Origin of the sequence: Priestia sp. YIM B13552 (assembly GCF_042787775.1) — a bacterium.
Taxonomy (GTDB): domain Bacteria; phylum Bacillota; class Bacilli; order Bacillales; family Bacillaceae_H; genus Priestia; species Priestia megaterium_E.
In genome coordinates this window covers 281,875-337,768 of sequence record NZ_JBHZOU010000002.1, presented here as the reverse complement: position 1 = coordinate 337,768, position 55,894 = coordinate 281,875, and the positions used below count along the sequence as shown (strand labels likewise).

The window sequence follows — 55,894 nt, the reverse complement described above, 5'->3', positions numbered from 1 at the left end:
AAAGCATATTCCGAAAGGATTTTTTCCTGTAGATTTAGATATTGTAGCCATTGGTGACTCATTAACAGAAGGAGTAGGAGATGAGTCTAAAAAAGGCGGTTATGTACCATACTTAACTAAATACCTTTCTAAACAAAATGAAGTGCAAAATGTACGAACAGAGAATCTAGGTAAAAGAGGAAATCGGACGGATCAGCTATTAGCGAGGTTAAATCAGCCGGGAGTAGCAGCTGAAGTATCAAGAGCAGACATCGTTTTCTTGACGATTGGCGGCAATGACGTGATGAAAGTGGTAAGAGATTACTTTTACAATATCTCAATTAAGACGTTTGAATCACAGCAGTCAAAATATGAAAAACGTCTAAATGACGTGTTTTCACGTATACGTAAGCTGAACCCTAATGCTCATATTTATTTAATCGGTTTTTATAATCCATTCTTTAAATCGTTAAGTGATGTGAAAGAAATTAATGTTGTTATTAATGAATGGAATGCGGCAAGCGAGAAAATTGCTTCTCAATATGATAATGTAAGTTATGTAAAAATTGATGATATTTTTTATGATTCTGACGTAAATTTATTAGGGAAAGACGAGTTTCACCCTAATAAAAAAGGGTACAAACTAATGGCTGAACGCATTAGTAAATCAATGGAGGAAGAAGATCCTCTCGTTGGAGACCAGAAAAAGGAAACAGCAGAAGAAGTTACATCTGATGAAAAAGAGAAAAACACGAAAGAGAGTGGGAACGAGTAAGGAGATTGTTATATGAAGAAGTGGAAAACCCTATTTATCGCGTTATTAGGGATTAATGTTCTAGGGGCTATCCTTATTATTGCGTTTATTTTTCAACCGGTTGACAAGGCCAATCCAACTCCCTCTGAAAAAGTAGAAGGAGACGCAGAACTAACAATTTTGGCTAAAAAAGCCGACTTAAATGTACTGATTGATAAATATTTAAAAAAAGAATTTAAGAATCAGCCGCTTAACTACAAAATTACTCTTACTGATGTAGTAAGAGTAGACGGTACGATTCAAGTATTCGGCGATGATATTAATATTCGAATGACATTTGATCCAATCGTACAAAAAAATGGAGATATTGTGCTTGAACAGCAGTCGCTTTCTGTTGGAAAGCTGCAGCTTCCTGTCCGCACAGTGCTTCGATACGTAAATAATAACTTTGCGCTACCAGAATGGGTAACGATCGATCCAAAGAATGAATCAGTATACGTAGCGTTACAGCAGATGAAGTTAGAGAGTGATTTTGCTGTAAAAGTACAAAAGTTTGATTTAAAAAATGATGATATTCGCGTACGTTTAATTTCGCGCAGTGAATAAAAAAACCTTCCAATTTGGAAGGTTTTTTTCGTTAACGATCTTGGGAAATCAGTGCTTCTAATGCAGGACGGTTCTTAGCAAATCCGACGGCATATACCGTATATGTTCGATTCGGACGAAGGTTCAGTGCCGGGATTTCGAGTACTACATTTTTGGTTCCTGCTATGCGCACACTAAGTTGAACATGCATGGGGGACAAAGGCAAATATTTTGTGACTTCTTTAAACTGCACTCCAGAAAAAATGACGTCTCCGCCTCTAGCCGCAATATCCACAGCAGGAGCATCAGGAGAAAGGTGAACAAATCGAAGCTTTGTTTCTCCACTTGGCACATCCGTATTGTCATAGATAAATAATAAATCAAGCTTGTTTAGCTCATCTACCGCCGCTACCGTGTAATTTTGGTTTCCTTCAAATGTAAATGATTCCGTTAAAACAGGTCTTCCCGTTTCTCCAGCGGGATAAATAGAAATTGTATATCTTCCAGGTTCTTGTAATTCAATATAATCTGTTTCTTGTTTATAAGTTAAATTGCGAATCACTCGTTTGTTGTTAATATAAATATCTACAGATGGAGAATCTGGAGAAGCGTGAAGTATACGAATTTGTGGCGGATTTACGCGCAGATTCGTATTTTCAGAAGAAGTTAAGATGGCCTGCTGGATATAGTACAAATGCTTTTGATAATAATGAATATGCTTAGATGGATCACTATACTTATAGTAGTTAGCTAGAAAATCGTATTTCATTGCTTTTTTAATATATTGATCAAAGGAATAATTAGCCATATGTTCAGCTCCCTTATTGTCGGAGTATAAAAACATTTCCATACGTAACCAAACATATGCTCAAACTCATAATTTATGCCGATCACTGATCACTCCCGAGACCTCCAAGAAGAAACAATGAGCCAAATGCCCTCTATGTGCATATACTGAATCAAATTATTGACTGAAGGCTTATTGTACGACCGAATTTAGTATAGGAAAAAGGAGTGAGAGCATGCGCGATTTTTATGCTCGGATGCTACGGTTAATTATGTTAAGTTTTTTACTGCTGCTACTTTTAATTCAATTTACAGAGCGCTCTACTTCATTTAATCACATTACCCCCGTGCTAAATAAAGTAACCGAGCGAATTGAGCTGATTACCTATGATCAATAAATGTATGTTTTCCGCGTTTCGATATGTACTTGTTCTTTATGCAATTTGCTTTACATTTGTATTTGTTAGTACAGTTCCAAGCCTATTTGGTTTCACCGTGACCGTTCAAGAAACGGATTATCACCACCTGAATCGCGGAGATATAGTTGTCTTTAGAGACGAATCATCTTCTTCAAAAAATGAACTTGTACTGGCCCATAATCAAGAGCTTGATGTACTGGTTACAGCTCAAAGAGATTCTTTGCCTGCTTCTTTTAAAGTGATTGGAAGCTACGCATACCATCTCCCGTATATAGGGGTCATTATTGAGTTTATGAAAAATTTTACTACGTTACTGGTGATGGGAAGTATTTTACTTTTGTTGTTTTCGTATACGCTGCAGCCTAAAAGGCGAATATGGCGTAAGAGAAAGTGAAAAATGGGCGAATGCACATACAGGACAATCAACTAACGCATATAAAGTACAGTGTACGAAATGAAAAAAACAAGAGGAGAGATTGCTATGTATAACTACGATTGTTACGACCCATGCCATCACGGAGGCTATCACCACCTGTATGATACTTGCCATTATCCAATTAGCTATCCAATTGGCGGTTATCATCATTGTGGAACGGGCCAGTCATTTGCATTAATTGTTGTGCTATTTATTTTATTAATCATCATTGGCTGTACTTGTTTTTGCTGATTAGGCCTCATTTGCTCGCATGTGCGAGCTTTTTATAACAGATGGAAAAGGACAAACTTACATATAAATTGTTTAAATAATAAAAAAATTTTGCCAAATCAACATTTACCATATTATACTATAGCTAGTAACTCAATAAGCGAAGGTGAATATATGGAAAAGGAAAAAGTATTTCAACAGCTATTTTCAATGTCATTTACACCAATGCTCGTAATGAATATGGATGGAGATATCCAAATTTTAAATGAAGCGTGCTGCCACCTTTTTAAAACGACGGAGGAACGACTTCTTTCCTGTAATGTATTTGAAGAGCCAAATCGCTTTTTTATTGAAAAGCATGAAGTGGAACCGTTAAGAAAGCAAGAGGAAGAAGTTGTTTTACTTAAGAAAAAAGTAGATCAGCAGTTTCCGATGCACATCCATATTCAGCGCACGGAAGGGGATATTCCGCTCTTAGTTGTTCAGTGGAAAGAGTTTTCCTCAAGTATTGAAAAGCAAGAGGAAGTCATTCGGAAAATGAAGCAATATAAGCAGTTTGTCCAGCAAAGCCAAGATGCATTTATTGTAACAAGAGAAGGCAGAATTCAATATTTGAATCCCGCTGGTGTTAAACTTCTTGGCGGCGAGAAAAAAGAAGAGTATATCGGGCGTCCTTGGCTTCATTTTATTCATCCCGAACATTTAGAAATCGTAAAAGAACGAATGGTTCAGCTAATGAACGGAATGTCGGTGAGGCCGCGTGTTGATGTGAAACTATTGACTAAAAAAGGAGTCGTCATTATTGAATCTTCGGCAACCAAAATTAAGTTTGAAGGACAGGATGCCATTCAGTATATTATTCGCGACGTAACGGATCGAAAAAAATATGATGAAATGGCAAGCAAATCTGAAAAGCTTACAATGGTGAGCAAGTTAGCGGCAGGAGTAGCACATGAAATTCGTAATCCAATGACGGCGATTAAAGGGTTTATTCAGCTGTTAAAAGCATCAAAACAGTATAATGAAGAATACAATGATATTATGCTTGAAGAATTGAATCGCGTCGAATCCATTATTCAAGAATTTTTAACGCTGGCCAAGCCTAAAATTGAAAATTCATACCACCCAAAAAGTCTCAATCAAATCATCCGTCACGTGACATTACTATTAGATACACACGCCAATTATAAAAACTGTCGTATTATTAATGAAATTAGTGATGAGATTACAATCTTTTGTGAAGAAAATGCGCTTAAACAAGTTTTTATTAATTTAATTCAAAATGCGCTTGAGTCAATGAGCAAAGGTACAGTTAAAGTCACCGTTGAGAAAAGAAATGAATACGGCATGGTCATTATCGAGGATGAAGGCTGTGGAATTGATGAGCAATCTTTAGCCCGGCTAGGTGAACCGTTTTATTCTACGAAACAAACAGGAACAGGGCTAGGGTTAATGATTAGCTACCGAATAATCGAACAGCATCAAGGGCATATTTCATTTGCGAGTAAAGTAGGAGTAGGAACAAAAGTAGAAATTGCTCTTCCGTATATTAAAGAACCAGTGAACATTTCATAGCGCTTGCTATTCGTTCACTGGTTTTTATTTGATTGAAATAAAAACGAATGTTTTTTTATTTTTTTATTTTAATGTTCGTGTATATTGTTGACTAAAGGGTTTGTTTTTGATATATTATCAAATGGCTAGAAAATAACCGAATGATAATAAAAAAAGAAAATTCGGTCAATAACTTTTATCTTTTACCCGAAGAAAAAAGATGATGGGAGAATGTACAATGAACTCAAATTATGATGTTATTGTGGTAGGGGCAGGACCCGCTGGGATTTTTACTTGCTATGAGTTAACGTTAAAATTACCGGAAGCAACTATTTTATTAATCGATAAAGGACACGATATCTATCGACGTAATTGTCCGATTCTTCAGAAAAAAATTGAAAAATGTCCGCCTGCGGTTGGCAAAAAAGAGTTTGCTGGCTGTTTGCCTGCTTGTTCTATCACAAATGGTTTCGGTGGAGCCGGCGCATATTCAGATGGAAAATTTAATATCACAAGTGAATTTGGAGGCTGGATGACGGATTATCTGTCTGAATCACAGGTGGTAGATTTAATTAAATACGTGGATGAAATTAATTTAAAACACGGAGCAACCGATACGATTACGGATCCGTTAACTGATAAAGTTCGTGAAATTGAAAAACGCGGATACGCAGCAGGATTAAAGCTATTGCGTGCCCAAGTGCGTCATTTAGGAACAGAGCAAAATTTAGAAATTTTAAAAAGCATTTATGAATATTTAAAAGAAAAAATTGATATGCAGTATAAAACGGAAGTAGCCGATTTAATAACAGAAAAAGAAGATGGTCAGCATATCGTGCGCGGTATTGAATTGAAAAATGGTGAAAGAATTACGGCTGATAAAGTGGTGGTTTCACCAGGTCGAGACGGCTCGAAGTGGATGAGCGACTTACTAAAAAAACGTCGTTTAAAAATGATTAACAATCAAGTGGACATCGGCGTTCGAGTAGAAACATCGAACGTTGTTATGGAAGAAATCAACAAGCACTTGTACGAAGGGAAATTCATTTACAATACGTCCGTAGGTACAAGAGTTAGAACGTTTTGCAGCAATCCTTCAGGACATGTGGTAGTAGAGAATCATTCAGGTATTATGTTAGCAAATGGACACGCATACAAAGATCCGAAGCTTGGAAGTCAAAATACGAACTTTGCGCTGCTTGTTTCTCATAAATTTTCGGATCCATTTGATCAGCCGAACGAATATGCGCACGAAGTATCAAGATTAGCTAATATGCTGTCAAACGGGGGCTTAGTTGTTCAAAAGTATGGAGATATTTTAAAGGGCCGTCGTTCAACAGCGACTCGAATTAAAGAGGGCTTTTTAGAACCAACGTTAAAAGAAGCTGTACCGGGTGACTTAGGCTTAGTGCTTCCTTACAATACGATGAAAAGCTTAATTGAAATGACAGAAGCACTGGATCATGTAACGCCTGGGTTAGCATCTGAACATACGCTGTTTTACGGTGTGGAAGCGAAATTTTACTCAGCCCGTCCGAAGTTAAATGATAAGTTTGAAACTGAAATTTCCGGTTTATACGTGGGAGGAGACGGAGCTGGTATTACGCGAGGACTCGCGCAGGCAAGTGCGTGCGGTGTGTGGGTAGCGCGTGACATTGTTGAAAAATTAAAGAATCGCAAAGCAAGTTCTGAACCTGTTACTGTATAAAAAAAAGAGGCCGTCACGGCCTCTTTTTTTATATGTGTTAAATAACGAAAGCGAATAAGTAAAAAGTAAAGAACTTATACCCCTCCAACTCCGATAGTTTTATATGATAATTACTCGCTCTTTTTTAAAAGGTATTACGGCATCCATATTTCTATCGTGAGCAGAATTAAATAGAATAAGGCGAATTGACAATGTCCATTTATTTCTATCAACAAATTCAGTGAAATTTCAGAGAATTTGTATCAAGCAATACAAGGATAAAATCAACAGTTGGAAAGAGTTATTTTTTGTTGAGTAAAATATTTATGAAAGCAGTAAAGTACGCGGATATTAGAATAATTATGCAAATTTATGAATGTAATTTAATAAAAAGAAAGTTCGCTTTACAAACTATTTTTTGAATTAATTTTTTATCCATTAGATTTTAAGTCTTGTTAAATAAATGTTTGTGGTTTATTGAAATATGATGTAAATATTTTAAAATATAAAAATGCTCAACTTTTTATGATAAAATCCTGCATTATTTTTGAATAAAAACTTGACAGAAACATATAAAATGAATTTTAATTAAAGTAAGAATTATTATCATGCAAAAATATTAAAGAAAATTATTTGCTTAATCTCTTTTGTTTTATAAGAGAACGGGGGACCCATATTTGTGCGTAGTGTACTTGGGGTGAATCTTGAATAAATCAAGTAGGGTAACTCACGTACCCGAATCCGACAGCTAACTCCGTAAGCATTCAGTGAGGGAATAACAGGTCTATGAAACCATGATATTCTCATGGTTTTTTGTATAGATAAAAATATTCCTAAACTATTAATCTGAAAATTTTTAATATATTGTATATTTTGAGTGTTATCGCTCTCAATGCATGGTAAAATAAGTATGGTAGTTAGAATCATTCTAATATAATTTATTTACGGGAGGTAAATCTATGAAGCTATCGACAAAGATTATTATCGCGCTAATTGCTGGTGCTGTTGTGGGAGTGTTGATCAATGCTTTTGCTCCAAGTGCTTTTGCTCCGCTGGACAAGTACTTGTTTACACCGCTTGGCCAAATTTTCTTAAGCTTAATTAAAATGCTTGTTGTACCAATTGTGTTTTTCTCTATCACGTTAGGTGTAGCAGGTTTAGGAGATCCTAAAAAACTAGGAAGAATCGGGGCTAAAACAGTTTCCTACTTCCTAGTTACAACAACCGTTGCTATTATTATTGGTTTAATTTTAGCGTATGCAATTAAACCGGGTACGTTTGGATCTTTTGATACAAAAAACGCTTCTTTTGAAGCCGAAAAAGCACCGCCGGTTGGAGAGACATTCTTAAATATGATTCCAGTCAACCCAATCCAAGCGATGGCTGAAGGGAATATGCTTCAACTTATCGTTTTCTCTATCTTTATCGGTTTTGGTATTACGATGCTTGGAAATAAAACAAAAGGGCTTTACAATTTACTTGAGCAAGGCAATGAATTGATGATGTATCTTGTAAATCTAGTGATGAAGTTTGCTCCTTACGGAACATTTGGACTTCTTGCAACCGCGGTTGGAAGTCAAGGCTGGGAGGCAATTAAAGCGATGGGGCTGTACATGATTGTAGTCGTGCTCGCACTGTTTATCCATTCGATTGTAACATATGGAGGATCAGTCGCTCTTATGGCGAGACGTAACCCTATTGAATTTTTTAAAGGTTTTGCTCCTGCGATGACAGTTGGATTCAGTACATCAAGCAGTAATGCAACGCTTCCGATTTCAATGAATGTGGCTCAAAAAAACCTTCGTGTCCCGGAGTCCATCAGCAGTTTTGTTCAGCCGTTAGGTGCTACCATTAACATGGACGGGACGGCAATTATGCAAGGTGTAGCGACTATTTTTATTGCACAAGTATACGGTGTTGACCTGTCGCTTGGTGCTCTTGTGACGGTTGTATTGACAGCGGTGCTTGCTAGTATTGGTACAGCAGGTGTGCCGGGAGTTGGTCTCATTATGCTAGCAATGGTATTGAGTTCGGTTGGCTTGCCTGTAGCAGGTATCGGATTGATTATTGGAATTGATCGCTTGCTTGACATGCTTCGTACATCTGTAAATATTACGGGAGACGCTGCGTGTGCCGTTATTGTGGCTGAGTCAGAAGCAAAGCGTATCGATAAATCTGTAACGCAATCAGCTTAATAAGTGTAAAAGCTCTAGCTATATGCTAGGGCTTTTTTTATTGGCAAGAAACTCTTCGTTTCAGCATACAGTTTAATAAGAGTGTATGTTTGAAAGGAGAGTGCGGAAATGAATAAAACTCATGTAATAAAGCCGCTGCTCGACGACGACTACCCAGTTATTTCATATGGAAAAGGAATTTATTTGTACGACCAAGATGGAAAAAGGTACATAGATGCTTCGTCGGGGGCAGTTACAGCAAGTATCGGACACGGCGTAAAAGAAATTATTGATGCGATGACCGATCAGGCACAGAAAGTTGCCTTTGTATATCGGTCGCAGTTTACAAGTGATCCAACAGAAGCCTTAGCTAAGAAACTATGTGAATTAAGCAGCAATCATTTCCAGTGGAGCTTTTTTGTTAACAGCGGGACAGAAGCGACTGAAACGGCTATGAAAACGGCAATTCAGCATTTTCAAGAGCAAGGAAAGCCAACCAAAACAAAGGTTTTGTCACGCTGGATGAGCTATCACGGTATTACAATAGGAGCTCTGTCTATGTCAGGGCACGTTGGAAGACGAAAACGCTTTTCGTCTTTGCTTGAAGATTATCCTTCGGTTTCGCCTCCTTATTGCTATCGATGTCCGTTTCATCAAACCTATCCATCCTGTAATCTTGCTTGTGCACACGAATTGGAAACAGTTATCAAACGAACCGGCCCTGAACATATTGCTGCTTTTATTACCGAGCCCATTGTAGGAGCAGCCGGAGCAGCCCTTACACCTCCTCCTGGCTATTATGAAGTGATAAGAGAAATTTGTGATAAATATGATGTGTTATGGATTGCGGATGAAGTCATGACGGGAGTTGGGCGTACAGGCGTGATGTTTGCATATGAGCACTGGGGAGTTAAACCAGACATTATGACGCTTGGAAAAGGAGTGGGAGCAGGATATACACCAATAGCCGTTACGTTAGCTAGCAGCAAAACGATTGAACCTATTATGAACGGATCCAAATTAATTATGAGCGGACATACGCTAAGCGCTAATCCGCTGTCATCCGCTGTAGGGATAGCTGTTTTAAGCTATATTGAAAAGCATGATCTTGTTCAAGAAGCAGCGCTGAAAGGAGACTATTTAGTAGGGAAATTGAAGAAACTTCAGCTTCTTTACCCTATCATTGGGGACATACGTGGTAAAGGCTTATTAGTTGGTCTTGAGCTTGTGCAAAATCCAAAAACGAAGGAGCCTTTTTCATCCTCTGAAAATATGACGGCGCGCGTAATAAGTAAAGCCCAAAAAAATGGTCTTCTCCTTTATCCTTCGCAAGCAGGAACAGACGGAGTCGAAGGAGACGGTATTATTATTGCGCCACCATTTACGATTACTCATCGTCAACTTGATGAAGCGGTCGATCTGCTTTCGAAAACATTGCATGAAGTGCAAAATGAAAAACAGGGAAATGAGGTGGAATGAGTGACAAAGGTCGAAAACTCATTTCAAAAGATTACAACTGTGGAACAAGCGATTGAATACGTGGATCATGCTGCTACGCTGATGATAGGAGGGTTTGGAGGAGTAGGCAGCCCGCCTTCTCTCATTGACGGTCTTATTGAAAGCGGAAAATCAAATTTTACATTGATATGTAATGATTCAGGCTTTCCTCATATTGGTGCGGGAAAATTGGTAAGCCAAGGAAGAATTCAAAAGCTGATCGCTTCTCATATTGGATCGAACCCAGTGGCTGGAACGCTGATGACAGAAGAAAAGCTGAAAGTTGAGTTTTCTCCTCAAGGAACGCTTGCTGAACGGATTCGAGCGGGAGGAGTTGGACTCGGAGGAGTACTGATTGATGTAGGAATTGAAAATGACATTATTCAATTTGGAAAAGAAAAAGTGGAAGTAGACGGCAAGACATTTTTAGTTGAAAAACCACTCACAGCCGATGTAGCTTTTGTATATGCAAAAAAAGCAGATCCATTCGGCAACTTGCTTTATGATAAAAGCGCTCGAAACACTAATCCATTAATGGCTATGGCAGGTCGTATCACTATTGCTGAAGTGGATGAAATCGTTCCTCTTGGGGACATTGACCCAGAGAACGTGATGACGTCAGGTGTATTTGTGGATTATATTGTCCCTTCAAAAGGAGTGAATTGGAAATGGGTTTGGGAATAGATATTCGTCATCGTATTGCAAAACGTGCTGCGGCTGAAATCAAAAACGGCATGATTGTTAATTTAGGGATTGGCATTCCTTCTCTTATTCCTAATTATGTACCAAGCGCTGTTCATGTGATGTTTCATGCTGAAAACGGAATTTTAGGGTTAGGATCTTCGCCTCCTTTGGGTGAAGAAGATGAGAATGTCTGCAATGCAGCAGGCTATCCAACAACTACCGTTCACGGGGCTTCATACTGTGATAGTGCTACAGCCTTCGCGATGATTCGAAAAGGATACGTCGATATGACCATTCTTGGCGCGTTAGAAGTGAGTGAAAAAGGGGATTTAGCTAATTGGATTGTGCCAGGTAAGCGAGTTCCTGGGATGGGAGGAGCGATGGAATTAGCTCAAAAAGCGAAAAAAGTCATTGTGCTAATGAATCATACGAGCAAGACAGGAGAACCGAAGCTGGTTAAGACGTGCTCTTTACCTCTGACTGCTTCGGGCTGCGTGGGATTAGTTATTACAGATAGGGCGGTTTTTAAAGTAGAAAAAGATGCGCTTCTTCTAACAGAGTTAATGTCTCCTTATACCGTAGAGGATATTTTGAGTTCAACAGAAGCGACAGTTCGCCTGAGTGATCAATTGATTACGATACCATAAGGAGGACCATTACATGAACATAAAGCAATCTATTCATAACTGGATGACAGAGCATCGTCAAAGTGCAGTGCGTTTACTCAAGCGTTTCGTAGAAGAAGCAAGCGTACAAGGTTCTGAAAAGCATGCGCAGGCAATTGTCATTGAACGCCTTCGACAGTTGCAGTTAGATATTGATATATGGGAACCGGATGAAAAAATACTTCGCAGCCATGAAGCTTTTGCCTCCAACCGTTCTACTTTTCGAGACAGTCCAAATGTGGTAGGCGTGTTAAAAGGGAAAGGTGGAGGGAAATCCATCATTTTGAATGGGCACATTGATGTAGTACCACCCGGAGATCTTTCACAGTGGACGGAAGACCCTTATACGGCTGTTGTAAAAGATGGAAACTTATATGGACGCGGAGCAACGGATATGAAAGGAGGAAATGTGTCATTACTTTTAGCTATTCAAGCTTTGAAAGAGCTAGATATTTCACTAAAAGGAGATGTTATTTTTCAAAGCGTAGTAGAAGAGGAAAGCGGAGGTGCAGGAACACTTTCCTGTGTACTTAGAGGGTACAAAGCAGATGGTGCCATTATTCCAGAACCAACCAACATGAAGATCTTCCCTAAACAGCAAGGCTCCATGTGGTTTCGAGTCACCGTGCATGGAGTAGCAGCACATGGAGGGACTCGGTATGAAGGCGTGAGTGCGATTGAAAAAGCAGCTGTGGTGCTTAAACATATTGAGGGTCTTGAAAAAGAGAGAAACAGCCGAATTACCGATCCGCTCTATAATAAAATTCCCATTCCCGTGCCGATTAATATCGGAAATATACAAGGAGGAACGTGGCCTTCTTCAGTCGCTGATCAAGTAATATTAGAAGGCAGGATAGGAGTTGCTCCGCATGAAAAAATGAAAAATGTCAGAGCAGAAATGAAATCCTGGCTTGAACTTTTGCATCAGCGTGATGAGTGGTTTGCTGAGCATCCTGTCGACTTGGAATGGTTTGGGGCCCACTGGCTTCCCGGTGAAATTGAATTAGAGCATCCGCTTATGACCTCTCTTTCGTCCTCTTTTTATCAAGTGAAACAGAATCAGCCGATCATTGAAGCATCTCCTTGGGGAACCGACGGAGGGATACTGTCACAAGTAGGGGATATTCCAACAGTTGTGTTTGGACCGGGAGTAACAGAAGTGGCCCACTTTCCGAATGAGTATATTTGTATTCAAACGATGCTTGACGCAGCAGAAATTATTGCTCTCACTGTAGCAGACTGGTGCAGTATTGCAGACTAAGCTAAAAAGGGAGAGGATACAAACAAATGGGGAAACAAGAAAATGTTTGTCAGCCAACCTTTGCTATGACTCTTTTTTTAGATGAATATAACAAGCGTCTGAGAATAGATGATTACCGGGGAAATGTGAACGATATTTACAGCTATATATATAAAGAAATTGATAAGAAAACGTACGAAAAGTGGATTATAAAAGTACGTGCTGAACATCTGTTGGACTGGATAAGCTTGGGATTTTCTTTAGAAGCAACTGTTCCCTACTATTTTAACGGAAGCGACGCGTATCTTTTATGCTACTATACGTCTCAATCCCGCCGAGACAGCGGGAAGACGTTAAAAGAAACAGAGCTGCTTCAAGATGTGTTGAATTTGCCGACATCTGATTATTCTTCTTTATCGAATCAACTGATCATGCGCCAAGCCATTTCATCTGACGCTAAACAACTTTCTCAGCTCTACCGTCAAATCTTCACAGTGTATCCTACTCCCCTCTACGAAGAAGAGTATCTCTCTAATTTGCTTCAAGAAGATAGCTTGTTTTATATCATAGTTGACAAGAACGATATCGTTAGCGCTGCTTCTGCTGAAATTGACTATGTCTACCACAATGCTGAACTAACGGATTGTGCGACTCTCCCTGCTTATCGAAAGTATGGATTCATGAAGCATTTATTAAACGCACTAGAGGCGGAGCTAAAACAGCGGCATATTTTTTGTGCATACACAATAGCGAGAGCGCTTTCATTCGGAATGAACGCCGCCTTTCAGCAGCTTGGCTATACCTATACGGGAAGGTTAACGAATAATTGTTACATTTATAAATCGTTAGAAGATATGAACGTATGGGTGAAGGATCTGTCAAAAAGTAAAGGGTGAGAAATAATTAACCAATTTATGGGCTGTAACATATAACAATAGTAAATCTTCATAAAGGAGCGATTGTATGTTATATGATTTATATAAGCCGTCCCGACACTGGAAAGATATTGAGTTATGGAAAGATGTTCCTGAAGAAAAATGGAATGACTGGATTTGGCAATTAACAAACACAATTCGAACGTTAGATGATTTAAAAAAGGTTATTAACTTAACTCCTGAAGAAGAAGAAGGAGTACGCATTTCAACCAAAACCATTCCGCTCAATATTACGCCTTACTATGCATCTTTAATGAATCCAGATGATCCTCGCTGCCCCGTCCGTATGCAGTCTGTTCCGGTGGGCAAAGAACTTCATAAAACAAAATATGATCTAGAAGATCCCCTAGATGAAGACGAAGATTCTCCAGTGCCAGGGTTGACCCATCGCTATCCTGATCGCGTTTTGTTCTTAGTCACCAATCAATGTTCCATGTACTGCAGGTACTGTACTCGAAGAAGGTTTTCAGGACAAATCGGAATGGGCGTTCCAAAAAAGCAGTTAGATGCTGCGATTGCTTATATCGCCAAAACACCTGAAGTACGAGATGTACTCATTTCAGGCGGTGATGGCTTGCTGATTAATGACAACATTTTAGAATATATTTTGAAGAATTTACGAGCTATTTCCCATGTGGAAATTATTCGGATTGGCACAAGAGCACCCGTTGTGTTTCCGCAGCGAATAACAGAAAATTTATGTACCATTTTAAGGAAATATCATCCAGTATGGTTAAATACTCACTTTAATACATCCATTGAAATTACGGAAGAGACAAAAAAAGCATGTGAAATGCTTGTCGATGCAGGCGTTCCAGTTGGCAATCAAGCGGTTATTTTAGCTGGGATTAATGACAGCGTAGCTATCATGAAAAAGCTTATGCACGATTTAGTGAAAATACGCGTTCGTCCTTACTATATTTATCAATGTGATTTGTCAGAAGGAATTGGACATTTCCGCGCACCTGTTTCCAAAGGGCTTGAAATTATGGAAGGGCTGCGAGGTCATACGTCTGGCTATGCTGTTCCAACGTTTGTTATTGATGCGCCGGGAGGAGGAGGAAAGATTGCAGTTCAGCCAAACTATATTATTAGTCAAAGCGCAAGTAAAGTTGTTCTGCGAAACTTTGAAGGAGTGATTACGACGTATCCGGAGCCAGAAAGCTATGTGCCTGGGCGTGCAGATGATTATTTTCGCGCTGTTTATCCAGCATCGGATGCTAAAGATTCTTCCATCGGCATCTCGGGTCTTATGAATGATGCTCAATTCAACCTTGTACCGGAAGGGTTAGGGAGAGTAAAAAGACGTAAAACATATGAAAGTGACAGTGCTCACGAAAGTCTAAAAGATAAACGTGAAAAAAGAGATGAATTAAAAGATAAAAAGTTTAAAGCTCAATTGAAAAAAGACGTTAAAAGCGACGATGCTCCATCATCTTAAGGAGGTCCTGTAATATGACTGTTCAATGCGCATGGTGCGAAGAAGAAAAAGCGGTAGAAACAACCAATACCGCATACTGGGAATTGCCAGATGGAACGAGAAGTATTGAAATTACTCATATGCCATGTATCAGCTGTTCAGGTTGCGGGATGTCATATCAAGAAGAAGAGATCATAGAAGAAGTGGAAACACAGCTGCTTCTTGTCGATACAAAAAAACTTGATGAATCCATTCGGTATGATGAACTATTAAAAGTGCCAAGATTATTAAAGCGCAACTACTTTAAATTCTAAAAAGCCGCCCCTTATTTTGTAAGGGGCGGCTTTGCTTATTGATAAGCCTTTGTTCCAGCAGTGCGCAGGCTGTAGGCGTGTTTTAAAGCCACTGTAACAGGACGGAAAGTTGGAAGTTCGACTTCGTCTATTTTCGAAACGGGCAAGAGGCCAACAGACGTGCTCGTAATAAAAACTTCATCAGCGTCTTTTAAAAAGGAAGGAGTCATATTTTGTTCGCGGATTTGAATGGCTTGTTCCTGCGCACATTCCAGCACGTTAGCGCGCGTAATACCGGATAGAATTTTTCTTGTGGCAGGAGTCGTGAACAAGACGTTGTCTTTTATCGCAAATACATTGCTGCTCGACCCTTCGGTTATGTATCCGTCTTTTACTAAAATAGCTTCTTTACATCCTTTAGAAGCCGCAGCTTGTTTGGCCAGAAGGTTAGGAAGTAGGTTCAATGATTTGATATAGCAATTAGCCCATCGTTCGTCTTCCAAAAGAAGCGTGGAAATGCCTTTTTCATAGGCTTCTTCAGGTGTTTGGCGAGGGTGGCGTATTGTGAGTGCTAATTGTGCAGGTACATCGGGAAATAAATGATTTCGAGGAGCAATCCCGCGCGTAACTTGAATATAAATATCAGCGTCTTTTAACGTTGATTTTTCCATTGCTTGATGAATGATGTCCTTTAGCTCTTGTCTTGAAACCGGCAGCTCGATAAAGATTGCCTTTGCACTTCTTTCTAAGCGGTCTAAGTGACGTTCAATTGAAAACGGAACTCCTTTGTATACGCGAATAAATTCATAAACACCGTCTCCAAATTGGTGACCGCGTTCATCAATTGGAATAACAGCCTCATTAATATCTCTAAACTCTCCAGCATAATATGCTAATTCCATCTTGAAAAACTCCCTTCCTTTAGATATTAAAACGTTAACATAAAATTCAGCAAAATGAAATTATTTACTTGGTTTCTCCAAAGAAAATGAAAAAAGTCATACTCCTTTAGGAGTATGACTTTTATGAAAACGTACGTTTGAAAGCTAATGAAAATTTCTGAATGGCTTTTTTAGGTGTAACAAACTGAACGATGAGCTTAGTACCGGTGATGAACCAATCGACGATACGGCTGCCGAGAAGCATCGTTACTAAAATGGACAGGGCGATTAAGACGATAATTCCCCATGACGTTGGCTCCAGACTTTTTGAGAAGTCAGTTGTAAAGAACCATTTTAAAATGAAGCCGTGCAATAAATACACGTATAGGGATCGCTGTCCAATGCTTGTTAAAGCAAAACCGCGCGTTGGAATTAAAGCCATAAAGGCAAAAGATACAAGAAAAGCAATTCCATAGTGAGAAACGCGCATTAAAAATTCGGCCACATTGTCGTATGTGTTCGTTCCATACAGCATATCTGTGTAAGCCGTGTCGTCTAAGAAAGAATAGCTTCCAATTAATGTAACTAGTAATACGATGGATGCAATGATTCGATTTCGCGCTGTCAAAAGATTTGTAAAAGGCTCTTGTCGCTGTGACAAATAGTAGCCTAAAAGGAAAAACGGGAAGAAGACAAACATTCGGCTAATGCTTAGAATTTTATCAAATCCGTCAATATCAATGAAGCCCATTGCAAGTCCAAGCGAAATAGAGACAGTTAAGCTAATCCACATCGGGAATTTCGCAAAGAAAGGAAGCATTAATTTCCAAAAAATTAAGCTCAGTAGAAACCACATTGCCCATCTAGGAACCAAATATTGAAGCGTGTACGTTTCATCTGTATAAAGCACACTATAATATAGGGTATAGATAGTTTGGAAAGCTAAGTAAGGAAGAGCCACCTTTGTAAATATTTTTTTGTAATAGCCTTTTTTATGAAAATTTTTTGAGAAATAACCTGCTAGTAAAATAAAGACAGGCATATGGAAAATAAAGATAAAGTGATAAATGGACAGCATTCCGCTGCTATCTGTTCGGTACGGAGAAATCATGTGTCCAAATACAACCAAAAAAATTAATACAAATTTAGCATTATCAAAGTAAGCATTTCGAGTATTCATAGTATTATTTTTCCTCAACATATGCTGATGTAAACCTACCACCAACAAGATTTATTTAAATGGCGATTATTGTTAGAATAACCTTTCACTACGGAATTAAAACATGAATTCTTCTTTTTTGCAATTACATAAAGGCTTGAGAAACCTGTCGAATCAATGTTTTTGTTATAAAAACGATGTGTTTTTGTTACAAATGTCTTTTTGAAAAAAGAAAAATATTGATATAACAATATTTATTCGTTACGCTAATAGTGAAATTTGTTTTGCAACTGTAACATGAATTTAATATTTTTTGTCCGGTAAACCACTTATATTGCAGTGTTCGACATCTACATATCGCAGAAGAAAGTTGTAGATTTCTTGAAAAAATGATAGAAAAGATACACATACCGCTGGAGGGGGAGTCCGATGAAATCCTTTTATCACTATATAATGAAATTCCGATCAAATAAAAAACATGATCGAATGGGAGAGTTTGCGCGAAGTGCTTATGATGATCACAGCTTCCCGAAATCTTCAACAGATTATGACGAACTGAGTTCTTATTTAGAACTCAACGGACATTATTTATCAAGTATGACCGTATTTGATGAAGCATGGGAGCTTTATCAAAATAATGCGTGAGAAATAAAAAAAGCAGGCTGATGGATATCCATCAGCCTGCTTTTTTTATTTCTTTAGCTCATGCACTAAGCAGGAGGAAAAATGATAGAAGGCAATAGATAATAAAGGCTTGGTTCTAAAGATGTTATACTTCCCCTTTTTTAGTTACTGCATATAATATTGTAACTTTTCAGTAGGTGTATGTTTACTAAGGAGGTGCGACGATGGCAGGGAAGAAAAAACCTAAATACGGAATTGGTGAAACAGTCGTTGTAACAATATACGGGACCGTTGGCACTATTACCGATATAAAAGTGATGGATGGGATTTTTGTATACGAAATCAACCATAGTGAAGGCCTTTTTTTAGAAGATACAATTGAGCTTCTAGAAGAATATGAAGGTCAAATATTAGTACAGGAAAGAGTAGAGCTTGAATATAAATTTTTCTTCGGCGATATCGTCCAGGTTTTTAATTATGGAAAAGAGTTATTTAAAATCATTGGTATTCGAACAGAAATATGGCGTTATAAAGAGGATTCATGGGAAGATATTGTCTATGAATTGTCACGTGTAACAGATGGAGAATGGCTTGAGGCTAGTGAAGAAGAACTCATTCTCGTAACTCCTCATGAGGAAACAGAAAATTACGCTCAAAGTGTTGATATGTTGTATTTAGGTAAAGAAATTAAAAAGACGGAGTTGCTACCAAAGATGAAAAAACAAAACGGTTCTGAAAAAGAAGAAGTGAGGTTAACTAAAGAAAAGCATGAGATTATAAACGGTCTTTTAGATGTGTACAATGATTATAAATTTTTGTATGAGCTTTTTGAAGATGAAGAATACGCTGAAGTCATGAACTTAGTGCTGAAACATTTAAAAAAGATAGCAAAATCCGAACAAGGAAAATAGCAGGTAGATGCCTAATAAATAAAAGATAGCCGAGATAGATCATTACATCTCTCTTAGCTATCTTTTATTGTGTATACGGCGATGGTAATGAAAAAAGAATGGGTATAATTACCTTTCTATTTAAACTGCTGAAATTTTAGACATACTATTGCCGAATTGTTCATAAATGTGTATAAGGTAAAACTTCAAGCAGAAGATGGAGTGAACCTATTTTTAAGAAAAATAAGGTACGCTAATCCGTTCAAACGGGATAAGGAGTGATATTGTGAAAGAAATCGAAGTGGTCATTGATACGGAAGAAATTGCGGAGTTCTTTTACAATGAACTAGTCAAGCGAGGCTATGTTCCCGCTGAAGAAGAGCTAGGCGAATTAGCGGATATAACTTTTGATTATCTCATTGATAAATGCATTATTGATGAGCAAGATGAAGAATAAAAAGATAGATACATCTGTAACGACGGGGAAACTCGTCGTTTTGTTTATGAGACAGCGGCTATGAAAAAGGGTTAGCAGCTTTAATAGCAGATTGCACTTTTATATGATGCTGAAGAGGAATTTTTTTAACGGAAGAAGCGGGAATAGACTCAAGGAGAGAAAATATGCTTTCTTCTTCAAACCACTCATCTTTTCTTAAAAAAAGGTGTACGCGGTCTCCCCAGCTCATATTTAACGTCGGGCTATACAGCTTTTTGGAATGAGTTCGATTTTTTGTAAATATATCTGAATTATAATCGCTTCGAGACCCTGTGTGGGGGTGTTTAAGGCTAAATGTATAGATAGAATCATGCAAGTTTGAATAAAAAAGAAGAACGTATAAAGTTTTTCCCACTTCAATCCGTTTTAAGACAGACTCGAAATGATACACTTTTGTGCCACTTAAATCAATGTTATTACCTGAATAATAGGGAAAGACGATTTGAGTCATACCGAGAAAGTTTTGAGTGTGAAACTGCCAAGAGTGAAGAACATCCCGCTGAAACTCTTTTTTAAAGAGAACATTTTTTTCGATATGATACTGTTCGTTCACAATCAGAGCTATTGATAAGAGTGTTTTGTTTCTATGCTGCCAAAAGTCATTCCAAACAGTTTTCATAAAAGAAGATATGTGAAAAGCGGAGAGTAAATGAAACAGATTGCTGTTTTGTTCTTTGCTTTTTTCATAGAGTAACAGCTGAGCGTAAGCATCATGAAAAATGGCGGAATTGGAATGTTCTAAAAACAAGAAGTACGCGTGCTGTTTTTCTGGAGAAAGCAGGGATTTTATTAAGGTAGTGGAGAGATCTGTCATGTAATAGCCGCCGTTTCGTGAAACCAAGTGTGCTAAAAAAGCCCAGTGAATTTCGGGATGTTTTTGATAATAGTCTAAATAAGCTTGGGTACGTGTAACATTGTTTTGATTAGCTTTTTTTACTTTTTTTCGAATCTCTTTAATCAATTTTACGTCTTCTCCGATAAAAGACAGCGGGAGGGTAGCAGGAGGTTTGAGCTGCATCATCTGCTGCAGGCGAAGAATATCCTCCAATCTAATGAGGGGATTTGTGTTAGTAGAAGTCATGTTAAGCCTCCTTTGAAACGTTTAACTATATAAAAAAAGGGTAAGGGACTTTTTGAAACCTTTATAACATTTCGTACGTATAAAGGGTAACAAATGTTAAGAAAAGAGGTTTTCTTTATGTTCAGAAAAATTTTTGAATCATTAACTGGATCTAAACATCGACGCTACAGCAGCAGCGATCGACACTATCGACGTCCTCGTCACTACAGCAGCAGTGATCATCATTACAGACGTCCTCGTCATCATAGCAGCAGTAGCGATTATAAGCGAAGCAAATATTATGACAGCCACAGTCATTCAAAATATGGACACCACCACTATAAGCGCAAACGTAAAAGCGGAAGTTTCTTCTCAAGCTTTTTCTCAAGTTGATTTATGGTGAAAAATCGAATGTTCAAACACCTTCATCGCTGGCTAATTGACCGTCCTTTTAAAAAAGGAAAAGTCATTTGCGGGCGCTATGAAATCATAGATGTACTGGGAATGGGAAGCTATGGTATAACATATGTTACTAACGACATTGTGCAACAAAAAAAGGTAGTCGTAAAGCAGCTCCGTAAAACGAAGCAGCGCACGTCCCAGGGGCTGAAGTCTTATCACTATGAAGCAAAATTGCTGTCTCAATTAAATCACCCTCAAATTCCTTCACTGTATGAAGCTATCGAAACAGATGAAGGCTGTTTCTTAGTGATGGAGTTGATTCAAGGGAAAACGTTTGAAGATTTAATTTTTGAAGAGAAGTGCGTGTATACGGAAGAACAAGCGCTTAACATTTTACTTAATATTCTAGACGTAGTTTCTGCTATTCATGAGCAAGGAATCGTTCACCGTGATCTTCGTATTCCAAATATTATTGATGTTAACGGAACCATCTGTGTTATTGACTTTGGTCTTGCTAGATTTTTAGGGGACCATGAAGAAACAAGCACCCTTATAGAAGAACAGCAGTTTATGAGACAAACATCCGCTGCAAGCGATATCTATGCACTTGGTCATTTTCTTTTATTTTTATTATATTCTGGTTATGAGCCGACGGAAAAACAAGAAAGAAGCTGGGAACAAGAGTTACATTTGTCGGCGCCTATTAAGACAATCATTCAAAAAATGCTGAGAGCAGATGAATCGTATGAAAGCATTAAAAGTTTACAAAAAGATATTTATGACTATATAAATAGTAAGAACTCAGGGAGGGGAAAGTATGGCGCTATTTAATAAAGCGTTAGCCCGCATTGGAATTGGTGCAGCGCGAGTGGACGCTAAGCTTGTCAATGATGAATTTCGTGCTGGTGAAAAGATTGAAGGGATTGTTGAAGTGTATGGAGGCAATGTTGAGCAGAAAATTGACAGCATCTATCTGCGTCTATTCACAACTTATGTAAAAGAAAGGGACGATAAAAAATACAAGCAGGATATTGAGCTCAATACGTTTAAGATTAACGACCCGTTCACGATTCAACCATCTGAAACGAAATCTATTCCTTTTACCTTTCAGCTGCCTGATGATACGCCTGTTACATTAGGGAGAACCCGGGTTTGGGTGGCGACGAGCCTCGATATTAAAGATGCCGTTGATCCGTCAGATATTGATCATGTAAAAGTGCTTCCTAACCTTATGGTAACAAGCGCAATTGAAGCTATGGAACAGCTTGGCTTTCGCTTGCGCCAAGTTGAGTGCGAAGAAGCCCCTCGCCGGATGAGAAAAAGACTTCCTTTTGTTCAAGAATTTGAATTTGTTCCAAGCGGTGGAGTGTACGCTGGGAAAGTAGATGAAATTGAAATCATCGTGCAGCCGAGCGGCTTGCATGACTACGATTTATTTATAGAAGTAGATCGACGTGCCAGAGGGTTTGGCGGCTTTCTATCTGAAATGCTGGATGCAGATGAGTCGCTCGTTCATGTTCATGTTTCTGAAAAAGAAATTCCCCAGTTAAAAAATATATTAACCAATATTATTTCACGCTATAGCTAACGTGCATAGCTCTCCTTTATTTTTCGTATATTAAAGACAGTAAAAAGAAAGGAGAGAGGTATATGCCGCAATCAAAGCAAACGAAAAAAATAAACATAAAAGAGGAATTTTCGGCTGAATTTGTCGTTCATCAAGCTCCTAAGCCAGAAGACTATATTCAGCCAAAACGTGTGAATAAGTAAAGCATGTAGAACGCTACATGCTTTTTCTTTTAATAGGTTGGAGGAAATAAAAAATGGTAAATCGCACTACAAAATATTCTCTATTTATTGTATCGCTTTTAGCTTTCTTTTTACTCATTTTATTTACGTTTAATACACCTTGGGTGAAACAGCTTGACTTTAATGTACTTCATACCATTGAAGGATGGAGGACGGACACGTTAACACCCATCATCATATTTATAACAACCGTAGGATCTTGGTATGTCACTGCGCCAATATGGTTTGCAATTATAGTATTTCTTCTTTATAAACGAAAAGGATTGCTCGCTTTATATATCACGCTCGTTTTTTGGGGAGTTCGCGCTTTAAATTGGGGATTGAAGGAGATTTTTGCAAGACCAAGACCTGATTGGAGTCAAGTCGTTCCCGCCTCTCACTATAGTTTTCCAAGCGGACATGCCATGAACTCAATGGCGTTTTACAGCGGAGTACTTTTGTTAATATGGATGTATACAAGAAGCAGAGCCGTTAAAACGGCAGCTGCATGCGTAATAGCTATTGTTATTTTATTAATTGGATTTAGCCGTTTGTATTTAGGCGTACACTTTTTAACGGATATACTAGCAGGATATTGTTTAGGACTTGCTTGGTCCTTAGGAGTCTATCTCTTTTCTAAACGCCTATATAACCAAAAATAGGAGCAATGGTTACATTTTTTTCGTTAATATTTCATTTTGTTTAAGTAGGCCTATTGATTCATCCATTCAAAAACAACTAATGATAAAATGGGAAACAAATATTTTATGTACATATTTAATAAGAAAAAACTAGTAATTTCGACAAAAAACGTTTTGATTCGATAAAGGATTTTCGGATTTTATCACTAATTATATAAGAATACATGACGTAAAAGAGTAAATACTTGCTTTTGGGTGGAGGGAAGAATGTTGAGTGTGTGGACCACAATAAAAAAACAATTTAATATTAGCACAGAATATGATGTAACCATTATGCAAACAGAAGAAAAAGGCGAAAAGCGCGGATATAAGCCTGTCCATCGTCTAACGATTACAGCATTCGATCATCAAGACGCAGCAACACAAGTATTTCAGATGTTTAATATTGCTGATAATTTGCCAAAAGATTGTGATGCGAGGTTTATCAGCACAGGCGATATTTTATTAATTGATGAAGGTACTCGAGGAAAGTATTACTACAAGCTATGGACAGACGGCTGGCAAAAAGTGAACCGCCTGCACGTACGTTAAACATAAGGTAAAAGCGACCTATCTGGCCGCTTTTTATTTATATATTGACCCTTAGTAATCACGAGTATGATGGCCAGGGCCATTTTTTCGGTTTGTTGCTGAATATTCATCTCCATGGGCTTCATGTTCTGCTATAATTGCTTCTTTAGGAATATGATTATTCTTTTTAGGCGAATTAATTCGATTGCGATGCTTTTTCCCCATACATATCACCTCAACTAACGTTAGTAAATCCCTTGCGCTATTAGCGTACCCTTATATAAAAAGACATACTACGCCATTTTTTGGGCCGTATGTCTTTTTATTTTTGACGCATAATGTTAGAAGTAAATAGACAAGCAAGGGATACAATATGGTATAGTGAAAGCGTAAGATTTTTTACATATAGGAGGTACGAAATGAGCGTACATATTGGGGCAAAACAAGGTGATATTGCAGAAACGATTTTACTTCCAGGTGATCCACTTCGTGCAAAATACATTGCAGAAACGTTTTTAGAAGATGTAACTTGCTATAACGAAGTGCGCGGTATGCTTGGATTTACAGGAACATATAAAGGAAAGCGCGTTTCTGTTCAAGGAACAGGAATGGGTGTACCATCAATTGCTATTTATGTAAATGAACTAATGAATGAATATGGTGTTCAAAACCTAATTCGCGTTGGTACATGCGGAGCAATTCAAAAAGATGTAAAAGTGCGTGACGTTATTTTAGCCATGTCTTCGTCAAGTGATTCACAAATGAACCGTGTTAAATTTGGTCCTATTGACTATGCACCGACAGCTAACTTTGATTTATTAAAGCGCGCTTACGATGCAGGTGTTGAAAAAGGCCTTCAGTTAAAAGTAGGAAGTGTATTTACATCTGATCAATTTTATAATGAAGACGGCCAGCTAGAAAAATTGGCAGCTCACGGCGTATTGGCAGTTGAAATGGAAACAACGGCTTTGTATACGCTAGCCGCTAAATACGGCCGTAATGCTTTATCGGTTTTAACAGTAAGTGATCACATTTTCACTGGTGAAGAAACAACGTCAGAAGAGCGTCAAACGACGTTTAACGATATGATTGTTGTTGCGCTTGAAGCAGCAATTAATGAATGAACATAATTTCATTTCGTTTATTTGCTGAATGGCAACGAAAAGCTGCGGCATAACAAATGAAAAGACGAGAAGCAATCAAGCTTCTCGTCTTTTTATTTGTGAAAATTAATTGTTTCCAAACGGGAAATTGTATGGTACGATTTGATACGTTAAAAACGGCTTTGATTTTCGTGAAAGTCGAAAATCGTATAAAAAATTCATAAGAGGTGATAAACCATCATGATGGCAAGTATTAAACAGCAGTGGTTTTCAAACGTTCGAGCAGATATTTTGTCTGGGATGACAGTTGCTCTTGCGCTTATTCCAGAAGCCCTTGCTTTTTCCATTATCGCCGGTGTCGATCCCATGGTTGGCCTGTATGCATCTTTTTGTATGGCAATTGTGATTGCTTTTACAGGCGGAAGACCAGCTATGATTTCAGCTGCAACAGGGGCAATGTCTTTATTAATGATTAACTTAGTCAAAGATCACGGCATTGAGTATTTATTTGCAGCTACTGTTTTAACCGGAATTATTCAAATTTTACTTGGTGTTTTGAAAGTAGGAAGGTTTTTATCATTTCTTCCTCAAACAGTTATGATTGGCTTTGTAAATGCGCTAGGTATTTTAATTTTTACAGCACAGCTTCCGCATTTTCAAGGAGCAAATTGGATGATGTACGCAATGGTAGCCGGAACGCTGCTCATCGTCTATTTGTTTCCGCTCATGACCAAAGCAATACCATCTCCGCTTGTTGCCATTGTCTTGATGACGATTGTAGCGATTGTCTTTCATTTAGATTTAAAAACGGTAGGAGATATGGGGAATATTACGCGTTCGCTGCCGGTTCTTCACTTTCCAAAGGTTGATTTATCAGTGGAGACACTGCTTATCATTTTACCTTATTCGCTTCCTTTGGCGATTGTAGGCCTACTTGAATCTATGCTAACGGCAACGGTACTGGACGAAATTACAGATACGCCTTCGAATAAAAATAAAGAAGCACGCGGTCAAGGCATCGCTAATATTGTAACAGGATTCTTTGGAGGAATGGCTGGCTGTGCCATGATTGGACAATCTATGATTAATGTAAAATCAGGGGGACGTGGAAGGTTATCTACCTTAGTCGCCGGAGTCTTTTTATTGTTCTTAATTATGGTGCTTGGCGATGTTGTTAAACAAATTCCAATGGCTGCTCTTGTAGGCGTTATGTTTATGGTAGCTGCCGGTACATTTGATTGGCAGTCCCTTAAAGACTTAACGAAATATCCGCTATCGGATGCTATTGTAATGGTTGTTACGGTGGTTATCGTATTGTTTACACATAACTTAGCATTAGGAGTAATGGTAGGTATTGTTTTAAGCACCATTGTATTTGGCTGGAAGATGGCTAAAATCAAAACAACTTCACAAACAGAAGGCAATATGAAGCAATACAGGGTTTCAGGGCAATTATTTTTTGCCACGATCAGCTTCTTCATGGATGAATTTCAGTATGAAACAGACCCGGATACCATCATTATTGATTTTAGTTCTTCTCATATATGGGATCAATCGGCCGTGATCGGCATCTCAAAAATTATCGATAAGTACGAGCGATTGAATAAAAAGGTTATTGTAAAAGGACTAAATGAAGACAGTAAAAAAATCGTAAGGCAAATTGGCATAACGTCGCTGTCGAACAAATAAAAGGTGTGCAGTAGCACACCTTTTTTACTTGTTTCGTTTTAGTAGCTGTACGAGCCAGGTGGAAAAAGAAGTTGTAGATGAAGGTACGGATGTCTGTTTTAACAAAATAGCATAGGCTTTGCGCCGATATTGGTAATCAAGCATGCATATCTACTCCTTTTAAAACAGGATTTGGAAGCGTTTTCTTTATTGTAGCATGCTTAATAGGGAGATAAAAGAAAAAAGAGAGACCATCGTCTCTCTTTAATCATTTCCAAACATATAGCGTTTGTGATGCCATGAGATTCCAAACATCAGACCCATTGCAAACATGTTCCCCATCAGTGAACTACCTCCATATGAAATAAAAGGAAGTGGAATTCCGGTAATAGGCAAGACTTGAATGGTCATACCGATATTTTGAAATACGTGGAACGTAAGCATTGAAATAACGCCTACACATAAGTAAGAATTGAATTCATTTTTTGTTTCAAGGCCTAGCTTGATCAAGTAATAAACGAGTACGAAGAAAAGACTAATAACAATGCTGGCGCCGATAAAGCCAAACTCTTCTCCAATAACCGCAAAAATAAAGTCGGTCTGTCCCTCTGGCAAATAGACAACTCCATTTCCGATTCCTTTACCGTTTACCATTCCTGATCCAATTGCATCTAACGATTTCTTTAAATGATAGCCCTCTCCCGAACTATATGACTCAGGATCAAGCCAAGAATAAATACGGCCAAATTGGTATTGCTTAACCCCTAGATACTTTTCTAATAGGCTAGGTGCATAAACAACAAGTCCCAAAATGACAGAACCAACCGCTGTAATACCTAAAAATGCAGGCGCGATGATTTTCCAGCTTACGCCTGAAACAAATACAAGTCCAACCGTGATTGCTAAGAACACAAGAGCGGTACCTAAGTCAGGCTGCTGCATGATTAATAATAAAGGTAAAGCAAGTACAGCACCCAGTTTACCAAGCAGTAAAAAGTCTTCTCTTACTGTCCGGATACGATATTTTTCATTGTGTTTAACAATGACCGTACTCAGTGTGATAATCAAAAACACTTTCATAAACTCTGATGGCTGTAACGAAAAGCCGGGAAGTGTGAACCAACTTTTTGCCCCGTTAATTTCTCTGGCAATGCTTGACGGAGCCACTAGTAAAAGAAGCAATAAAAAGTTCCCAAATCCATAAAAAACCCACGTTAGCTTTTGAAGCTGATCGGAGTCAAAACGCATGACAAACCCTATAATCACCATTCCGATTATATAAAAAACAACTTGTTGCGCTACGAAGTTCTTATCATACTGCCCAATTTTTTCAGCACTATGGATTGCCACAACGCTTACGCAAAACAATAGGAAGATTAGGAAAGCCAAGTTCCAGTCAAATCTACTAACATTTCTTTGATTTTCACCCATATTATTCACCTGTCACTATTAAATCTCATTCTTTCTTTATGATAAAAGAAAAATGCTGGTTTTTAATGCAAAGTCGATTAATGAAGAGTCGCACTAACCCCACTTTGCAGTTTTTGCTTTGAATATAGACTTGCTAAAAGTAAGAAAAGATATGTCGCAAGCTGCGTTACCATACAGCCTTTTATTATACATGAATTATTCTATAACATAAATAGGAGAAATGATAACAATTTCTTTTTTCTAAAAACTCTATTTGCAGGGATTTATTCAATTCATCTTCTTTATCTCCTTAAAGGTTAATATGAAAACATACTATAGGAATTTATCTTTTTTTGCACGTGAAAAGATAAAGAAACGTGTATATATATAACGAAAGAAAGGGCGAATAGTTTCATATGAACGACTGAAAAATTCTAAACTGCGAGGACTAAATCTAGCAAGCTATACATATGAATAATAGTAAAGATAAGAGAAAGTGTTCTACACTATCTTTTTCTACATGCAGACATTCAACTTCTTAGCACTCTCACAAGTAAACAGTTGAGACAAGAATATAATTATATTCGACTTTCTTGCTGATGAACGAACGTATGGAAGGTATATGGATAGATTACCGAATCAGAGACATAGGATATTAGGAAAATAATAGATAGAGATTAATAGAATCATAACGTAGAGAGGTGTGTTTATGATTATAGGGGCAAGTGTGACAGCATTTTTATTATTATGGTGGACAATTTTTTATAGCGGGCGCTACTATCATTATGTTTCAGAGCCTGTTGGCAAAAGAATTTCCCTTCACGTAGGAATACATGTCACCTTAGTGGTTGGAGTGAATGCATGTCTCTGGCTTGAGCAGCCGCTGCTTTTTTCTAGCATTTTAGCAGGGTGTGCAGGACTAGGAGCCGGATGGTTTGTAGGGATTCCTTTTTCGGTAAAAAGTATGTTAAGTGGAATAATGGGAGGCATAGGAACGGGTGTTAGTTTTTATATCTCTATGAGCATGTGGATGGAACAATTTAACTGGCTATCTTTTTTATTGATAGGAACGAGCGTTATTTTTAGCGGAAGTTCGTTATTTCAAGTGTTAAAATCGATTCCGTCATTTGAAAAGGTACTGGTAAAAATGTGGATTCAACATCCTTTTCTGATAGCTCCTATTTTGATTACCGTATTTTGGCTGTATAATTTTATTGAAAAATATTTTCCTCAAGCAGATCCAACACGCAAGTAGTTTCCGTGTTGGATTTATTATTTCCTCCGATAAGACTCCCCTTTAAGTTTACCAAGTTTAACATCGTTCAACTAGTCTATAGAAGGTAAAAGTAGACATTCACCTATCTTCATTATGATGCATATTGTAACGTAGCAAGCATTATAAAGGGGGAGTGCGTATGTATCCATATCAATACGATCCACGTTTTCAAAATTTGTTTCCACCTGGAGGAGGAGGCCAAGGGTTTCCATCGTTTCCACCTGGAGGAGGAGGCCAAGGGTTTCCATCGTTTCCACCTGGAGGAGGAGGTCAAGGATTTCCACCGCCGCCACCTGGAGGAGGGGGCCAAGGGTTTCCGCCACAGGGAGGGGCTCAGCCGCCTTCAAGTCCACCGCCAGCTTTTACACCTGCACCAAAGCTAGGTTCAGGAGGTCCATCACTTTATGCTGTTGACCCAGGCGCTATTTCAGGATGCTTATACCGATATACCTATATATGGCCGAGAAATGGTCGGCCTTACTGGTTTTACCCAACCTTTGTAGGCAGACGCTCAGTTGCAGGATATCGCTGGACAGGATCTTTCTGGGTGTATGCTGGGGTAGATGTAAATCAAATTCGAGAATTTCAATGTGTATAAAACTCCGCTTGCGGAGTTTTTTTGTGCGAAAAGGTTGACGCATAAAAAATGACGTTATATAATAAATCTCGAATTAAAGATAATTTGTTTAGTAATATCTCGAATTAATAATAATATACACTTTTTAGGAGATGACATTTATGGCAAATGTATTATATGTAAAAGTAAATCCGCAGGTTGATGAAGCATCATTTTCAACTCGTTTAGCACAGGTTTTCTTAGATGAGTATAAAACAGCAAACCCTACTGATACAGTGACAACGCTTGATCTGTATAAAGAAACAGTTCCGTTCATTGATGGAGATGTTTTAGCAGCATGGGGAAAAGCTGGAGCTGGTGAAGAATTATCAGCTGTTGAATTAGAAAAAGTAACGCGTATGGGTGAATTAGTAGAGCAATTTTTACAAGCTGACAAAGTTATTTTCTCAGCTCCAATGTGGAACTTAAGCTTTCCTCCACTAATGAAAGCATATATTGATAACATTTTAATTGCAGGAAAAACGTTTAAATATACTGAAAATGGTCCAGTAGGATTAGCTTCAGATAAAAAAGTAGTGTTACTAGAAGCTCGTGGAGGGGTTTATTCAGAAGGCCCTGCAGCAGAGCTAGAATTTACTCAAAGCTATTTACGTACAGTGATGGGCTTCATTGGGGTTCAAGATTTCCAACTGGTTGTTGCAGAAGGTATGGCTTACACACCAGCAGAAGCAGACAATATTCTAGCAAAAGCATCTGAAAAAGCAAAAGAAGTTGCGTCAACGTTCTAATCTCAAAAGGCTGGGACAAAAGGATTTTAGACGAAGTGAAAAACGAACCACTGATCAAGATATTTGATTAGTGGTTCGTTTTTTTTGTTACGGTGAACGTAGGTTTCATGTTTGTAAGTCTTTCTAGCAGTTGATTGGAGGGCAAGCCGAAGACTCCTGCGGGAAAAGCGGAATAGGCGAGACCCCACAGGAGCGTATGCGACGAGGAGGCTCAGCATCCCCCCTCGGAAAGCGAAGTCTTGCACGGAAATCAACTGCGGTGTCAAAAGCGGTTCGGCCTATGTATACGAGTTGTTCGTCTTTAGATTGGATTCATTTGTTTATGTCTCAACCTCTTTTTTAGGTTTAAAATTCAATATCCACTCTTCAGAAGATGTATAAAGGGTTACATGAAGTGCGGCATAGAGAACGCACTTTTTATGAAAACGCTCATACATTTTTATTTACAAGACAAAAAAAGCATGGTTAAATAATGACCATGTTAACGTAACATCGGGATAGGGGAAGTTTTTCCGCAGAATCATTGGGGTATGCTACAAGTACAATCTAAAAAAGGGTGATTGAGATGTTTAAAAAATTATTTGGTAATAAGACAAAATCAAAAGAAACAACCGTTCTAGCTCCGCTTTCAGGTAATATCCTGCCAATCAGCGAAGTACCAGATCCAGTGTTCGCACAGAAGATGATGGGAGACGGTTTTGCAATCGAACCTTCAGAAGGACAAGTTGTTTCACCTGTTGCTGGGGAAGTTGTTCAGCTTTTCCATACAAAACACGCGGTAGGCTTAAAAACAGAAGCCGGTACGGAAGTATTAATACATATCGGCCTTGAAACAGTGGCAATGGAAGGCGAAGGATTCGAAGCTCACGTGGCACAAGGTGACAAAGTAAGCGTAGGAACACCTCTTATCACATTTGATTTAGCGCTTATTCAAGAAAAAGCGAAAAGCATTATCACACCAATCGTTATTACAAACAGTGATGCAAGTGAAAGTTTCGAAATTTTGGCTCAAGGGACAGTTCAAAAAGGCGAAACGGCTTGTGCAAAAGTAACGATGAAGTAATAAGCAAGGCCTTTTCCTTTAAGAAAGGAGAGCGCATTTGAAGATTTTAAAAGTATTAAATAACAATGCCGTTGTCTTTAAAGAAGGCGGAGTTGAAAAGATTGCGATGGGTCCCGGTATCGCTTTTCAAAAAGGCAAAAATGATCTTATTAATGCTGCGAAAGTGGAGAAAGTCTTTGTCATGAAAGAAGAACAGGAAAAGTTTCAAGAACTATTAAAAAACCTTCCTGAGGAGCATATTCAAGTGGCGGAAGAAATCATTTCGTATGCGGAGCAGCAGCTTTCTGCGACGCTAAGTCATCATGTGCATATTGCTTTGAGCGATCATTTGTCCTTTGCTGTCGAAAGGATAGCCCGCGGAATTTCCATACAAAATAAATTACTTAATGAAATTAAATCTCTCTATCAGCCTGAGTATGCAATAGGAGTATGGGCGCTTCAGCATATCAAAAAGAGACTAGATATCACGATGCCGATTGACGAAGCAGGGTATATTGCGCTTCATATTCATACGGCGAAACTGAATTCACCGGGCATGCAGCAGCTCATGATGAATACAACGATTATTAATGAAATGGTTACGATTATAAAAAAAGAGCTGAATATGGAGATTGATGAAAACAGCATGTCCTATCAGCGGCTGCTGACTCACTTGCGCTTTGCGTTAAACCGTTTAGCGCAAAATGAACCTTTTCATGAGATGGATGAAGAGATGCTTGACGTATTAAAAGTCAAATATAAAAAATCGTATCAGTGTGCTGAAACAATCAAGCAATTTGTCAAAGATGAGTACGAAATTAATTTTCCAGAAGCGGAGTTAGGATATATCACGCTTCACATTTGCCGAATAGAGCAAAGAATATAGAAAAAAACATTGACGAATATTGTTGCTTTGAGTACAATGAAAGCGTATTAATTGAATAAACGGGATTGTGACTGGTAAAGCAGGCAAGACCTAGAATGCGCATGAAGGACAACTATGTCTTTTATAAGCGTATTTTAGGTCTTGCTTTTTTTATGACATACAACAAGGAGGAAGTAAGATGGACGTAAAAGAAATTGCTAAAAAGCTTGTTCCGCTTTTAGGAGGAAAAGAAAATATTGCTAGTGCTCAGCACTGTGCTACGCGTTTGCGCCTTGTTATTCGAGATGAAAGCAAAATCGATCAAAAAGGTTTAGATGAAATAGAAGATGTAAAAGGGGCTTTTTCAAATTCAGGGCAGTTTCAAATCATTTTTGGAACCGGTCTCGTTAATAAAATTCACGCTGCTTTTATGAAAGAACTAGGCGCTGAAGAAGCTGCTGTCCCAGCGGATCATCAAGAAGAAATGAAAAAGAAAATGAACCCATTTGCCCGTTTTGCCCGCATGCTTTCCAACATTTTTGTTCCGATTATTCCAGCCATTGTAGCCAGTGGTTTACTAATGGGGCTGCTGGGGATGATGAAAGCGTTCCACTGGGTCTCAGAAGATAGCGCGTTGTTTGTGTTGTTGGATATGTTCTCAGGCGCAGCATTTATCATTTTACCGATTTTAATCGGGTTTTCAGCTGCAAAAGAATTTGGTTCAAATCCTTATCTGGGAGCGGTTATCGGAGGGATCTTAACACATCCGATGTTATTAAATCCGTGGACATTAGCAGATGCTAAGCCAGAATATATGGATTTGTTTGGTTTAAGTATTCCGCTGATTGGCTATCAAGGTACGGTCGTTCCGATTTTATTGGCTATCTACGTTATGAGCAAAATTGAAAAGGGACTCCGGAAAATTGTGCCGAATTCGGTTGATTTACTTGTTACGCCTTTTTTAACTGTTATTATCACAGGCTTTGTGTCACTTGTGTTTATTGGTCCTTTCGGTCGCTATATTGGAGATTTAATTTCGATCAGCCTTCAGTCTCTATACGATGTAGCCGGAGTGTTTGCAGGAATTTTGTTTGGTGGCTTATATTCGACCATTGTATTAACAGGCTTGCAGCATAGTTTTCATGCTATTGAAGCAGGACTGCTTGCTAATCCGAAGATCGGCGTTAACTTCTTACTTCCTATTTGGGCCTGCGCGAATGTGGCGCAAGGAGGAGCAGGGCTGGCTGTTTACTTTAAGACGAAAAATGCCAAAACGAAAAAAATTGCGATTCCAGCGGCTATTTCTTCCTTCTTAGGAATTACAGAACCAATTATTTTCGGCGTCAATTTAAGACTTCGAAAGCCATTTATTGCTGCGGCTATAGGCGGAGCAGCCGGGGGAGGCTACGTTGTACTTATGCACGTAGTAGCCAACGCATACGGCCTCACAGGCATTCCAATGATGGCCATTGCTGCACCGCTTGGTATGAGTAATTTAATTCACTATATCATTGGTATGATTATTTCTGTAGGTGTAGCATTCGGCGTTACATGGTTCATGAAGCTAAAAGAAGACTGAGAACCATCGGTAAGCATAAGAGAATAGAGAACGGTATTAGATTTGCTCATCATATTTTATGGTGAGCAAATTTTGTGTCGTAAATATGAAACTTTTTAAAAAGTAATACGTAGAACAGTCAAAGAGATAAGTTGATGTTGTGTAACAGGAACGTAAATGCTACACTACATATATTGGATTGTACTATTATAGTCAGAAAGAGAGCTGGCACATGGAATTTTATCACGATCTTTTTCTATATGCGCCGTATTTATCTGCTTTCGTTTTATACATCCTTTGTTATTATATGCTTCGTGAAGCTAGGTTTACGGCTTTTCATGCGGAACCTGTCACCGACCATGTGAATGCAGGGATTGACCCTTCAGTATTAACAATATGGAAAAGACGAAATGTATTTATACATGTGTATAGAAAAACACCAGTTAAAGAGAAGAATAATGATGAAGAAGATCCTTTCCTTCTGAAAAACACTTCATACATTTAGTCATTATTAGGAGGAAAGAATATGAAAAGAAATAAAAAATTATTATTGCTTGGTTTAATGGGAGCGCTTCTTTTAGCTCTAGCCGGCTGTAGCAGCACGAAAACACCAGTAACCGCAACAAGCGGCGGGTTCTGGGATCATTATTTTGTTTACCCTTTATCTATGGCATTAACGAAAATTGCTGAATGGGCAGGCGGAAGCTATGGTCTTTCTATTATCATTGCGACGGTTATCATTCGTTTAGTTCTATTGCCGCTTATTTTAAAGCAGCAAAAGAGCACGATGGCTATGCAAGCACTTCGTCCAGAGATGGAAAAGATTCAAAAGAAATATGCTGGTAAAAAAGATCCTGAAACACAGCAAAAGCAGCAAAAAGAAATGATGCAGCTTTACCAAACGCATAAAATTAATCCGGTTGGCGGATGTTTGCCAATTTTTATTCAAATGCCTATTATTATCGCGTTTTATAATGCCATTGCAAGAACGCATGAAATTGCGCAGCATTCATTCTTATGGGTAAGTTTAGGGAAACCCGATCCTTACTTCATTTTACCGGTAGTTGCAGCGATTACGACATTCTTACAAATTCGTGTAAGTATGACGGATGAAATTCAACCTCCAATGAAAATGATGATGAACATTATGCCAATCTTCATCTTAGTAGCAGGGATTTCACTTCCATCTGCTCTTGCATTATACTGGGTAATCGGTAACTTATTCGGAATTGGACAAGGTTACTATTTGAAAAAACGTATGAGTTTATTGAAAGAAAAAGATGCGGCTAATAATACAGCACAAGCTAAAACAAAGCCATCACCAAAATCTAAGTCAAAATCATAATATACAAAAAGCGCAGCTATTCGCTGCGCTTTTTTATTTTTTAAAAAGAGGACGGGACAAAAGTAGTTTAGCCGAAGTGAAAAACAAACCAGTAATCAAAATATTTGATTACTGGTTTGTTTTTTTTATTATGGTGAACGGAGATTTCATCTATTTCGCTGCTTCGAGCAGTTGGTTGGAGGGCTAGACGAAGTCTTGCACGGAAATCAACTGTGGTGTCACAAGAGGTTCAGCTCATGTATCCCATTTGTTCGTCTTTCGATTAAATTCATTTCGTTATGTCTCAACCTCTTTTATTTTTTCGAAAATGTGATGAGATGAGGAGATTTGTGTAACGCTATAAAAAAAGACAGGAGTGAACATGGTGAAAAAAATAGCGTTATGTCTGCTTTTTCTTATGTTGTTCCCTATGCAAATAAATGCTGCCACTACAGTGAAGGTCAGTTTTATACGGCAAGGAAACCTATGGATATATGATAACGGTACCGAAAGGCAGTTATCCTATGCCCGTCATGCCTCTATGCCTCAATGGTCATCACATGGAGATATAGTTGCTTATTCAGAAAATGATTCTTTAATGATTGCACCGTTAAAAGGAAAACCGCTACTAGTTGAACATGATGTGACTCATTATCAATGGTCACCGGTTGCTGAGGAACTTGCGTATATTTCGAATGGAATCTTAGTATATTACAATGTTAAAACGCATGAAAAGAAGCGTGTAGCCGTAGGAGTTGATCAGTTTTCATGGTTTCCAGAAGGAGATCGATTTTTAATTACGTCAGCTGCTGCGCTGGCGCCCACGGGATGGGGACCGGTAAAGCTATATACAGTGAGCAAATATGCAGGGTTAGACGTAAAAAAAGTGGAGGCTTTTACGACGCTGCCAGCAGAAAATGATTCGTTTTTTGCTTATACAACAAGCAGCTTCAAATGGTCTCCTAACGGTCAATGGATTAGTTTTATCGCTATTCCAACGGCTTCGATGTCTGCAGATGCAAATAAGCTGTGCATCATTACAAAAGAAGGAAAAGCTTTTCAAGTAGTGGGAGATATGCTTAATGTATCTAATTGGTTTAAGTGGAGTAATGAAGAGCAAGTACTGGCATTTATTAATGGGGAAGGAAGATTTGCCACTGAAAATAAAAAGTTCACTTTAAAAGAGATGCCAGTTTTTAAAGAACATGTGTTTACTCCAAAAGGCTTCGCAGATTGGGATTTTACTTGGACAGAAAAAGATAACATCATCATTTCACGTGTGCCTGAAGCAGGGTGGTCGAATGATGAAAAAAAGAGGCCACTGCCTTTTTTGTATAGCATGAACGTAAAGACTAATAAGCAAAGTCAGTTCACATTTCCGCAAAAAGGCTTAGGAGATTATGCACCTGTTTATCATAAAGCAACGAATCAAACGATGTGGATTCGTACAAATCGAAAACAAGCAAATCTTTTAACACGCGTAAAAGATACGAAAAATGATAAGGTACTTATTTCAGGCTTAGACCTGCCGGGAAATTATTATGAGCTGTATCGGTGGAATGAAGTATTTAGCGTGTACAGCCCTTAATAGCTAATTAAAACATAAGAAACTAAGGTGAAAAAATGAATATACGTTTGTTGGTAAAAGAAGACGCTGACGTGTACTTTGAACTCCGTCTTCGTGCTTTAAAAGATCATCCCGAAAGTTTTATTTTAAGTTATGAAGAAGAATATGAAAAAGAAATTGCTGATATCCGAAATCATTTTCCAAGCAGCCAATCAGAATTTGTAGTAGGAGCTTTTATGGAAAAACAGCTTGTGGGGATCGTGGGGTTTCAGCAGCAAAAGCCTTTAAAAGTTCAGCATAAAGGAGATATTTGGGGGATGTACGTAGCCCCTGAAGCAAGGGGGAAAGGTATTGGAAAGAAGCTGTTAAAAACCGCTGTTGAACAAGCTTTTTCCAAAACGAATGTTTTGCAAATCTACCTGGCCGTCGCTGCTAAAAATAAAGGAGCAAAAGCCCTATACAAAAGCCTCGGTTTTACTTCTTATGCGTATGAAAAAAGAGCTCTTCAAGTAGATGGTGAATTTATCGATGAAGAGCATATGGTATTGTCTATAAAAAGCCTTTGATCATATCAAAGGCTTTTTTGTACGGGAAAAATTTAGCTGAAACGTATAGAGATGGAAGCACATTCCCCATAAATATGCTATGATTTAACATATAGGATTATGGAGAGGCGAGGCAGCAGATGGAAAAACTGATTGAATTAAAAAATGTTGCAAAAGTATACAAAAAACATACCGTATTAGAAAACATTCACACGACCCTTTATAAAGGAGAGACTGTCGCGATTGTTGGAAAAAACGGTGCCGGAAAAAGTACGTTTTTAAAGTTAATTGGCGGATTATCGAAACCGACTAAAGGGACAATTCACCTTCATAAAGAAACCGGTACGCCTGGATTTGTGGTGGAACAATTTCCTCAGGAGCTCCGTTTTACGCTAGCAGGTTATTTGCAGCACATGGGACGAATTCAAGGATTGTCTAAGAAAAAGCGCACCTCTAGAATTGAAGAGCTGCTCGAAACTTTCGAAATGGTAGAGTTTAGGCATGAAGAAATCATTTCTTTTTCAAAAGGAATGAAGCAAAAAGTCAACATGATGCAAGCGCTGCTGAGTTCTTCTAAGCTGCTATTGCTTGATGAACCTCTATCAGGATTAGATGCTCGTGCTCAGCTAGAAGTAGAACGAATTTTTACAAAGCTCAAAGAACGAGGGATGACCATTGTATTTACGTGTCATGAAGAAAGGCTCATTCATGCTGTAGCGGATCGTGTTATCACCATTGGCTCACAGCGCATTTTAAAAAATGAGCGCGTTCAACTCATTGAGCATTTAACGGTCATTGAGGCAAATGTCATTCTCAATAAGCCGCTTCGTTTATTAAAAGAAAAGTGCACGAAAATTGAACAGCACGGAAACTACTGGATTTTTTATATAGATAAAAAATATGTAAATGAGTTTCTTGCAGAATTGCTTGCTGTTCAAGCTGAAGTTGTAAAGCTATATCATATGGAAAGGGAAGAAATTTAAGATGGGTGCATTGATTCGCTATCATTTTATTACATACATTAAATCGTATCGATATATTCCGCCGCTTGCACTTTATATTATTTCGCTGTGTATGAACTATACATATAGACCGAACCCGGTGCTTGATAGCTTTTTTAATACGGCACTTTTCCTCTTTTTTCTAACCACTTGGTTTACGATGTCTCTGTTTCACGCGGAAGATTCCAGTCAAGAAGTTATTACAAAACTTCATGTAGGGAAAAAGAACAAGTACTTTATAAGCAAGCTTATTAGCTGTATGCTGCTGTTTACGTTTTTATCAGCGGTTTCCGTTGCTTATCCCGTGCTGCTTGATATGTTTGAAGTGGATATATCCACTAAGCAAATGGTGTTTGGGTTTATTATTCACTGGACGTTTAGTTTGCTTGGTATGAGCATAGGTCTTGTTTTCACAAGAGATGTTGTAAGAGAAGGCAGCTTATCGTGGTTTGGACCTCTATTTATTTTAATCGTTACGCTTGCAGCGGCAGGCGTGTCATTTCCCTATCAAGGAGGCGGACTGCTGCTGTATGTATTGCCGCCCGTATCTGCAATCATTCAATTTATTAACGAAGGATTAAACAAATTTTTGGTGTTTGGCTGGGCTTTGCTTTATGCCATAGTATTAATTAGCCTGTACTTGTGGAGAGCGAATAGAAGAGATGTATAATAAATAAACACTTGCCGCGGCAAGTGTTTATTTATTATGAAGCACGTTATAAAGACGATCCGGGTAATTAGTAAACATGCCGGTTACGCCCCACTCGATAAGCATTCTCATTTGCTTTTCATCATTTACTGTATAAGGATGAACGTCTAAATCATATGAGCGAGCTTTTTGTACATATGACTTTGTCAGCGTGTTTGCATTAGGACCAATCCCGTTCGCGTACTTTTTGATTTGTCTGAACTGCTGATCTGTTAACATATTGGTTTGCTTAGAACGAATCAGTTGAATTAGTTTCATCGTAGGTCGGTATCGATGGACGGTTTTTAAGCTTTCAGGACTAAATGATTGTACAATGACGTGATTGGTATGAATGTTGTACTTAGCCATCAGCGTCAGCAATTCCTTTTCCATACCTGGATATTCATGAGGAGATTTTGTTTCAATATAATAGTTTGTTCGATTGCCAAACGTACGGAATATTTCTTCTAAAGTGGGAATGACGGCTTTTTTATTACCTTTTCCTGCGTTCAAACGCTGAAGCTGCTTCACTGTATACTGTTTTACATATCCTGTTCCATTTGTCGTTCGATCAACTTTGTAGTCATGAATTGCTACAAGCTGCTGATCTTTAGACATGTGAAGATCAAGTTCAATGTAATCCGCTTTTTGCTGGACGGCCGCGAGATAAGATTGCATCGTATGCTCTGGCTCGTATCCTGATGCGCCTCGATGAGCAATAATGGCTACGTTTTCTGCTTGAGTAGAAGCTGCCTGCGTATGTATAAACATAAAAATGCCGCATAAACAAAGAGTGAGTGAGCTTACAAACCACCATTTTCGTCTCATATCAAAACTCCTTTTTATTGAGGGGTCGTGCATTAGTTTACTAGTGAAATGTTGTGTTCATATTAAGGCTGTGTAAATATTTAAATAAAACGAACCAGTATGTAATTAAAAGTAATAAACGCCGATGTTTAGTGAGAAACATCGGCTGTTTTTTCCGGACGGAGGCTTGTATAAATAACGAGCCTGCGCTCATGAGTTTTCTGTTTATGATCAAACGTTCCCGTACAGGTGATTAAATTAAGCTGGTGTTGAAAAGTTGGACCGAAAATCTCTCTGATAGGAGCAGAATCTCGGGGATAAGAAGCTTTATTCGTAACAACGAAGGTCAGCTGATCCCCTTGCTGATCGGTTACAAAAATTTCGTCTCCTTTTGTGAGCTTGTCGAGATGATAGAAGATAGCGGGTCCTTTTTGATCATCAACATGTCCTGCAATGACCGCATTTCCTTCCTCTCCGGGTCTTGCTCCAAGCTTAAACCAAGCTACATCATGACCATTATCAGGAACGCTCATTTCACCTTGGTTAGTAAGGCCCATTCCTTTTATAAAAGCCTTAATATGAAGCTTCGGAATAATAAGCTGAGATGGAAGAGGCGTAGAAGCAGTTCCTGAAGATTGCAAGGATTGAGCTGATTTTGTTTCAGCCATCTTCACAACAAAATCCGTCGAGCCGTTTGCAATTGCTGATTGGGCAAACCAGCTGCTCATGAATAGTATCAAAGAAAAGGTGAAAACCCCTCCTATCCATTTCATTCGCTTTCGTATCCTCTGTGACGACGAACAACAAATATAGCGACTGCTCCAATTCCTAATAAAGTAAGAACTGGCACAATTGAATTATAATTATCCTGTGAAGCACCGCCCATACCTGTTTTTGGCATTTCGGAAGGCATAGCCGTATTATCTTTTAATAAAAGCGTTTCAAGACTGTCGGCTTTGTTAATAGCGAGCACCGTGTAGACCGTGTTAGCTTCTAAATTAAGGTTTGGAATGTCCAGTACTTTTTTGTTGTCTTGACTAGTTGCAATGGTTAAATCATAGGTTCCGGCATCTACTTCAGAATAATTTGTCATTTGTTTAAAAGCAGTGTCTTTAAACAAAGTAGGGCCGTGATTAATACCTACATTAACAGCGGGAGCATCTGGAGAAAAGTGAGCAATTCGAATTTTACTCTTTCCTTTAGCTACGTTCATATCATCTTGAGCTACTTTTAATTCCAAGTGTGCAACTTGGTTAATAGCAGCAAGAGTATAGGCCTTGTTTGCTTCGACGGTTACATTAGTGGAAATGACAGGTTTTTCTTTTCCTTTTGTACCTATGGCATATACCTCTATTTTATGAGACCCCGCAGGTACTTTAAGGTAATCTGTCACATCTTTAAACGATGCGCCGACTACGATGCTTTGATTGTCCACATATATATCTACTTCAGGTGCATCAGGTGACGCATGCACAACTCGTATCATCGCCTCCTGCACAGCTGCAGAAGTGAAACTATCTGAAAAAGCTAGCAATAAAACTGCGAGTAAAGAAGCAGCAATAATCTTTACACGGTTCATAACGTTTTACTCTCCTTTTAATCTAAGTTTGTCCTGTTAGTCCCGTATGAAAAGTGGTGAGCATTCATTCACTTTTGAACGTACTCGGGCATTTATTCACTTGTTATCATCTACAATTTTATCCAATATATGCATAATTCATTTCATTAGATGAAATTTTTGTAAAATGCCAGGTAAATAGTTTGAATTTTGTGATAATATTAAAAAAAGGGTTTGATTAGTAGTTGATGTCTCTATTACAAAAGGAGGGGAAGTTATGTGCTGCAAACGAATCATGAAATAAAAAAGGTTGTTCATCGTTCGCTATCAGCTAAAATGATTGTAAAGCGCATGCTGTTTATTTTAGTGGGAGCCCTTTTAATGGCCGGCGGGCTAGAATTTTTTCTTGTCCCTAATGAGGTTATTGACGGTGGAATTGTAGGTATATCTATTATTTTATCCCACTTAACGGATGTTCAAATCGGCTTTTATATCTTCGTATTAAATCTTCCATTCTTTTTTATTGGATACAAGCAAATTGGGAAAACATTTGCGCTATCTACGCTTTTAGGTGTTATCATTCTATCCATTGCTACCTCTATTTTTCACGACTTGCCGGTCTTAACAGGTGATCCTCTTTTAGCCACTGTGTTTGGCGGAATTGTTCTAGGTGTGGGAGTAGGAATTGTTATTCGGTACGGAGGTTCGCTAGACGGCACCGAGATATTAGCTATTTTATTTAATAAACGTACGCCTTTCTCCGTAGGTGAGACGATTATGTTTTTTAATTTATTTATTTTGGGAAGTGCCGGTTTTGTATTTGGCTGGGATCGCGCTATGTATTCTTTAATGGCTTATTTCATTGCTTTTAAAACAATTGATATTGTGATTCAAGGGTTAGATGAGTCTAAGTCAGCTTGGATTATCAGCGAACAATATGAACAAATTGGCGAAGCGATTCTTGCTCGTTTAGGGAGAGGCGTCACGTATTTAAATGGGGAAGGGGCGTATACGGGAGATGATAAAAAAGTCATTTTTTGTGTAATTACCAGGCTTGAAGAAGCAAAGCTAAAAGCGATTATCGATGAGATAGATCCATCTGCTTTTTTTGCCGTAGCAGCTATTGCTGAAGTTAGAGGAGGGAGATTTAAGAAACGAGATATTCATTAGTGAAGGTTGTCTGCTAATAAGGCTGTCCCGTTATTACATGCAGCAGCCTTTTTAATTTTCTCTTTTTGTTTCGAGTATATGGAGTGGTTTATGTCACTTCTGCTGCGTCCTGCTTTGGGCATATCGAACCTCTCTTTTTTCTTGTATATCTTTAAAACAAACATGTAAAATGTCTAAAAGATATAAAAAGAGTACATAGTAAAAAAACAGAAAGAGGGAGTGACATGAAAAAAACGTTAAAAATAGTAGGAGTCGGTCTTGCCGTTCTTGTTGCGGTAACCGTGGCTTTTTTTGTCATATGGTCAGGTTTTAATTATGAACCTTCAAAGCAGCTTCACTCACTAGTAGATGAGAAAAAAGTAGTGAAGAAAGACAATTATTACGTATTCAAGCCTCAAACGAACAAAGAGATAAAAGCCGGCTATATTATTTATCAAGGTGCTAAAGTAGAACCGTTAGCATATGGCTATTATGCTCAGCAAATTGCAAATGAAGGATATCTTGTTGCTGTTGTAGATTCTCCGTTTAATATGAGTTTTTTTAGTCAAAACAAAGCGACGGATATTGTGAAGAGCTATCCGAAGATTTCCGCATGGTTTATCGGAGGGCATTCCCTTGGAGGAGTGAGTGCAGCCTCTTATGCGTATGATCATCAAAACTCAATAAAAGGCTTAGTTCTTTTAGCATCGTATCCGATGAATAAAAATAATTTTTCAACTTCCACTTATCCTATTTTGTCTTTAACCGGTGAAAAAGATGGTTTGTCGACGCCTGAAAAAATTAAAGAAACCAAGCATTTACTTTCAAAAAATACGGAGCTGGTTCAAGTAAAAGGAGCTAATCACGCACAGTTTGGAATGTACGGGAGACAAAAAGGCGACAACAAAGCCAGTATTTCCCCTAAAGAGCAGCAGGATGAGCTAGTAAAAAGAACGGTCAAGTGGTTAAACAGTCAAATAAAAAAGTCCGCCAGTAACTAACTGACGGACTTTTTTATTTTTTTTGGAAATAAAACTTGAAAAAATAACCAGTTAGTTATATAGTTAGTTACATGAGTAATGAACCACTTAAGTGAGGTAGTCAAAATGAAACAATCATTAGATCATCAGCGACCAATTTTTCAACAAATCAAAGAAACCCTCGAAGAGAATATTTTGAATGATGCTTTTCCAGAAGAAGAAAGAGTACCGTCTACGAATGAATTTGCCAAAATGTATCGCATTAACCCTGCAACAGCAGCTAAAGGGATTAATCAGCTAGTTGACCACGGAATATTGTATAAAAAGAGAGGGATAGGGATGTTTGTATGTGCGGGCGCCAAAGAAGTATTGCTTACACAAAGAAAAGAAGAATTTTATAACCGTTTTATCGTTCCCCTGAAAAAAGAAGCACAGCATTTGGGGATTACGGTAAACGAGTTAAAAGAGCTGTTAGACAAGGGGGAAATAAAATGAATATAGAAGCGCAGCTGTTAAATAAATGCTATGGATCTAAACAAGTGTTAAAAGACATTTCACTTACGCTAGCACAAAATAAAATATACGGGTTGCTAGGTAGAAACGGAGCGGGCAAAACGACTCTGATGCAAATTGTAGCCGGGCATATTCCAGTTACGACAGGAGAAGTAAAAGTAGGAAATCAATCTCCATTTGAAAACCGCTCTGTTTTGCAAAACATCTGCTTAATTAACGAAAACGGAAATTTCAAAAAAACATTAAAAGTCAAAGACGTGCTAAAAATTGCGTCACTTTTTTATCCTTATTGGAGCCAAGAAGCTGCTGAGAGGCTGATGGAAGAGTTCGATTTAGATTGTAATATGAAAGTGAAAGCATTATCTAAAGGTATGGAATCAGCATTAGGAATTATTGTTGGGCTATCTTCTCGAACGAGCATCACAATCTTTGATGAACCTTATATTGGGCTTGATGCTGCTATGCGAGCGCGTTTTTATGAGCTTTTATTGGATGAATATGAAGAATATCCACGCACGTTCATTATCTCAACGCATTTAATTGATGAGGTAAGTAATTTATTTGAAGAAGTACTTATTATGCAAAAAGGAAAGCTGATTCTTCAAGATACGGCAGAAAATTTGCAGCAGCGCTGTGTAAGTGTGAAAGGACCTAAAAGTCAAATTGAAGAATATGAAAAAGGAAAGCAAGTAATCCATGAACAAGTATTCGGAGGAGAGAAAAAAATAGTGCTCTTTAACGAAGATATTTATGCTGAGGAGCTTATCGACAGTTCATTTCATGTAGAAGCTGTTCACATACAGGATATTATGATTTATCTTACAGCAAATCGTGGAGGTGTAGCGTAATGAAAGGACAGTTTGCCGCCATTAGTTATTCGCTCTACGTTGAACTAAAGTATTTAATGATTCGCTTTTGGACGATTCTGTTAGCTTTTGTTGTAGTAGATATTTTAGTTTTCAGTCAGGTGAACGAGCATCTCCTATTAGTAACAAGCATGCCGCAGTACATCTTTTCAGGTATTGTAAGTTTTATTATCATTCGAAAAAGTTTCTCCTTTTGCTTAAAGTTAGGAGCTACTCGTAAAGCATATCTTTTAACGATGACCTGTGTTTTTGCTTTATTTGCAATTGTAATGTCACTTATCAATGTTGTCATCATGAGCATTTCAATAAAGGTGATTAATAGTTTGAATTTAATGAATGTTCAGCTTTATTATGCGAGTGACTTTATCTTTCATGACCCTACCGTCGCTATTCATTTTTTAACGGACGCTGTATTTATCTTTTTTATTACAGCAGCAGCATGTTTGCTCGGCAGCATCGTTTACAAATTCGGGCAAACAGGAGGGATGATCACCGGTGCTGTTTTAATTTTACTATTTACCATTCCAGTGACAAAAGAACCGGTTATTCATTTTATAAAAAGCTTTTCGAACGGGTCGTTGTTACTTACATTCGGAACAATGGTTATCACAAGCTTCCTATTCTTTCTTATCAACTGGCTGTTTTTAAAAAAAGCGTCTCCTGTCCATCAAGCCTAATAAAAAAGCAATCATTCCTTTACTGAATGATTGCTTTTTTATTGTACTTTTTTTGAACAAGCTGCATCAATATCTAGAATCCAGTCGTGAAACTTTTGCTGAAGAAGTTGAAGAGAAGACTGATTGTTCGATACAATGTCCAGTCCGCGCTCGTCGTATAGGTGGAAGATGGTTTCTTTATTCAAATTCACAATGTAACACTCTTCTTCAATAGCCGGATGAATATGAAGATCACGGTTAGCAATTGATTGCAAAAGAAGCTTTTCTTTCACATCATTTGTTTTGCAGGCAATAATATACTCAGCGTTATTTAATAATGCTACGGATTGAACTTCTTGTTTCTTCAGGCGAGAGCGAATGAATTTTTTAATAGCTGTTTCTTTTTTCTTTTTTAAAAGTAAATCATCCTGTGCAGCATTCGCTTTGAAAACAAGTAACAGCTCATCATTTTTTTCATGGAGTGTCTCAAAAATTTCATAAGCGCGTGCGTACACATTTTTCATGTATTCTCGTTCCCATACGCCTTTTTGATTGGTAAGCGTAAAGCGGATGCCTGCCGGCGCGTTATAAAAAAGAGGTCTTTTCATTTGAACATTTGGAAACATTGTTGTTAAGTATGATTGAAGCCGCATTGTAGTCATACGCAACACCTCATTTAGTTTAGTCCTGACTTAATATGTTGAGTTTAGTCTATCACGTGATTAGCTAAATTTGTAAAGAAGTAATGTTATTTAATCAAAAGGTAACCAAACTGTTATATTTTGTTGATTTTGCATTATTTCTTTACACAACCTTTGCGGATGAACAGGTTTTTTCATACGCCTGTCGTATTACTTAACGTAGTAACGACGTGAAGAAAGGATGATAATACGGTGAAAAAACAGCTTGTTCTTATTTCAATTATTACAGCTGCTTTCTTTGTGCTCATTTTTCACAAAACGATCTTTCAAGAAGGTAATCCTCTTCCTATTGCATGGAGTATTGTAAAATTAAAATCTTCGGGTGAAGATGTTGTTCAAATATCCGATAAACCTAAAAGGTATCTCATTCATTCAAATGACTACTTAACGTTTATTAAGCAAATGAAAAAGAAGAAAGTGAATTTTCAATATCAAGATGATAAAAAATTTTATTTTAATAACGACAATGAACGCCAGCTGTTCGTCAGCAAAAACTATACCGATAAGTTCACGATTATGGAACTAAAGAAAAAAGAGCTGACTGAAGCTGGCGTTGAGTAATAAGAGCTAATCTCTGCCCTGTGTTCCAAAATCTTTAATTTGAACATGAACATGATAGTCGATTGTCGACTGGCTAAATATTTCATCCCATTCATGCTGATGTTTTTTCCAAAAATGAGGGTGATGAATTCGTACGTAATCATGCAGGTCAATCACATCAGCTTTGTAGTTGTTTTGCAATAAGCGGAGTGTTTTTTCTGCGTCTTTTCGAATAATTTTTTCTATTTTTTTTTCGGTGTTCTTTACATTAGAGGCGGCAAGAGCCTGTTTTGAAGTCTCCCAATCTTCTGATAGCCTGCCGCTTGTTTGAACGTTGATGTCAAAATGAACGGAGTGATTTGAATCAATGCGGGCCTTCACATCTTGCTGAACATCTCCAATTTCATAGGAAAAGGGGTATGGACCGTGTTTGCCGTAAATAATTCCGCCTTTAATATTCCCCGTTAACCACGTTAAAGCCTCCACTTGGTGCTGAGTTAAGGTGAATTTTGCTTTTTTATCTTTTATGATTGCCGCGCCGTCTATTTCAACGCTGTTTTTAATTTTAGAAAGCCGCTGTATTAAAAAGCTTTGATCTGTTTTTAACTTAGCCGATAGCTCTCCCATCGTTAGGGGATTTAGAATTTTATTCGTTTTGAATTTATTGTAAACAAGCTCGTAAATTAAGTTTACAGGCGGTACGGACATTCCTTGAATCGTTAAAACGTTTTTAGCATCGCCTTTTGTAACAAAGGCAAGGCTGCTGCGCCGTATTTCATTATCACGTACAAACTGATTGATAAGCGCATCAAGAGGGATGGTCTTGCTCGCTTTTTCTCCTATTAAAAGTGCTCGCTGATGCTGGCTGTATATAGGATCAGATTTCAGCGAAATATTTCGCGTGATTTCATGAATTGTAGGGCCAGCGGTTGTAATGTTTTTGTATGGAATGGAAGAGGACATATTTCCGGATTCCGTCTCGGTTAACGTTTGATGAGTCAGCATAAGCTGATTTTTTCCTGTTTTTGGTTCGATTTTCGATGTAATATCCATTGCCACTCCTATAACAAGAGCAAGTTGTTCAATGTTTCGATGATTTGTACAGCCGCACAATAAAAAAATGGTCATTATGACAGGAAGACATTTTTTCGTCATTTGAACACAACCTTTTTTATTTTCATTAACATGCTGAAAAAAAGAGGGATAACCAAAAATGTCACTAAAAATGCCCAGCCTAGAACAGTTGAATAATTCGACACGTCGCTTGCTGTTTTGGGCGCTAAAGAGCTCATAAATAAAACAGGCACAAGAAAGATAATATTAGTAGTTGATCGGTTTTTGAAAATCTTTTTAAATCCTGAAACAGCTAAAAAGAAATACATTACAAAGGTTAAAAAAAACTGAAGAAGCCAGACAATAAGTAAAAATAATTCAAGCCTCTCAAAGAAAATTCCTTTTACTTCATGCGTCTGAACAAATTCAATCGTAGGCCAGACGGTCGTTTTTACCTCCGGAACGGATAACGCGCCGACAACTAATACGTAAGTGATAATATATAAAAGTAAAGGAATAGAAAATCCGATGATAGAAACTTTTCGTAAATGATTTTTGTTTTTCATATGCTTTGGAAGAAATACAATCGTTTCAATCCCTAAAAAGGAAACAGAGACGGTTGTAAAAGCAGCAAGAAGCGGGCTGAATCCATCGGCTAACACGGGCTGTAAGTTTTTTAAATCGACCATTCCGATACTAAGAAGATATAAGATAAGAAGAATGATGACCGTGACAGGAAAACATAGGGCCATTACTTTTCCAATAGAATTAATACCGCCAGTGATTAAATAGACGCCTGTCAAAATAAACGAAAGGATAATTAACTCAATGGGCATCGTTTCCAGTAAATAGAAATGGATCATTTCTGCCATAGCTCTTACTTCAAAACTTGCTACAGATGTGAAATAAACGACTATAGCGAAGTTGAAGATATTTCCAATCAGCTTGCCGGTTACTTCTTGCGTGAAGTCAAACATACAGCTGATCGTAAAATATTTAACCATCCAGACTAAAAAAAGAACAATTCCAATAAACAAAAGGCCGTCCATAATAAGTACAATCCATCCGTCTGCATTATTTGTCTGGTTTGTAATGCTGCTTGGCAGTGTTAATAAACCGACGCCCAGCATGGTTGAAGAGATAATTGAAATGGCATAAAAGTCTGAAAGAAGCTTGCTTGATTGTGACTGTGATTGTTCCATATGGTCCTCCTTTTGTCAGTTTTATTTGGCTTTATTTTTAGACTGTTTTAGACTTTTGTTTGGGAGACGAATATAAGAATCTTTCCACGCTTTTTTATTTAACGCAAAAAACGGTTTGAAGTAAGCCATACCAAAACTTTCGAGCTTGGTTAGATGAATGACGAGAACAAGAAAAAACATGGTAACTCCGTATAATCCAAAGATTGCTGCAATCATCATAGATACGAAACGCAAAATTCGAAACGAAAGGCCAATTCCGTACTGAGGAACGGTAAAGGACGCAATTGCCGATACAGATACAACAATAATCATAACGGAGCTAACGATATGAGCTTCCACCGCTGCTTGACCAATCACAACCCCGCCTACAAGTCCAACTGTTTGTCCGACAGGAGTAGGGAGACGCAGCCCGGCTTCGCGTAATAATTCAAGCGTCACTTCCATGACCACTGCTTCGATAAAAGGAGAAAAAGGAACGTTTTCTCGTGTGGCAGCAATAGTAATAGCTAGCTCAGTCGGAAGCAGCCCTTGGTTAAACGAAACCAGTGAAATATAAATAGCTGAAAAGAATAGGGTAATAAAAATAGACAAGTACCTTAGTAGTCTTAGCAATGAACCAGCTATCCATCTTTCGTAATAATCATCGGGTGATTTCATAATCATATCGAAAGTTGTAGGCACTAAAAGAGCAAAAGGAGAGCCATCTACTAAAATGGCTACTCGCCCTTCATTCACCGCAGCGAGAACACGATCCGGTCTTTCTGTATTTTGTACTTGAGGGAACGGTGAGTAAGGTGCTTCTTCTAAAAATTCTTCAATCATTCCTGAATCTTGAATGTTATCTAAAGGAATGTCTAATAATTTCTCTCGGACTTGATTCACGATGTGAGTTTGACAGTGTTTATTATGAAAAACGATACTTGTTCGATGTTCCTTTGTATTTCCAATATAAATGTCTTCAATAACCATTTCTTCTTCGGTAGAACGCTGCCTTAAAAGACCAAGGTTTTCATCTAAGTTTTCGATAAGAGCAATTTTAGGGCCGCGCACTACTTTTTCTGTTGTAGGTTCACTTAAAGAGCGCTGTTTGGTCATAGACATATTCAGCGAGTATGCCGTGGTGCTTTCGCTAATGAACAGCAAGGGCTGACCTTTAAAAAAACACGAGATCGCTTGCTTGTATGTATAAACTTCTTTGTCTTTAATGACAGAAATAAACGAATCGATGTCATCGAGTGTTTGCGTTTCACTTTTTGCTTTTGTCTCAACAACATGCTGAGTAAGATTATCAAGTTTTTCTCCGTCTACTAATCCTTGGAGATAAATAATACATATATATTTTGTGGGAGACAGCCATAATTTTTTGGAACCAACATCTGTATTTTGACCCACCAAATCTAGAAACGTTTGAACGGTGTAGTCTGCATTGGGCTGAAATTTTGAATCGAGCATAAATAAACTCACCGCCTGTTGTGTTAATGAGCTTAGTGTTTACGATGTGAAAACGAGTTATGCGAAAAATGTGGAAGAATAGAAAAGATATGTTATGGTAAAGAAAAGAGGTGATGGTATGCTACATTCATTTACGTTAAAAACGAATAAGCGTGACGAAATGATTGACGTGACGAGTCAGGTACAAGCATTAATAAGAACAGAAGGATTAAAAGAAGGGGCTGTAGTTGTTTACTGTCCTCATACAACCGCTGGTATAACAATTAATGAAAATGCGGATCCGGATGTAAAAACCGATATGATCCGACGTTTTGATGAAGTATATCCTTGGGAACATAAGTTAGATCTTCATATGGAAGGAAATACGGCTGCGCATCTCAAAGCGAGCACCGTCGGCTCCTCTCATCATATAATCATTCACGATGGGCAGCTGCTGCTAGGAACGTGGCAAGGAATTTATTTTTGCGAGTTTGATGGACCAAGGACTCGTACGTATTATGTGAAAATTTTATCCCTACAATAACTTTTTTTCATACTCATTGTCCAACTTTCTTTTTAAAATTGTTATAAAACAAAGTTTAGTTAATATAAATGTTATATAACAGTTAAAGGGAGAGATTGAACAATGGAAAAGATCGGTGCAGAACAAGAAACAGTGAAAAAAGAAAACGAAAAAACAAATTTTACATGGGTGGAAGAATACCCAACTATTTTAGACATTGTCAATGAGTATTACAGTACGTGTCGATAAATAAAGTGAAGAGACAAAATTATTTTAATTGAAAGAAGATCCGAATGAGTTTGATTCTTGCTTGAGAATTTAACGCGTTCGGATTTTTTCATTGGTAGGGTGGACGTAGGTTTCGTGTAGGTAGACGAGCAGGCTCATCGGCCGCTGACGGAAAACGAAGTCTTACACTGAGATCAACAGCGATGCAACAAGCAGTCGAGATCATTTATCTCACTTGTTCGTCTTTAGGTTGGATTGATTTAGTTATGTCTTACTATCTTTTTTTATAAAAAAAGATATAATAGTAGCAATTTTCCTAAAAGGTTTAATATAATAAATATTAGGGTACTAAATTGTATGAAATAAAGATAAAACGCATCGTTTCATACTATTTCCTTTTTTACCGCTAGTATAGCCTTGAAGAAAAAGTTTCATTTGATATACTAACTATACGCTTAGTCTTTAAAAGAAAGATGAAGATTCATTGTCATTGTTACACGCAGTGAATGAGCTGCCTTTGCTTGGCGAAAACGTCGTACAAACAAAGACAGATAGCGAATTGTTTTGGGTGCGTTCATTTAGTTCAAAACAGGGAGGCGATTAGTCTATGTTACTTGTACGTATGGCCATGATTGGTTTCTTTTCATTAACAGCCATATCATTGTTTTCTTTTCAGTCCGTTGAAATTATCCATGCCATTATGGACTTTTTCTCATCAGCTGATAAGTACTAAAAAACTATATTTTTTTTAAATAAAAAGCGGATAACCCTTAGGGGCTATCCGTCAAAAACCGCCCAAAAGGCGGTTTTTTTATGCTTATAGCTGTGCTAACAAACGCACTGCATTCATTCTCTGATGACAAAGTCCACGTGTTTTTTAGCTTAACATTCGTTAAAATAAGTATTTACGTACTGTTCAAACTGAAGCCAATCGTCCACGCGTGGGACATTTACTTCTTGGTTATACGGGTAGCTCATGGCAACAGCATGGCGACCTGTAGCTTGAAAAGCCTTCAAATTATGCGGTGCATCATCAAATAGCAAGTCTCCGTATATTTTATCTTTTTGGTGTGTAAACACGATATTATATTTTCCGATAAACGGAAGGTGTTTCTCAACCCACTGTTCTTTTTCTGTATAAGCATAGGTACGGCTGCTTGTGACAATTAAAATGGAAAACCTCTCATAAAGTCGTTTAAGAACCTCAACAGCATGAGGGAGAGGTTGTAAATGTAAAAAAAGCCCCGGCTGATCGAGGTAGTCATAAATTTTCGTGCCGCATTCCGGCTTTACATACTTTTCTGATTCCCAGCATTTTAACTTTTCAACCGATAAGCTGTCGCAATAATCTTGGTTATATTGGTTATGCCAATCCGTCATAAGATCACAAATGACAGAATCCATGTCAATTAAAAGGGTGTGCATTTATTCAACTTCCTTTACAGTATTCATCTACACGCTTGGTTTTGCAATGTAATGTGCTGTTTCTACTATACCAAATCTTTTACATGCATAAAAAGAGCAAGCCGCATCAAAATCGCACAGCTTGCCCTTTTTATAGAAACTACATTCTTTTAGCACCTAAATAGCGTTTGCTCCAATAGCTCTCTTTTAGAGAAGAGATGCTCACACCTTTAGATGAAGAGCAGTGAAGAAATTGGTTATTTCCTAAATAAATTCCTGCATGAGAAGGCCCTTTTGTATAAGTTTGGAAGAACACAATATCTCCAGCTTTTGGACTTGAGACGCGCGTTCCTTTTTGATAAATTTGAGCTACTGTTCGAGGAAGCTGAACCCCGCCGCCATGTTTGAACGCATAGCCAATAAAACCGCTGCAGTCAAAGCCGCTTGGCGTTGTTCCACCCCAGCGATATCGAACGCCCATATACTGTTTTCCTTTGTTAATCACTGCGTTAGGGTTATAGCGCGCTGAGCTAGAAGGCGATTTGCCCTTTGCTGAAACGCCTAGTTTAGCATACGTTCCTTTTCCGACAATACCATCTGCTGCTAGTCCATTTTTGCGCTGAAATGATTTTACAGCAGAAGTTGTAACAGTCCCAAAGTATGTAGTCGTATTCCCTTTAAAATAACCTTTATTTTTCAACGTTTGTTGTAGTTGTTTAACATCTTGGTGATTCATGCCTTGGCGAAGCGTTTGGTCGCCTAGAGCCGCTTGGCTGACAATCGGGCTAGTAGAAACAATAACGCCAGCAAGCGTAAGAGCTGCTATTACTTTTTTCATAAAACTAGTACCCCCTGAAAATTTTTCCTGATTTAAGTAAATTCATCATATCATCTTTCGACAGTGTTCTACGTTACAATTTCATTACATATATGAAAAAAATGAAATATAAAGGTGAATATAGTCTTATAAAAGCTGTAACTAAAAGGGTTCTTTAGATGTACAATATTGCTAGAAAAACTTTGAATATTTGACGGTAAATAACTAAAAGATATGAAAAAGTATGTACATTTAAAATTTAACAAAGAAATATGTTGTGAATTACTACACAAAAAGTTCGAACTCGGGTAAAATGTAGAACTATAATATAGTAGTCATGTATGTGACTTTGATGAGGTGAAAGTAATGAAAAGAATAGGTGTATTAACAAGCGGCGGAGATTCTCCAGGTATGAATCCTGCGGTTCGTGCTGTTGTGCGTAAAGCAATTCATGAAGGTATGGAAGTTTACGGTATCTATCAAGGATATCAAGGGTTAATAGAAGGAAATATTAAAAAGCTAGAAGTTGGAGATGTTGGTGACATCATTCAACGCGGTGGAACTATGCTTTATTCTGCAAGATGTCCAGAATTCAAAACAGAAGAAGGGCGTTTAAAAGGTATTGAAAACCTTAAGAAGCACGGTATTGAAGGCTTAGTAGTTATTGGTGGAGACGGATCATACATGGGAGCTGTAAAACTAACAGAGCTTGGTTTCCCTTGTATTGGTATTCCAGGAACAATTGATAACGACATTCCAGGAACAGATTTTACATTAGGATTTGATACGGCTCTTCATACGGTTATCGATGCAATTGATAAAATCCGTGACACGGCGACTTCTCATGAACGTACGTTTATTATTGAAGTTATGGGTCGTAATGCAGGAGACATTGCTCTTTGGTCAGGTCTTGCTGGCGGTGCGGAAACAATCCTTATCCCAGAAGCAAAAGACGAGTTCCAAGAAATGGTTGATCGTTTGAGAAAAGGACAAGAGCGCGGTAAAAAGCACAGCATTATCGTAGTAGCTGAAGGTGTAGCCAATGGTAATGAAGTAGCGAAGCAGCTTCATGAAGCTGCAGGTATTGAAACGCGTGTAACAGTATTAGGACACATTCAGCGCGGTGGTTCCCCAACTGCTCAAGATCGTGTGCTAGGAAGCCGTTTCGGCGGTCGTGCAGTGGAGCTTTTGCTAGAAGGTAAAGGTGGCCGTGCAATCGGTATCCGTAAAAATGAAATTGTAGATTATGATATTATGGAAATTTTAGGTGAACCTCACCATATCAATGCTGATATGTACCGTTTATCTAAAGAACTTTCAATCTAATCACAGTGTTGCTGAGGCGAAACTTCTTATATGGAAGGAGTTTCGTCTTTTTTTGATTGCATCCCTGTTCCTTCGCAGTGTTTGCATGTTTTCATGTAACCGATACCAGGAATAACGGCTAGCTTTCCGAGCCCTTTGCAAAAGGTGCAAATTAATTCAAAACCAAACATCGTTCCATCCCCTCTGTACAAGTTTTCTTTCAGTTTATCATAAAAGTAGACAAATGATTTTAAAAATTATAGAAATAATCAAAAAAATGATTACATTTGAACAGCGAGTGATATAGTAAAGAAAGAAGACCATTTTACAAAAGAGGAGAGGAAGCGTGATGTTTAAACGAATTTTACTTGCCTCAGATGGCTCAGAGCATGCAGCTAAAGCAACAGAAAAAGCTGTTCAGCTGGCTCAGCTGACGGAAAACAGTTTTATTCAGGTCATTTATGCAGTAGAGGGTGATTCAAGATTAAAATCACTTAGCCGCGATGAGGAACGTGAAAGCCGGATACATACAACAGATGAAATTTTAAAGCAAGGAAACGTGGAGTATGAGATTACGTTTATGCACGGAGACGCGGCTAAAACAGTGATTCAATTTGCTAATCAAAATTCATTTGACCTTGTAGTAATAGGAAGCAGAGGGTTAAATCCTGTAAAAGGCATGCTGCTTGGAAGCGTGAGTTCTAAGATTGCACAGCAAGTAACGATTCCTGTGCTAATTGTTAAATAGGAGAGAAATGCAATGGTAAAACAGTACAAAGAGTTAAAACAGCTCATTGATGATGCTAAACACATTTGTTTTTTTACGGGAGCAGGAATGAGCACAGAGTCGGGTATACCTGACTTTCGCTCTCAAAACGGCTTATATCGCCAAAACAAAAGCTTTGTGGACGTAGTAGCTG

General features: G+C 38.1%; 65 protein-coding genes and 1 riboswitch (2 of these 66 running past the window's edge). Of the genes, 49 read left to right on the top strand and 16 right to left on the bottom strand.

Going from position 1 to position 55,894, the window contains the following annotated elements:
• Both ACFX40_RS07840 and ACFX40_RS07835 read left to right on the top strand, forming a co-directional pair.
• Positions 1-754, top strand: partial view of an SGNH/GDSL hydrolase family protein gene (locus tag ACFX40_RS07840; RefSeq protein ID WP_028410895.1) — the 3' portion only. Its footprint begins 131 nt before the window's first position; the window shows 754 of its 885 coding nt (coding positions 132-885); its start codon lies off the left edge, out of view; it ends in the stop codon at positions 752-754.
• 12 nt (positions 755-766) lie between these two features.
• Positions 767-1,339, top strand: a complete 573-nt coding sequence (locus ACFX40_RS07835) for a YpmS family protein (RefSeq protein WP_013058738.1) — start codon at positions 767-769, stop codon at positions 1,337-1,339.
• Positions 1,340-1,370: 31 nt separating this feature from the next.
• Here the strand turns inward: ACFX40_RS07835 and ACFX40_RS07830 are convergent, their stop codons facing one another.
• On the bottom strand, positions 1,371-2,126 hold the full coding sequence (locus ACFX40_RS07830) for a DUF4397 domain-containing protein (protein ID WP_014458542.1): 756 nt from the start codon (positions 2,124-2,126) through the stop codon (positions 1,371-1,373).
• Positions 2,127-2,340: 214 nt separating this feature from the next.
• Between ACFX40_RS07830 and ACFX40_RS07825 the strand changes: the two genes are divergently transcribed.
• The 13 genes from ACFX40_RS07825 to ACFX40_RS07765 all read left to right on the top strand — a co-directional run bounded on the left by ACFX40_RS07825 (position 2,341) and on the right by ACFX40_RS07765 (position 15,339).
• Positions 2,341-2,502 carry a hypothetical protein gene (locus tag ACFX40_RS07825; RefSeq protein WP_169305181.1) on the top strand — a complete coding sequence of 54 codons (162 nt, stop codon included), beginning with the start codon at positions 2,341-2,343 and terminating at the stop codon, positions 2,500-2,502.
• Positions 2,492-2,917: a hypothetical protein gene (locus tag ACFX40_RS07820; RefSeq protein ID WP_240717334.1), complete on the top strand. Its 426-nt coding sequence runs from the start codon at positions 2,492-2,494 to the stop codon at positions 2,915-2,917. Before ACFX40_RS07825 ends, ACFX40_RS07820 begins: the two co-directional genes overlap by 11 nt.
• An 87-nt stretch (positions 2,918-3,004) precedes the next feature.
• Positions 3,005-3,190: a YjcZ family sporulation protein gene (locus tag ACFX40_RS07815; RefSeq protein ID WP_075419415.1), complete on the top strand. Its 186-nt coding sequence runs from the start codon at positions 3,005-3,007 to the stop codon at positions 3,188-3,190.
• A gap of 153 nt (positions 3,191-3,343) precedes the next feature.
• Positions 3,344-4,744: an ATP-binding protein gene (locus ACFX40_RS07810; RefSeq protein WP_013058734.1), complete on the top strand. Its 1,401-nt coding sequence runs from the start codon at positions 3,344-3,346 to the stop codon at positions 4,742-4,744.
• Between the two features lie 217 nt (positions 4,745-4,961).
• Positions 4,962-6,431 (top strand): NAD(P)/FAD-dependent oxidoreductase, encoded by a 1,470-nt coding sequence (locus tag ACFX40_RS07805; RefSeq protein ID WP_013084690.1) that lies wholly within the window; start codon positions 4,962-4,964, stop codon positions 6,429-6,431.
• Between the two features lie 603 nt (positions 6,432-7,034).
• Positions 7,035-7,189, top strand: a riboswitch (cyclic di-AMP (ydaO/yuaA leader).
• Positions 7,190-7,369: 180 nt separating this feature from the next.
• Positions 7,370-8,605 (top strand): dicarboxylate/amino acid:cation symporter, encoded by a 1,236-nt coding sequence (locus ACFX40_RS07800; protein ID WP_028410897.1) that lies wholly within the window; start codon positions 7,370-7,372, stop codon positions 8,603-8,605.
• Between the two features lie 108 nt (positions 8,606-8,713).
• A complete protein-coding gene (locus tag ACFX40_RS07795; RefSeq protein WP_028410898.1) occupies positions 8,714-10,063 on the top strand; it encodes an aspartate aminotransferase family protein in 1,350 nt (449 codons plus the stop codon).
• Positions 10,064-10,765, top strand: a complete 702-nt coding sequence (locus ACFX40_RS07790; RefSeq protein WP_014458548.1) for a CoA transferase subunit A — start codon at positions 10,064-10,066, stop codon at positions 10,763-10,765.
• Positions 10,750-11,412, top strand: a complete 663-nt coding sequence (locus ACFX40_RS07785; RefSeq protein WP_028410899.1) for a 3-oxoacid CoA-transferase subunit B — start codon at positions 10,750-10,752, stop codon at positions 11,410-11,412. The genes ACFX40_RS07790 and ACFX40_RS07785 overlap by 16 nt, the downstream gene beginning before the upstream one ends.
• Before the next feature lie 13 nt (positions 11,413-11,425).
• Entirely contained in the window at positions 11,426-12,691 is a 1,266-nt protein-coding gene (locus ACFX40_RS07780) for a peptidase (RefSeq protein ID WP_098249160.1), read from the top strand.
• 26 nt (positions 12,692-12,717) lie between these two features.
• Positions 12,718-13,566 carry a putative beta-lysine N-acetyltransferase gene (gene ablB / locus ACFX40_RS07775; protein ID WP_335570819.1) on the top strand — a complete coding sequence of 283 codons (849 nt, stop codon included), beginning with the start codon at positions 12,718-12,720 and terminating at the stop codon, positions 13,564-13,566.
• A gap of 67 nt (positions 13,567-13,633) precedes the next feature.
• Complete coding sequence (gene kamA / locus ACFX40_RS07770) at positions 13,634-15,046, top strand: lysine 2,3-aminomutase (RefSeq protein WP_377254766.1); 1,413 nt, start codon at positions 13,634-13,636, stop codon at positions 15,044-15,046.
• Positions 15,047-15,060: 14 nt separating this feature from the next.
• Entirely contained in the window at positions 15,061-15,339 is a 279-nt protein-coding gene (locus ACFX40_RS07765) for a YokU family protein (protein WP_013058725.1), read from the top strand.
• Between the two features lie 35 nt (positions 15,340-15,374).
• Here the strand turns inward: ACFX40_RS07765 and dat are convergent, their stop codons facing one another.
• Both dat and ACFX40_RS07755 read right to left on the bottom strand, forming a co-directional pair.
• On the bottom strand, positions 15,375-16,220 hold the full coding sequence (dat, locus tag ACFX40_RS07760) for a D-amino-acid transaminase (RefSeq protein WP_013084681.1): 846 nt from the start codon (positions 16,218-16,220) through the stop codon (positions 15,375-15,377).
• A gap of 121 nt (positions 16,221-16,341) precedes the next feature.
• The gene (locus ACFX40_RS07755) at positions 16,342-17,379 is read right to left on the bottom strand and encodes an acyltransferase family protein (RefSeq protein ID WP_013058723.1); all 1,038 of its coding nucleotides are present in this window, start codon (positions 17,377-17,379) and stop codon (positions 16,342-16,344) included.
• Positions 17,380-17,787: 408 nt separating this feature from the next.
• On the opposite strand from ACFX40_RS07755, the gene ACFX40_RS07750 reads away from it, so the two are divergent.
• From ACFX40_RS07750 to ACFX40_RS07740, 3 genes are all read left to right on the top strand, one after another.
• A complete protein-coding gene (locus tag ACFX40_RS07750; RefSeq protein WP_013058722.1) occupies positions 17,788-18,003 on the top strand; it encodes a YozE family protein in 216 nt (71 codons plus the stop codon).
• Between the two features lie 203 nt (positions 18,004-18,206).
• Positions 18,207-18,893, top strand: coding sequence for a hypothetical protein (locus ACFX40_RS07745; RefSeq protein ID WP_013058721.1), 687 nt, complete (start codon positions 18,207-18,209; stop codon positions 18,891-18,893).
• Between the two features lie 265 nt (positions 18,894-19,158).
• Positions 19,159-19,329, top strand: coding sequence for a YozD family protein (locus ACFX40_RS07740; RefSeq protein WP_013058720.1), 171 nt, complete (start codon positions 19,159-19,161; stop codon positions 19,327-19,329).
• Between the two features lie 58 nt (positions 19,330-19,387).
• Here the strand turns inward: ACFX40_RS07740 and ACFX40_RS07735 are convergent, their stop codons facing one another.
• Positions 19,388-20,449: a DUF2515 family protein gene (locus tag ACFX40_RS07735; RefSeq protein WP_098334020.1), complete on the bottom strand. Its 1,062-nt coding sequence runs from the start codon at positions 20,447-20,449 to the stop codon at positions 19,388-19,390.
• A gap of 117 nt (positions 20,450-20,566) precedes the next feature.
• On the opposite strand from ACFX40_RS07735, the gene ACFX40_RS07730 reads away from it, so the two are divergent.
• The 5 genes from ACFX40_RS07730 (at position 20,567) to ACFX40_RS07710 (ending at position 23,850) form a co-directional block, all read left to right on the top strand.
• Positions 20,567-20,821, top strand: a complete 255-nt coding sequence (locus ACFX40_RS07730; protein ID WP_114324454.1) for a hypothetical protein — start codon at positions 20,567-20,569, stop codon at positions 20,819-20,821.
• A gap of 18 nt (positions 20,822-20,839) precedes the next feature.
• Positions 20,840-21,661, top strand: coding sequence for a serine/threonine protein kinase (locus ACFX40_RS07725; RefSeq protein ID WP_231504556.1), 822 nt, complete (start codon positions 20,840-20,842; stop codon positions 21,659-21,661).
• Positions 21,648-22,418, top strand: a complete 771-nt coding sequence (locus ACFX40_RS07720) for a sporulation protein (RefSeq protein WP_028410906.1) — start codon at positions 21,648-21,650, stop codon at positions 22,416-22,418. Before ACFX40_RS07725 ends, ACFX40_RS07720 begins: the two co-directional genes overlap by 14 nt.
• Before the next feature lie 235 nt (positions 22,419-22,653).
• Entirely contained in the window at positions 22,654-23,280 is a 627-nt protein-coding gene (locus ACFX40_RS07715; protein WP_028410907.1) for a phosphatase PAP2 family protein, read from the top strand.
• 246 nt (positions 23,281-23,526) lie between these two features.
• A complete protein-coding gene (locus ACFX40_RS07710; protein ID WP_013058713.1) occupies positions 23,527-23,850 on the top strand; it encodes a hypothetical protein in 324 nt (107 codons plus the stop codon).
• 51 nt (positions 23,851-23,901) lie between these two features.
• Here ACFX40_RS07710 and ACFX40_RS07705 read toward each other — a convergent pair whose 3' ends face one another.
• On the bottom strand, positions 23,902-24,054 hold the full coding sequence (locus ACFX40_RS07705; protein WP_013058712.1) for a hypothetical protein: 153 nt from the start codon (positions 24,052-24,054) through the stop codon (positions 23,902-23,904).
• A gap of 194 nt (positions 24,055-24,248) precedes the next feature.
• Here ACFX40_RS07705 and deoD point away from each other — a divergent pair, with 194 nt between their 5' ends.
• The gene (deoD, locus tag ACFX40_RS07700; protein WP_013058711.1) at positions 24,249-24,953 is read left to right on the top strand and encodes a purine-nucleoside phosphorylase; all 705 of its coding nucleotides are present in this window, start codon (positions 24,249-24,251) and stop codon (positions 24,951-24,953) included.
• A 219-nt stretch (positions 24,954-25,172) separates the two neighbouring features.
• Complete coding sequence (locus ACFX40_RS07695) at positions 25,173-26,621, top strand: SulP family inorganic anion transporter (RefSeq protein WP_028410908.1); 1,449 nt, start codon at positions 25,173-25,175, stop codon at positions 26,619-26,621.
• A gap of 243 nt (positions 26,622-26,864) precedes the next feature.
• Here ACFX40_RS07695 and ACFX40_RS07690 read toward each other — a convergent pair whose 3' ends face one another.
• On the bottom strand, positions 26,865-28,031 hold the full coding sequence (locus ACFX40_RS07690) for an FtsW/RodA/SpoVE family cell cycle protein (RefSeq protein WP_013084672.1): 1,167 nt from the start codon (positions 28,029-28,031) through the stop codon (positions 26,865-26,867).
• A gap of 688 nt (positions 28,032-28,719) precedes the next feature.
• Here ACFX40_RS07690 and ACFX40_RS07685 point away from each other — a divergent pair.
• The 12 genes from ACFX40_RS07685 (at position 28,720) to ACFX40_RS07630 (ending at position 39,223) form a co-directional block, all read left to right on the top strand.
• On the top strand, positions 28,720-29,265 hold the full coding sequence (locus ACFX40_RS07685) for a hypothetical protein (protein ID WP_028410909.1): 546 nt from the start codon (positions 28,720-28,722) through the stop codon (positions 29,263-29,265).
• 160 nt (positions 29,266-29,425) lie between these two features.
• Positions 29,426-29,884 (top strand): transporter, encoded by a 459-nt coding sequence (locus tag ACFX40_RS07680; RefSeq protein WP_071271291.1) that lies wholly within the window; start codon positions 29,426-29,428, stop codon positions 29,882-29,884.
• A 140-nt stretch (positions 29,885-30,024) separates the two neighbouring features.
• Entirely contained in the window at positions 30,025-30,651 is a 627-nt protein-coding gene (locus ACFX40_RS07675) for an FMN-dependent NADH-azoreductase (RefSeq protein ID WP_014458563.1), read from the top strand.
• Between the two features lie 130 nt (positions 30,652-30,781).
• Complete coding sequence (locus ACFX40_RS07670) at positions 30,782-30,994, top strand: hypothetical protein (protein WP_081085303.1); 213 nt, start codon at positions 30,782-30,784, stop codon at positions 30,992-30,994.
• A 222-nt stretch (positions 30,995-31,216) separates the two neighbouring features.
• Complete coding sequence (locus ACFX40_RS07665; protein ID WP_013084668.1) at positions 31,217-31,714, top strand: PTS sugar transporter subunit IIA; 498 nt, start codon at positions 31,217-31,219, stop codon at positions 31,712-31,714.
• A 37-nt stretch (positions 31,715-31,751) separates the two neighbouring features.
• Positions 31,752-32,579 (top strand): PRD domain-containing protein, encoded by an 828-nt coding sequence (locus ACFX40_RS07660; protein WP_028410911.1) that lies wholly within the window; start codon positions 31,752-31,754, stop codon positions 32,577-32,579.
• A 178-nt stretch (positions 32,580-32,757) separates the two neighbouring features.
• Entirely contained in the window at positions 32,758-34,137 is a 1,380-nt protein-coding gene (locus ACFX40_RS07655) for a sucrose-specific PTS transporter subunit IIBC (RefSeq protein ID WP_028410912.1), read from the top strand.
• Positions 34,138-34,642: 505 nt separating this feature from the next.
• Positions 34,643-35,461, top strand: a complete 819-nt coding sequence (gene yidC / locus ACFX40_RS07650; protein ID WP_013058701.1) for a membrane protein insertase YidC — start codon at positions 34,643-34,645, stop codon at positions 35,459-35,461.
• A 361-nt stretch (positions 35,462-35,822) separates the two neighbouring features.
• Positions 35,823-37,028 carry a TolB family protein gene (locus tag ACFX40_RS07645; RefSeq protein WP_098331943.1) on the top strand — a complete coding sequence of 402 codons (1,206 nt, stop codon included), beginning with the start codon at positions 35,823-35,825 and terminating at the stop codon, positions 37,026-37,028.
• 35 nt (positions 37,029-37,063) lie between these two features.
• Positions 37,064-37,573 carry a GNAT family N-acetyltransferase gene (locus ACFX40_RS07640; RefSeq protein ID WP_377254761.1) on the top strand — a complete coding sequence of 170 codons (510 nt, stop codon included), beginning with the start codon at positions 37,064-37,066 and terminating at the stop codon, positions 37,571-37,573.
• 119 nt (positions 37,574-37,692) lie between these two features.
• Positions 37,693-38,535, top strand: coding sequence for an ATP-binding cassette domain-containing protein (locus tag ACFX40_RS07635; RefSeq protein WP_028410915.1), 843 nt, complete (start codon positions 37,693-37,695; stop codon positions 38,533-38,535).
• Between the two features lies 1 nt (position 38,536).
• On the top strand, positions 38,537-39,223 hold the full coding sequence (locus tag ACFX40_RS07630) for a hypothetical protein (RefSeq protein WP_028410916.1): 687 nt from the start codon (positions 38,537-38,539) through the stop codon (positions 39,221-39,223).
• 27 nt (positions 39,224-39,250) lie between these two features.
• On the opposite strand, the gene ACFX40_RS07625 is transcribed toward ACFX40_RS07630, so the two are convergent.
• From ACFX40_RS07625 to ACFX40_RS07615, 3 genes are all read right to left on the bottom strand, one after another.
• Positions 39,251-40,069, bottom strand: coding sequence for a glycerophosphodiester phosphodiesterase family protein (locus tag ACFX40_RS07625; protein ID WP_028410917.1), 819 nt, complete (start codon positions 40,067-40,069; stop codon positions 39,251-39,253).
• Positions 40,070-40,197: 128 nt separating this feature from the next.
• Positions 40,198-40,821 (bottom strand): class F sortase, encoded by a 624-nt coding sequence (locus tag ACFX40_RS07620; protein ID WP_028410918.1) that lies wholly within the window; start codon positions 40,819-40,821, stop codon positions 40,198-40,200.
• Positions 40,818-41,627: a DUF4397 domain-containing protein gene (locus ACFX40_RS07615; protein ID WP_028410919.1), complete on the bottom strand. Its 810-nt coding sequence runs from the start codon at positions 41,625-41,627 to the stop codon at positions 40,818-40,820. The genes ACFX40_RS07620 and ACFX40_RS07615 overlap by 4 nt, the downstream gene beginning before the upstream one ends.
• Before the next feature lie 258 nt (positions 41,628-41,885).
• Between ACFX40_RS07615 and ACFX40_RS07610 the strand changes: the two genes are divergently transcribed.
• From ACFX40_RS07610 to ACFX40_RS07590, 5 genes are all read left to right on the top strand, one after another.
• Positions 41,886-42,776, top strand: coding sequence for a YitT family protein (locus ACFX40_RS07610; RefSeq protein WP_097824444.1), 891 nt, complete (start codon positions 41,886-41,888; stop codon positions 42,774-42,776).
• 224 nt (positions 42,777-43,000) lie between these two features.
• Positions 43,001-43,756, top strand: a complete 756-nt coding sequence (locus ACFX40_RS07605; RefSeq protein WP_377254758.1) for an alpha/beta family hydrolase — start codon at positions 43,001-43,003, stop codon at positions 43,754-43,756.
• Between the two features lie 105 nt (positions 43,757-43,861).
• Complete coding sequence (locus tag ACFX40_RS07600) at positions 43,862-44,230, top strand: GntR family transcriptional regulator (RefSeq protein WP_377254755.1); 369 nt, start codon at positions 43,862-43,864, stop codon at positions 44,228-44,230.
• Positions 44,227-45,096 (top strand): ABC transporter ATP-binding protein, encoded by an 870-nt coding sequence (locus ACFX40_RS07595; RefSeq protein ID WP_098331948.1) that lies wholly within the window; start codon positions 44,227-44,229, stop codon positions 45,094-45,096. The genes ACFX40_RS07600 and ACFX40_RS07595 overlap by 4 nt, the downstream gene beginning before the upstream one ends.
• Positions 45,096-45,791, top strand: a complete 696-nt coding sequence (locus ACFX40_RS07590) for a hypothetical protein (RefSeq protein WP_028410924.1) — start codon at positions 45,096-45,098, stop codon at positions 45,789-45,791. Before ACFX40_RS07595 ends, ACFX40_RS07590 begins: the two co-directional genes overlap by 1 nt.
• A gap of 38 nt (positions 45,792-45,829) precedes the next feature.
• On the opposite strand, the gene ACFX40_RS07585 is transcribed toward ACFX40_RS07590, so the two are convergent.
• Positions 45,830-46,432, bottom strand: a complete 603-nt coding sequence (locus ACFX40_RS07585; protein WP_013058688.1) for a DUF3885 domain-containing protein — start codon at positions 46,430-46,432, stop codon at positions 45,830-45,832.
• Positions 46,433-46,663: 231 nt separating this feature from the next.
• On the opposite strand from ACFX40_RS07585, the gene ACFX40_RS07580 reads away from it, so the two are divergent.
• Positions 46,664-47,032: a hypothetical protein gene (locus tag ACFX40_RS07580; RefSeq protein WP_028410925.1), complete on the top strand. Its 369-nt coding sequence runs from the start codon at positions 46,664-46,666 to the stop codon at positions 47,030-47,032.
• A 6-nt stretch (positions 47,033-47,038) separates the two neighbouring features.
• On the opposite strand, the gene ACFX40_RS07575 is transcribed toward ACFX40_RS07580, so the two are convergent.
• The 3 genes from ACFX40_RS07575 to ACFX40_RS07565 are packed head-to-tail and all read right to left on the bottom strand — an operon-like array spanning position 47,039 to position 50,718.
• Positions 47,039-48,166 carry a Ger(x)C family spore germination protein gene (locus tag ACFX40_RS07575; RefSeq protein ID WP_377254751.1) on the bottom strand — a complete coding sequence of 376 codons (1,128 nt, stop codon included), beginning with the start codon at positions 48,164-48,166 and terminating at the stop codon, positions 47,039-47,041.
• Positions 48,163-49,266, bottom strand: a complete 1,104-nt coding sequence (locus tag ACFX40_RS07570; RefSeq protein WP_028410927.1) for a GerAB/ArcD/ProY family transporter — start codon at positions 49,264-49,266, stop codon at positions 48,163-48,165. Before ACFX40_RS07570 ends, ACFX40_RS07575 begins: the two co-directional genes overlap by 4 nt.
• A gap of 21 nt (positions 49,267-49,287) precedes the next feature.
• A complete protein-coding gene (locus ACFX40_RS07565; protein ID WP_016765285.1) occupies positions 49,288-50,718 on the bottom strand; it encodes a spore germination protein in 1,431 nt (476 codons plus the stop codon).
• A 118-nt stretch (positions 50,719-50,836) separates the two neighbouring features.
• Between ACFX40_RS07565 and ACFX40_RS07560 the strand changes: the two genes are divergently transcribed.
• The 3 genes from ACFX40_RS07560 (at position 50,837) to ACFX40_RS07550 (ending at position 52,181) form a co-directional block, all read left to right on the top strand.
• Positions 50,837-51,241, top strand: a complete 405-nt coding sequence (locus ACFX40_RS07560; protein WP_098433271.1) for a secondary thiamine-phosphate synthase enzyme YjbQ — start codon at positions 50,837-50,839, stop codon at positions 51,239-51,241.
• Positions 51,242-51,343: 102 nt separating this feature from the next.
• Positions 51,344-51,469, top strand: coding sequence for a hypothetical protein (locus ACFX40_RS07555; RefSeq protein WP_016765283.1), 126 nt, complete (start codon positions 51,344-51,346; stop codon positions 51,467-51,469).
• A gap of 586 nt (positions 51,470-52,055) precedes the next feature.
• Complete coding sequence (locus tag ACFX40_RS07550) at positions 52,056-52,181, top strand: hypothetical protein (protein WP_013058681.1); 126 nt, start codon at positions 52,056-52,058, stop codon at positions 52,179-52,181.
• Positions 52,182-52,330: 149 nt separating this feature from the next.
• Here the strand turns inward: ACFX40_RS07550 and ACFX40_RS07545 are convergent, their stop codons facing one another.
• Together ACFX40_RS07545 and ACFX40_RS07540 are read right to left on the bottom strand one after the other, a co-directional pair.
• Positions 52,331-52,873 carry a 5' nucleotidase, NT5C type gene (locus tag ACFX40_RS07545; RefSeq protein ID WP_028410929.1) on the bottom strand — a complete coding sequence of 181 codons (543 nt, stop codon included), beginning with the start codon at positions 52,871-52,873 and terminating at the stop codon, positions 52,331-52,333.
• A gap of 139 nt (positions 52,874-53,012) precedes the next feature.
• Positions 53,013-53,690, bottom strand: a complete 678-nt coding sequence (locus ACFX40_RS07540; RefSeq protein ID WP_016765281.1) for a C40 family peptidase — start codon at positions 53,688-53,690, stop codon at positions 53,013-53,015.
• Between the two features lie 345 nt (positions 53,691-54,035).
• On the opposite strand from ACFX40_RS07540, the gene pfkA reads away from it, so the two are divergent.
• Positions 54,036-54,995, top strand: a complete 960-nt coding sequence (gene pfkA / locus ACFX40_RS07535) for a 6-phosphofructokinase (RefSeq protein ID WP_013058678.1) — start codon at positions 54,036-54,038, stop codon at positions 54,993-54,995.
• 26 nt (positions 54,996-55,021) lie between these two features.
• On the opposite strand, the gene ACFX40_RS07530 is transcribed toward pfkA, so the two are convergent.
• Positions 55,022-55,165, bottom strand: coding sequence for a hypothetical protein (locus tag ACFX40_RS07530; protein ID WP_013058677.1), 144 nt, complete (start codon positions 55,163-55,165; stop codon positions 55,022-55,024).
• A gap of 158 nt (positions 55,166-55,323) precedes the next feature.
• Between ACFX40_RS07530 and ACFX40_RS07525 the strand changes: the two genes are divergently transcribed.
• Positions 55,324-55,722, top strand: coding sequence for a universal stress protein (locus ACFX40_RS07525; RefSeq protein WP_013058676.1), 399 nt, complete (start codon positions 55,324-55,326; stop codon positions 55,720-55,722).
• Between the two features lie 12 nt (positions 55,723-55,734).
• Positions 55,735-55,894: the start of an NAD-dependent protein deacylase gene (locus ACFX40_RS07520; protein WP_377254748.1), read on the top strand. 560 nt of this gene lie beyond the right edge of the window; only the first 160 of its 720 coding nucleotides appear in the window; it begins with the start codon at positions 55,735-55,737; its stop codon lies off the right edge, out of view.

Bases quoted from the DNA above. Each gene is read 5' to 3' on its own strand.
- ACFX40_RS07835 (WP_013058738.1), top strand. From the start codon at position 767: ATGAAGAAGTGGAAAACCCTATTTATCGCGTTATTAGGGATTAATGTT.
- ACFX40_RS07830 (WP_014458542.1), bottom strand. From the start codon at position 2,126: ATGGCTAATTATTCCTTTGATCAATATATTAAAAAAGCAATGAAATAC.
- ACFX40_RS07825 (WP_169305181.1), top strand. From the start codon at position 2,341: ATGCGCGATTTTTATGCTCGGATGCTACGGTTAATTATGTTAAGTTTT.
- ACFX40_RS07820 (WP_240717334.1), top strand. From the start codon at position 2,492: ATGATCAATAAATGTATGTTTTCCGCGTTTCGATATGTACTTGTTCTT.
- ACFX40_RS07815 (WP_075419415.1), top strand. From the start codon at position 3,005: ATGTATAACTACGATTGTTACGACCCATGCCATCACGGAGGCTATCAC.
- ACFX40_RS07810 (WP_013058734.1), top strand. From the start codon at position 3,344: ATGGAAAAGGAAAAAGTATTTCAACAGCTATTTTCAATGTCATTTACA.
- ACFX40_RS07805 (WP_013084690.1), top strand. From the start codon at position 4,962: ATGAACTCAAATTATGATGTTATTGTGGTAGGGGCAGGACCCGCTGGG.
- ACFX40_RS07800 (WP_028410897.1), top strand. From the start codon at position 7,370: ATGAAGCTATCGACAAAGATTATTATCGCGCTAATTGCTGGTGCTGTT.
- ACFX40_RS07795 (WP_028410898.1), top strand. From the start codon at position 8,714: ATGAATAAAACTCATGTAATAAAGCCGCTGCTCGACGACGACTACCCA.
- ACFX40_RS07785 (WP_028410899.1), top strand. From the start codon at position 10,750: ATGGGTTTGGGAATAGATATTCGTCATCGTATTGCAAAACGTGCTGCG.
- ACFX40_RS07780 (WP_098249160.1), top strand. From the start codon at position 11,426: ATGAACATAAAGCAATCTATTCATAACTGGATGACAGAGCATCGTCAA.
- ablB (WP_335570819.1), top strand. From the start codon at position 12,718: ATGGGGAAACAAGAAAATGTTTGTCAGCCAACCTTTGCTATGACTCTT.
- kamA (WP_377254766.1), top strand. From the start codon at position 13,634: ATGTTATATGATTTATATAAGCCGTCCCGACACTGGAAAGATATTGAG.
- ACFX40_RS07765 (WP_013058725.1), top strand. From the start codon at position 15,061: ATGACTGTTCAATGCGCATGGTGCGAAGAAGAAAAAGCGGTAGAAACA.
- dat (WP_013084681.1), bottom strand. From the start codon at position 16,220: ATGGAATTAGCATATTATGCTGGAGAGTTTAGAGATATTAATGAGGCT.
- ACFX40_RS07755 (WP_013058723.1), bottom strand. From the start codon at position 17,379: ATGAATACTCGAAATGCTTACTTTGATAATGCTAAATTTGTATTAATT.
- ACFX40_RS07750 (WP_013058722.1), top strand. From the start codon at position 17,788: ATGAAATCCTTTTATCACTATATAATGAAATTCCGATCAAATAAAAAA.
- ACFX40_RS07745 (WP_013058721.1), top strand. From the start codon at position 18,207: ATGGCAGGGAAGAAAAAACCTAAATACGGAATTGGTGAAACAGTCGTT.
- ACFX40_RS07735 (WP_098334020.1), bottom strand. From the start codon at position 20,449: ATGACTTCTACTAACACAAATCCCCTCATTAGATTGGAGGATATTCTT.
- ACFX40_RS07730 (WP_114324454.1), top strand. From the start codon at position 20,567: ATGTTCAGAAAAATTTTTGAATCATTAACTGGATCTAAACATCGACGC.
- ACFX40_RS07725 (WP_231504556.1), top strand. From the start codon at position 20,840: ATGTTCAAACACCTTCATCGCTGGCTAATTGACCGTCCTTTTAAAAAA.
- ACFX40_RS07720 (WP_028410906.1), top strand. From the start codon at position 21,648: ATGGCGCTATTTAATAAAGCGTTAGCCCGCATTGGAATTGGTGCAGCG.
- ACFX40_RS07715 (WP_028410907.1), top strand. From the start codon at position 22,654: ATGGTAAATCGCACTACAAAATATTCTCTATTTATTGTATCGCTTTTA.
- ACFX40_RS07710 (WP_013058713.1), top strand. From the start codon at position 23,527: ATGTTGAGTGTGTGGACCACAATAAAAAAACAATTTAATATTAGCACA.
- ACFX40_RS07705 (WP_013058712.1), bottom strand. From the start codon at position 24,054: ATGGGGAAAAAGCATCGCAATCGAATTAATTCGCCTAAAAAGAATAAT.
- deoD (WP_013058711.1), top strand. From the start codon at position 24,249: ATGAGCGTACATATTGGGGCAAAACAAGGTGATATTGCAGAAACGATT.
- ACFX40_RS07695 (WP_028410908.1), top strand. From the start codon at position 25,173: ATGATGGCAAGTATTAAACAGCAGTGGTTTTCAAACGTTCGAGCAGAT.
- ACFX40_RS07690 (WP_013084672.1), bottom strand. From the start codon at position 28,031: ATGGGTGAAAATCAAAGAAATGTTAGTAGATTTGACTGGAACTTGGCT.
- ACFX40_RS07685 (WP_028410909.1), top strand. From the start codon at position 28,720: ATGATTATAGGGGCAAGTGTGACAGCATTTTTATTATTATGGTGGACA.
- ACFX40_RS07680 (WP_071271291.1), top strand. From the start codon at position 29,426: ATGTATCCATATCAATACGATCCACGTTTTCAAAATTTGTTTCCACCT.
- ACFX40_RS07675 (WP_014458563.1), top strand. From the start codon at position 30,025: ATGGCAAATGTATTATATGTAAAAGTAAATCCGCAGGTTGATGAAGCA.
- ACFX40_RS07665 (WP_013084668.1), top strand. From the start codon at position 31,217: ATGTTTAAAAAATTATTTGGTAATAAGACAAAATCAAAAGAAACAACC.
- ACFX40_RS07655 (WP_028410912.1), top strand. From the start codon at position 32,758: ATGGACGTAAAAGAAATTGCTAAAAAGCTTGTTCCGCTTTTAGGAGGA.
- yidC (WP_013058701.1), top strand. From the start codon at position 34,643: ATGAAAAGAAATAAAAAATTATTATTGCTTGGTTTAATGGGAGCGCTT.
- ACFX40_RS07645 (WP_098331943.1), top strand. From the start codon at position 35,823: ATGGTGAAAAAAATAGCGTTATGTCTGCTTTTTCTTATGTTGTTCCCT.
- ACFX40_RS07640 (WP_377254761.1), top strand. From the start codon at position 37,064: ATGAATATACGTTTGTTGGTAAAAGAAGACGCTGACGTGTACTTTGAA.
- ACFX40_RS07635 (WP_028410915.1), top strand. From the start codon at position 37,693: ATGGAAAAACTGATTGAATTAAAAAATGTTGCAAAAGTATACAAAAAA.
- ACFX40_RS07630 (WP_028410916.1), top strand. From the start codon at position 38,537: ATGGGTGCATTGATTCGCTATCATTTTATTACATACATTAAATCGTAT.
- ACFX40_RS07625 (WP_028410917.1), bottom strand. From the start codon at position 40,069: ATGAGACGAAAATGGTGGTTTGTAAGCTCACTCACTCTTTGTTTATGC.
- ACFX40_RS07620 (WP_028410918.1), bottom strand. From the start codon at position 40,821: ATGAAATGGATAGGAGGGGTTTTCACCTTTTCTTTGATACTATTCATG.
- ACFX40_RS07615 (WP_028410919.1), bottom strand. From the start codon at position 41,627: ATGAACCGTGTAAAGATTATTGCTGCTTCTTTACTCGCAGTTTTATTG.
- ACFX40_RS07605 (WP_377254758.1), top strand. From the start codon at position 43,001: ATGAAAAAAACGTTAAAAATAGTAGGAGTCGGTCTTGCCGTTCTTGTT.
- ACFX40_RS07600 (WP_377254755.1), top strand. From the start codon at position 43,862: ATGAAACAATCATTAGATCATCAGCGACCAATTTTTCAACAAATCAAA.
- ACFX40_RS07595 (WP_098331948.1), top strand. From the start codon at position 44,227: ATGAATATAGAAGCGCAGCTGTTAAATAAATGCTATGGATCTAAACAA.
- ACFX40_RS07590 (WP_028410924.1), top strand. From the start codon at position 45,096: ATGAAAGGACAGTTTGCCGCCATTAGTTATTCGCTCTACGTTGAACTA.
- ACFX40_RS07585 (WP_013058688.1), bottom strand. From the start codon at position 46,432: ATGACTACAATGCGGCTTCAATCATACTTAACAACAATGTTTCCAAAT.
- ACFX40_RS07575 (WP_377254751.1), bottom strand. From the start codon at position 48,166: ATGACGAAAAAATGTCTTCCTGTCATAATGACCATTTTTTTATTGTGC.
- ACFX40_RS07570 (WP_028410927.1), bottom strand. From the start codon at position 49,266: ATGGAACAATCACAGTCACAATCAAGCAAGCTTCTTTCAGACTTTTAT.
- ACFX40_RS07565 (WP_016765285.1), bottom strand. From the start codon at position 50,718: ATGCTCGATTCAAAATTTCAGCCCAATGCAGACTACACCGTTCAAACG.
- ACFX40_RS07560 (WP_098433271.1), top strand. From the start codon at position 50,837: ATGCTACATTCATTTACGTTAAAAACGAATAAGCGTGACGAAATGATT.
- ACFX40_RS07555 (WP_016765283.1), top strand. From the start codon at position 51,344: ATGGAAAAGATCGGTGCAGAACAAGAAACAGTGAAAAAAGAAAACGAA.
- ACFX40_RS07550 (WP_013058681.1), top strand. From the start codon at position 52,056: ATGTTACTTGTACGTATGGCCATGATTGGTTTCTTTTCATTAACAGCC.
- ACFX40_RS07545 (WP_028410929.1), bottom strand. From the start codon at position 52,873: ATGCACACCCTTTTAATTGACATGGATTCTGTCATTTGTGATCTTATG.
- ACFX40_RS07540 (WP_016765281.1), bottom strand. From the start codon at position 53,690: ATGAAAAAAGTAATAGCAGCTCTTACGCTTGCTGGCGTTATTGTTTCT.
- pfkA (WP_013058678.1), top strand. From the start codon at position 54,036: ATGAAAAGAATAGGTGTATTAACAAGCGGCGGAGATTCTCCAGGTATG.
- ACFX40_RS07530 (WP_013058677.1), bottom strand. From the start codon at position 55,165: ATGTTTGGTTTTGAATTAATTTGCACCTTTTGCAAAGGGCTCGGAAAG.
- ACFX40_RS07525 (WP_013058676.1), top strand. From the start codon at position 55,324: ATGTTTAAACGAATTTTACTTGCCTCAGATGGCTCAGAGCATGCAGCT.